Origin of the sequence: Pseudonocardia sp. 73-21 (assembly GCF_001899645.1) — a bacterium.
In the GTDB taxonomy this organism is placed as follows: domain Bacteria; phylum Actinomycetota; class Actinomycetes; order Mycobacteriales; family Pseudonocardiaceae; genus Pseudonocardia.
Genome location: NZ_MKVV01000057.1, coordinates 98,360 through 151,557 on the forward strand (window position 1 = coordinate 98,360; position 53,198 = coordinate 151,557).

The window sequence follows — 53,198 nt, forward strand, 5'->3', positions numbered from 1 at the left end:
GCTACCGACGCCCCTGCTACCGACGTCCCTGCCCCCGACACCCCTGCCTCCGACACCCCTGCCCCCGCCGCGCCGACTGACGGAGGTCCGTCCCCTCGGAGCCCGTCCACCCGGAACCCGTCGAGCCGAGCCCGGCCGGCACCTACCCGCTCCCCGTCCGGCCCGAGCGCCGACCGGCGGTGGGAACAGCTGGCCGGGCAGCTGGCGGCCGCGCTGGCCGGCTCCACCGACCCGCGCGCGGCGGACCTGCGGCAGGCGCTCGAGCGTGCCGGGTTCCCGTCCGCCCGACCGGGCGTGCCGGAGAGCCGGGCGGCGCCGCGCACCACCGCCGTCCCCGGGCCGGACGACCCCGGGGGTGGCGGCTGATCCTCTGTCGGCGACGCTGGAACCATGGTCGGGGGGATCAGGCGGAGGACTCTGTTGACGGCGGTGGCGGTGCTGCCGCTGGGTGCGTGCACCCGGGCCGGGGTCGCGGCCCCCGCTCCCGCCGCCGCCCCGGCGCCGGTGTACGACGGTCGCCTCGCCGACCTCGAACGGCGCTTCGACGCCCGCGTCGGGGTGTTCGCGATCGACACCGGCACCGGGACCACGGTCGCCCACCGCGCCGACGAACGGTTCGCGATGTGCTCCACGCACAAGGCGCTGGTGGCCGGGGCGATCACGCTCCGGGGGGACCTGGACCGCCGCATCACCTACACCCGGGCCGAGCTGGTGCCGTACTCGCCCGTCACGGGGACGAACGTGACCGCGGGCATGACCCTCGGGCAGCTGTGCGACGCGGCCGTCCGCCACAGCGACAACACCGCGGCCAACCTGCTCGTGCGCGAGCTGGGCGGGCCCGCCGCGGTCACCGCGTTCGCCCGCACGCTGGGCGATGACGTCACGCGCCTGGACCGCACCGAACCCGACCTCAACGAGGCCACCCCCGGCGACCCGCGCGACACCACCACCCCCCGGGCCATCGCCGCCGACCTGCGGGCGATGGCGCTGGGGCCGGCGCTGCCCGAGGCCGGTCGCGCGGCGCTCACCGGCTGGCTGGTGGGTGCCACCACCGGTGCGGGGCGGATCCGGGCCGGCGTGCCGGGCGGCTGGACGGTCGGCGACAAGACGGGCAGCGGCGGCTACGGCACCGCCAATGACATCGCTGTGCTGTGGCCGCCCACCGGCGCCCCGGTGGTGCTCGCCGTCCTGAGCAGCCGTCCCACGCAGGACGCCACGTCCGACCCCGCCCTGTTGGCGCAGGCCACGACGATCGCGCTGGCCGCGCTCTGACCTCGGATCGTCCGCATGCGGGCGTGAGGGATCGTCCTTCGTCCCTGTGCCCACGTCGTGTGCTCTAGGGGCTGCCGGACGGGCGGGCAACCTGGTCCTCTGTGCACGCAGCGTGAGCAGCGACACGGAGGTCCTGCCGCCCACGCACGCCAGCCTGTCGGCGGTGTTCATCCACACCGTCAACAACACGGGGTTCTTCGGCGGCCGGAACAGCGGGTTCGCGTTGCTCCGGCATCGGCGGCTGGATCCTGATGCTGTCGTTCCTGTTCGCCGTCCAGGACGAGGACAAGGTCACCGGGGGTGGCGGCGTCGCGGTGATCATCGGGCAGGCGCTGGACAGCAACGGGGGCGGCGTGCTGCTGCTGATCTCCGCCGCGGGCCAGTTCTTCTGCACGATCGCCTGCATGACCAGCACCACCCGGATGCTGTTCGCGTTCAGCCGGGACGGGGCGGTGCCCGGCGGGACGTACTGGGCGAAGCTGAACGCCAGCCGCGTGCCCGTCTACGGGGTGTCCTCCTGACATCCTCCGGGGATGACCGACTCGGTGGTCCTCGACGGTGGCCTGACCTGCGAGCAGGTGCACACGATCGCCCACGGCGACGTCCCGGTGGTGGTCGGGCCGGCCGCCATGGCGCGGGCCACCGCCGCGCACGAGGTGGCGGAGGAGGTGGTCCTGCGCCGACCGGTCTACGGGCGCACCACCGGCGTCGGGTCCAACCGGACGGTGCAGGTGGGCACGGCCGAGGCCGCCGACCACGGGCTGCGCCTGCTGCGCAGCCACGCCGGAGGGGCCGGTCCGCTGGTGGCGCCCGCGGTGGCCCGGGCGATGATGCTGGTGCGGCTCAACCAGCTCGCCGTCGGCGGCTCCGGGGTGCACCCGTCGGTGCTCCACGCGCTGGCCGCCGCGGTGAACCGGGGGCGGGTGCCCCGGGTGCACCAGGTGGGGGCGATCGGCACCGCCGACCTGACGGCCCTGGCGTCGGCGGCGCTGAGCCTGCTCGGCGAGCGGCCGTGGGCCGACGGCTCGGTCGGACACCTGCCCGTCAGCCATCTCCCTCCTCACCGCCTCGACGCCCTCGCGTTCGTCAGCAGCAACGCCGCGACCATCGGCGAGGCCGCGCTGGCGTGCTTCGAGAAGACCGAGCTGCTCGACGCGACGCTGGTGGTGGCGGGGCTGTCCTTCCTCGCCCTCGACGGCTTGGCGGAGGCGTTCGCCGCGGCGGTGCACGACGCCCGGCCGCACCCCGGGCAGCGCGACACCGCGCTGCGGCTGCGCACGCTCGTGGGCGGCGAGGCCGGGTTCACCCCTGGTCGTGTGCAGGACCCGTTCGGGCTCCGCGCGCTGCCGCAGGTGCACGGGCCGGCCGTCGAGGCGGCCCTGCACCTCGCCGAGGTGCTGCGGATCGAGATGAACTCCGCCAGCGAGAACCCGCTGATCGACGTCGCGTCGCGCGACGTCCTGCACAACGGCAACTTCCACACCGCCTACCTGACCTACGCGCTCGACACGGCGCGGGCCACCCTGTTCTCGACCGCCGGGCTGTCCACCGCGCGGCTCGGCGCGCTGGTGGAGCCGACCTTCACCGGGCTGCGCCCGTTCCTCGCCGACGGCCCCGCGGGCAGCTCGGGCGTCATGATCCTGGAGTACGTGGCCCACTCCGCGCTGGCGGACCTGCGCCACACGGCGGCGCCCGCCGGCCTGGGCAACGCCGTGCTCTCCCGCGGCGCCGAGGAGCACGCGAGCTTCTCCGCGCAGTCGGCGCACCGCACGAGCGAGGTGCTCCCGTCCAACCGCACCGTCCTCGCGTGCGAGCTCGTCGCAGCCGTCCGGGCGCTGCGCCAGCGCTCGGACGCACCGCGTGGCGAGGGGCTGTCGGCTGCCTTCTCCGCGGCGGCCGCGGTGCTCGACGACTCCGCCGCCGACCGCCCCCTCGACCTCGACATCGAGGCGGCGTCGGAGCTGCTCCCGTCACTCGCCGTACATGTCCGGGGGAGCGCTCTGTCCTGACCCGGCGCTCCCGGACGACCACCCAGCGCGTCAGGGCGATTTCACCGACTGTTTGCCGGGAGCTTGCCGCCCGGGGGTTGCTACCCTCCGCGCATGCCGAGGTCGGTTCTCCTCCGTCTCGCCCCCGTCCACCGGGACGGGCTGGCGCTCGTCCTGAGCTCTGCGCTGACCTCGGGCGTCGGCCTGCTGTACTGGGTCCTGGCGGCGCGGCTGTTCCCGCCGGACGTGCTCGGCATCAACCAGGTCGCGATCTCCACCATGATGTTCCTGGGTGGCATCGCCCAGCTGAACATGACCTACGCGCTGCTGCGGTTCGTCCCGGTCGCGGGATGGGCGGCCCGGCGCGTCGTGCTCGGCGGGTACGTCGTGGGGGCCGGCATGGCCGCGCTCGTCGGTGCGGGGTTCGCGCTGGGGGCCCGGGTGTGGGCGCCGCAGCTGGTCGACGAGTTCGGCCCCGGCCGGCTCCTGCTGTTCTTCGTGGTGGCCACCCCGCTGTGGTCGATCTTCGTGATCCAGGACTACGTGCTGACCGGCATCCGCCGGGCCACCGTCGTCCCGGGGGAGAACTTCGTGTTCTCGCTGCTGAAGATCCTGCTGCTGCTCGTGGCCACGGTCCTGGTGGTGCCCGGCGGCATCGCGGTCAGCTGGGCGGTGGCCACCGCGCTGATCGTCGTCCCGATCAACGTGTGGATGCTGCTGCGGGCGGTGCCGCAGTTCGGCCGGAACTCGGCCGTGTCGTTCGAGCCGGTCACCGTGTCGGCCATCGCGCGCTTCGTGCGCGCCGACTACGCGGGCGGGGTGTTCTGGCAGGCCGCCCTGTTCGGCATCCCGCTGCTGGTGCTGGCCCGGCTGGGCGCCGGCGCCGCCGCCGCGTACGCCGTGGTCTGGACGATCACGCAGTCGCTCTACCTGGTCGCCTCGGGCATGAGCCAGTCGATGGTGGCCCACAGCGCCGGCGACCTCGACGGCCTGGACGGCGCCCGCCGGGCGATGGTCCGCCGCGCGATGGTGCTGGTGGCCCCGGCGTCGGTGGTCCTCGCCGTGGGCGCGCCGCTGATCCTGTCGCTGTTCGGCCGGCACTACGCCGACTACGGTTCCGGCGCGCTGCGCTGGACGGCGTTGTCGGCCATCCCCAACGTCGTCACGGCGTCCACGGTCGGGGCGGCGCGGGTGCGTCGGCGGATGGGCGTGCTGTTCGGGGTGCCGGCCGGCATCTCGGTCATGGTCATCGTGCTGTCGTGGGAGCTCATGCCCGTGCTGGGCATCACCGCGGTGGGCATCTCGTGGCTGACCGCGCAGGTCCTGATGGCCCTCGGGATCCTCGTCGCCACCGCGCCGTGGTTGCCGCCCGGCCTGCGCACCGGTGTCGACAGGGTGCGCACCAAGGCCCTGCTGCGTCGGGTCCGGCCGTTCGCGGCCGCCGACACGCGACGCGACGGCTGGGTGATGGGGGAGCGGCTCGGCGGCGGCTCGGACACGGTCGTCGTGGCCTGCGGGCCCGACGGCGGCATCGGGGGCGCCCTGCTGAAGGCGAGCGACAGCACGCTCGGCCGCACCCACCTGCGCCGCCAGACCGACGTGCTGCGGGCTCTGCACACGGACACGCGACTCGGCGCCTGGCGCCGGCTGGTGCCCTCGGTGCTCGACGACGGCGACGCGGGCGGCTCCTACGCCGTCATCGAGTCGCGGCTGGCGGGCCGCGGCGGTGGCGAGGCCCTGCGTGATCCCGCGCGCCGCCGCCGGTTCCGCTCCAGCGCCGTCTCGGTGATCAGCGAGCTGCACCGCTGCACGGCCACCCCGGCCGTCGTCGGTGACGAGGAGCTGCGGCTGTGGGTGGCCGAGCCGATGGCGCAGGTCGTGCGCGCGCTGCCCCGCGGCCGCCGCGCCGAGGCCGAACGGCTCGCGGCGATCCTCACCGAGCAGCTGCGCGGCCGCGTCGTGAGCACCGCGTGGACGCACGGCGACTACACCGCCGACAACGTCCTCACCGCCCCCGACGGGCGCGTGGTGGCGATCGTCGACTGGTGCCAGGCGCAGCAGCGCGGGCTGGCCGTCCTCGACGTCGTCAGCTTCCTGCTCACCTCCGAACGCGAGCTGCTGGGCAGCGAGCTCGGGGCCGTCGTGCTGGAGCACCTGGCCGACATCCGCTCCGCCGACAACGAGCTGCTCGCCCGCGCGCAGCGGATGCTCGGCGGCAGCGTGCTCGACGTCCGGCTGCTCACACTGCTGGGCTGGCTCGCCCACGTCGCCCAGAACATGGCGAAGTCGCCGTCGTTCGCCGCCAACCCGGTGTGGGTGCGGCGCAACCTCGTCGCGGTCGTGGCCGGAGCGCTCCCCGTGCTGGACGAGCAGGTGACGGCCGGGGTCTAGTGCGACCGTGCGCGTCGCCCTGATCATGCCCACGGTCCGGCCCCACGCGGGGCGGGTCGCGGAGGAGTTCCTCGACGACGCGCGGGCGAGCGGGATCGACGACGTGTCGCTGTACTTCTCGACCGACCCGCCCCTGCAGCCGGGGGAGCCGCGGATCGGTGCCGGGTTCGGGCTGGCCGTGCACCACGTCGACGCCGCGGACCGGGCCGCTCTGGGGGTGGGCGGGCTCGTCGAGCGGCCGGGCTACGCCTCCGCCCGCAACGCGCCGCTGCTGGCGGCCATGCGGGACGGCCACGACGTGGCGGTGTTCGTCGACGACGACGTGCACCCCGGGCGGGGGTTCCTCCGCTCGCACCTGGACGGGCTGGCGGGCGGCGCGGACGTCACCCGGGGCGGGTACGTCGGCCATGCCGCTCCCCTCGTGGACCTGTCGTCCCTGGTCGACCGGCGCTGCCTCGGCGATCTCGGGCGGGCCCTGGCCCTGGGCAACGAGGTGCTCCCCGCCGACTGCCTGACGGCCGCCCCCGCGTTCGGGACGGGCGCGCTGCCCGACCTGCGCCGCGGGCTCGTGGTCTACGGCGGCAACGTGGGGATCTCGCTCGCCGCGCTGGCCGCCGGGCGGATCCCGCCGTTCTTCTGCCCGCCCGGGGCGCGGGGCGAGGACACCTTCTTCGGGCTGCGGCTGGCGGGCGCGGCCGTCACCGGAGCGGCCCCCGTGCGGCACGACCCGTTCCGGCTCGGCCGCGCCGCCCCCGCCGCCGTGCCGCCGACCCCGGCCCACCTGCGCCGGTTCGCCGGCGCCGTCCGGGGGTGGGTGCGCTACGCGCCGCTGTGGGTGCGGACCCAGCACGACGACCCGGCTCCGGTGCTGGAGGAGATCGCGGCGGTCCACGCCGACCACGACGCGTGCCTCGCGGCGCTGGGTCTCGGCGACATCGCGTCCGCGTTCGCGCGGGCCGTCGCGTCGTCGGAGTCGGAGCACGCGCTGCTCGAGGCCGCGGACCTGGCGTGGCGGACGGAGATCGTGGCCCGGTTCAGGCCGTGATGTGGCCCAGCTCCGGCGGCCGGTGCTGCGGCCCGAGCCGCGTCAGCCCGTGGTGATGGGCGCGGTGAACCCGGCGGTCCAGGCGCCGGCCGACTCGGCGGTGCAGACCTGGGTGGACCCCGTGTTCCGCGGCCGCGTCGGGATGGCGGTCTGCGGGCTGGTGCCCTGTTCACGGCCGTGGGCGTGACCACCCGGCTGCGGTCGTCAGCCGCCGATCGCGTCCAGCTCCGCGACCGCGTCGGGGGGCAGGACGAGTCCGGCCCCCGTGACGTTCTCGCGCAGGTGCTCGACCGAGGACGTGCCCGGGATCAGCAGGATGTTGCGTGAGCGCTGCAGCAGCCACGCGAGGGCGACGGACATCGGCGTGGCGTCGAGCCGCTTCGCCACGGACGCGAGCGCATCGGACTGCAGCGGGGAGAAGCCGCCGAGCGGGAAGTAGGGGACGTAGGCGATGCCCTGCGCGGCCAGGGAGTCGACCAGCGCGTCGTCGTCGCGGTGGGCGATGTTGTACATGTTCTGCACGCACACCACCGGCGCGATCGCCTGCGCCTCGGCCACCTGCTCGGCGTCGACCGTGCTGAGGCCGAGGTGCCGGATCAGCCCCTGCTGCTGGAGCTCCGCGAGCGCCGTGAACTGCTCCGCGATCGAGCCCGGCTCGGGGGCGTCGAGGCCGCCGACCCGCAGGTTGACGACGTCGATCGCCTCCAGGTCGAGGCGCCCCAGGTTGTCGTGGACCTGCGCGCGGAGCTCGTCGGGGGTACGGGCGTGCGGCCACCCGCCCGTCTCGTCGCGGCGGGCCCCGACCTTCGTGACGATGTGCAGACCGTCGGGGTAGGGGGCGAGGGCCTCGCGGATGATCTTGTTGGTGACGTGCGGGCCGTAGAAGTCGGCGGTGTCGATGTGGGTGATGCCGAGCGTCACCACCTCGCGCAGCACGGCGATCGCGGCGTCGCGGTCCTTCGGCGGGCCGAACACGCCGGGGCCGGCGAGCTGCATGGCGCCGTAGCCGATGCGGGTGAGGTCGAGGTCGCCGACGCGGTAGGTGCCGCCGGAGATGTCATGGAGTGCCATGGCCCCATCCTGCGCCGGGTGCGCCGCGGCAGCGAGGGCACCGGTCGTCCTGGGACCGGGAGAGCCAGGATCGCCTCTTGCCGTACCGGCAGGTCCAACTTAGTGTATGCGTATGCATCTGACGGATCAGGACAAGGAGCGGGTCGGCGCCGGGTTGCGTGTCGTCAAGGAACCCGACGGGCCGGACCGCCCGGCCGAGCGCGATCCGGCTGTCGCGGCGACGGTCTCGGAGATGCTCTCCCGCATCGAGCGCGACGGCATGGACGCGGTGCTGCGCTACGCCCGCGAGCTCGACGGGTTCACCGGCAGCGAGCTGCGGGTGCCCGACGCGGAGCTCGCGGCGGCCGGCGACGCCCTGCCCGAGGCGCTGCGGTCGGCGCTGCAGGCCGGGGCCGAGCGGACGCGTCGCTTCGCCGCGATGCAGCGCGCGCGGCTGCAGGACTTCGAGGAGGAGGTGCTGCCCGGCGTGGTCTGCGGGCAGAGGTTCGTCCCCGTCGAGAACGTGGGCGCGTACCTGCCCGCGGGCCGGTTCCCGCTGCTGGCCAGCGCGTTCATGACCGTCGGGGTGGCGGACGTCGCCGGGGTGGGCAACGTCGTCAGCGCCACCCCGCCGTCGCGCAACGGCCGGCCGCACCCCGCGGTCCTGCACGCCGCCCACCTCTCCGGCGCCCGTTCGGTGTACGCCGTCGGCGGGGTGCAGGCGTTGGCCGCGATGGCCTTCGGGCTGCTCGACGGGGTGCCGTCGGACATGATCGTCGGCGCTGGCAACGCCTACGTCGCGGAGGCGAAGCGGCAGCTCTTCGGCCGGGTCGGCATCGACGTGCTGGCCGGGCCGTCGGAGGTCGCGGTGATCGCCGACGACACCGCTGACGCCGCGATGGTGGCCTCGGATCTGCTGGCCCAGGCCGAGCACGGGCCGACCTCACCGGCCAGCCTGGCCACGACGTCGGAGCGGCTGGCCGACGAGGTGCCGCGCGAGATCGAGAAGCAGCTCGCGGGCCTCGCCACGGCCGAGATCGCCGGCGCGGCGTGGCGTGACCACGGCTCGGTGTACCTCACCGAGACGCGGGAGGAGGCGGCCCGGGTCATGAACCTGCTCGCCCCCGAGCACCTGGAGGTGATCGCCGAGGACCTGGACTGGTGGCTCGGCGAGCTGCGCAACTACGGCTCGCTGTTCCTGGGGCCGTGGTCGACGGTGGTCTACGCCGACAAGGGCATGTCCGGCACCAACCACGTGCTGCCCACCGCCCGGGGGGCGCGCTACACCGGCGGGCTGTCGGTGGCGGGCTTCCTCAAGCAGCTGACCTACCAGCGGGCGACCAGGGACGCCACGGCCGCGCAGGCGCGGCCGACGGTGGCCGTGTCGGACTTCGAACGGCTGGTCGGGCACCGCGACAGTGCACAGCTGCGGTTGGACATCGTCGGCGGTTGAGTGTTACCGGCAAGTGCATGCGTATGAACACGTTGTGACGTCCCCACTGGAAGGACAGCTCCCACCATGATCAGATCTCGGACCCGGCTGACGTGCCTGGCGGTGGTCGCCGTCGCGGCCTCGCTGGCCGTGTCGGCCTGCGGCGCAGGCTCGCGCACGGCTGCGGCGACCGCCGCGCAGGTCGACTGCCAGTTCACGGCCCCGGCCCAGCCGGTGAGCGTGAACGTGCTGGCGTACAACTCCTCCGCCGTCGACCCGTTCACCAACACCATGGTGAAGAGCTGCACCCGAGACGGCGTCACCGTCAACCACGAGCCGATCGACTTCGCGGGTCAGGTGCAGAAGACCACCGCCACGCTGGCCGGGGCCACCGGCACCTACGACATCCTCGAGAACTACGGGTTCGTCGTGCCCACGCAGGCGGCCGCGGGCAAGCTGCGTCCCCTCGACGACCTCTTCGCGAAGTACACGGCGCAGTACGGGCTCGACCGGATCAGCCCCGAGATGCGCAAGGTGATGACCTACGACGGCAAGCTCTACGCGCTGCCGATGCAGGCGCAGATGTACGTCATGGCCTACCGCAAGGACGTGTTCGACCAGCTCGGCCTGAAGCCGCCGACCACGTTCGCGGAGATGCGCGACGCGGCCACCAAGATCCAGGCCGCCGGGCAGATCAAGTACCCGATCGCGCTGCCGCTGCTGGCCAGCTCCGACATCATCACCGCCTACGACTCGGCGATGGGCTCGCTCGGCGCCAACTTCGTCGACCCGGGCAGCAAGACGCCCAACTTCGACAAGCCGCAGGCCGCGCAGGCCTTCGAGGCGCTGCGCTCGCTCCTGCCGTTCATGGACCCGCAGGTGGCCACGTTCGACCAGCCGGCCGTGCAGCAGCAGATCTACAACGGCGGCGCGGCGATGGCGATCATGTTCTCGGGCCGGATGAACGACCTGACCCAGGCGTCCAACAACCGGTTCGCCTCGCAGATGGCCTTCGCGGCGCCGCCGTCGGTGGCCGGGGGTGACATCCTCTACAACACCCTGTCGGTGGACGGCTGGTCGATCCCGGCCAACACCAAGGCCGATCCGGACATGCTGTTCAGCATCATCGCCTCCTCGGTCGGCCCCGACTCGTCGAAGGCCTCCGTGCCGGCCGCCTTCCCGGCACGCCAGGGCGTGCTCACCGAATCCAGCAGCCCGTACGCGGCCGCCGCGCTCGCCTCGATCACGAAGGCGCCGCCCGCCGAGCCGTACCCGTGGACGTCGGTGATCAGCAACGAGATCCGCCCGGTCGTGGCCGACGTGATCCTCGGCAAGACCTCGATCCCGGACGGGCAGGCGAAGATGCAGCAGCTCGCCACGGCCGTCCTCAAGCAGTACCCGTGACCGAGGTGCCCCGGCGGCCGCCCGCGTGGCGGCCGCCGGGGCACAGGGGAGGTGTGTCCCGTGCGCAGACGTGAGTTCTTCGGCTTCGTAGCCCCGAGCGTCCTGGTGATGGCCGGGCTGCTGGTGCTGCCGCTCTACCAGACCATCGCGTGGAGCCTGCAGCGCGTGAACTACGGCGAGACCGGCACGTTCGTCGGGCTCGACAACTACACCCACGCGCTCACCGACCCGCGCTTCGGCCAGGCGGTCCTGTTCACGGTGGAGCTGACCCTGGTGGTCGTGGCCACCCTGATCGTGCTGGGCTACCTGCTGGCGACGCTGGTCAACGGCCTGGGCCGGAGCCGGCCGTTCGTCCTCGGCATCCTGCTCGTGTCCTACGTGATCCCGCAGGTCGTCGGCGGGGCGATGTTCTCCTGGCTGTTCAACTCCAACTTCGGCGGTGTGCTCAACTTCCTGCTGTCGACGCTCCTGGGGCAGGACATCCTCTGGTTCGCCTCGACGTGGCCGAACCGGATCATGGTCGCGCTGAACACGGTGTGGTCGATGCTCCCGTTCGCGATGCTGGTGATCCTCGCCGGGCTGCAGTCGGTGCCCGAGGAGGTCGTCGAGGCCGCGCAGATCGACGGCGCGCCCACCTGGCGCCTGCACTGGAACGTCATCATCCCCACGGTGCGGGGCACGCTCGGCTTCGTCGCCATCATCTCGATCATGGACGTGCTGCGCGCCTTCGACCAGCTCATCGCGCTGTCGCCGCAGGCGGTGCAGCTCGGCAACGAGTCGGTGATGCTCTACGTCTTCAACGTCGCCTTCCAGGACGGCGGCCAGCAGCTCGGCCTCGGCAGCGCCGTGAACGTGCTGCTCATCGCGCTGATCTGCCTGATGCTCTACCCCTTCATCCGCGGCATCGCCCGGGAGGCCCGGCACGCATGACGACGACAACCGAACGCACGCGAGCCGTGGCCGACGTCGTGCCGGCGCCGCCGCGGAAGCGCTGGTCGGCCCGGCGCTACCTCGTCGGCGGCATCCTCGTCCTGACCTGCTGGGCGATGCTCAGTCCGGTGATATGGACGGCCATGTCGGTCACGAAGCCGACCGACGTGGCCTTCCTGAACCCGCCGGTGTTCTTCTACCAGCCCTCGCTGCAGTCCTTCGTGGACCTCTGGCAGACCACGCAGTTCTACCAGTACCTGATCAACACGCTCGTCGTCGCCGTGATCAGCACGGTGGTCGCGCTGCTCATCGGGCTGCCGGCGGCGTACGCGCTCGCCCGCATGCCGGGGTGGATCTCCGCCGTGCTGCTCATCGCCGCGCTGATCTTCCGGGCGCTGCCGCGCTTCGCCGTCGTCCTGCCGATGTACGACCTGTCGCGGGCGTTGGGCATCTACGACACGACGTTCGCCGTGGCGGCGGCGCTGGTGGCGATCAACCAGCCGTTCTCGATCTGGTTGCTGCGCAACTTCTTCGCCGAGATCCCGAAGGAGGTGGACGAGGCCGCCATGATGGACGGCTGCAACCGCGTCCAGACGCTGGTGCGGGTGATCATCCCGCTGATGGGCCCGGGCATCCTGACCGCGGGGATCTTCATGTTCCTGTTCGCGTTCCAGGAGTACCTGACCGCCACCATCCTCACCGACATCAACGCCCGCACCGTGCCCGTGTTCATCGCGACGCAGCTCGGCCAGACGCTCCCGATGCTGCAGCAGGCGGGTGCCGCGGCGATGCTGCTGACGCTGCCGGTGATCGCGTTCGCGTTCATCGCCCAGCGCTACCTCGTGGCCGGGCTGAACGCGGGCTCGGTCAAGGGGTGAACCCGCCGCTCGTCCTGCTGCCGGGCTCGGGCTGCTCGCCCGACCTGTGGTCGGGGCTCGGGCTCGGCGAGCAGGTCGTGCACGGCGCGCTCGACGCCCCGACGCTCGACGGCTGCGTGGAACGGCTGCTCGGCGCGCTCCCGCCGCGCTTCAAGCTCGCCGGGCTCTCGCTCGGCGGGATCGTCGCGATGGCGCTCGTGCGCCGGGCACCGGAACGGGTGGCGGCTCTCGGTCTCCTGGCCACCAACGCCCGCCCGCCCACGGACGCCCAACACGCGGCCTGGGCCCGGCAGCGGGAGGCGCTGGCCGCCGGCCGGACCGCCCGGGACCTGCAGTGCGACCTGCTCCCGGCCCTCACCGCCCGCCGCACCCCCGAGCAGGACGAGCGCGTGCTCGCGATGGCCGACGCCGTCGGCGGACGCATCTGGGACGCCCAGTTGCGGCTGCAGGCCACCCGCGTCGACGAACGCCCCGGCCTGCGGGACGTCCGGGTGCCGACGCTCGTGCTGGCGGGGGAGCACGACACGGTCTGCCCGGTCGCGAACCACGTCGAGATCGCCGCGGCCGTGCCCGGGGCGGAGCTGCACGTGCTCCCCGGGGCCGGCCACCTGCTGCCGCTGGACGCTCCGGACGCGATCGGGGCCTTCCTTCAGGATCTGCGGGGGAGCTCCCGGAACGCCGTCATCATCACCTGAGCCACGTTGTAGACCACGATCTGCGCCCCGTCCGCGAACGCCGTCTCGGCCTCGGCGGCGCTCCCGGCCAGGTCGGCTCGCACCGAGCCGGCCACCGCGGGGTCGCGCCGGACCCGGGCCAGCAGCTCCGGCACGGTCGGGTCGGCCGGTGTGCGGACCGCGCCGAGGTCGGCGGTGCCGACGAGCCAGCCGTCCACGCCGTCGACGGCGACGATCCCGCCCGCCCTCGCGACGGCTCCCGGTGACTCCAGCATGACCAGCAGGAACGTCGCCGCGTCGGTGTGGGCGCGGTGCTCGGCGGCGCTGCGAGTGCCGAACCGGCCCGCCCGGGGGTAGGTCGCGAAACCCCGGTCGCCGCGTGGGGGATAGCGCACGGCCCGGACCAGCGCCTCCGCCTCCGCGGCCGTCTCCACGTGCGGGGCGACGATGCCGTGCGCGCCCTGGTCCAGCGCCCGCTGCGCCAGGCGGTGCTCGCCCTCGCCGATCCGCACCAGCACGGGCACGCCGTGGGTGTCGGCCAGCGCGATGTGGCGGCGCAGCTCGATGACGTCGGCGGGGCCGTGCTCGCAGTCGACCAGCAGCATGTCCAGGCCGGCGACCGCCAGCATCTCGACGACATCCTCGGCCGGCATCCGGACCAGGCCGCAGGTCAGCCGCTCGCCCGCGGCCAGGCGCGCCCGGATCACGCGATCATCCCGGCGGACAGGTCGATGTCGGCGCCGGTCATGCCGGTCATCTCGAGCATGGCGACGGCGGCGCGGCCGACCTCGTCCGGGGTGACCATGCGGCCCAGGGCCGCCCGGTCGACGAACGCGGCGCGGGCGTCGTCCACCGTGCTGCCGGTGCGCTCGGCCTCGAGCCGGAAGTTGCGGTCCATCCGGTCGCCGGCGACGGGGCCCGGCGACAGGGCGTTGACCCGCACGCCGTACGGGCCCACCTCGAACGCGAGCGTGGAGGTGAGGCCGAGCACCGCGGTCTTGGATGCGGTGTAGGGCGCCCGCCGGGCGAGCGGCCGCTTGCCCGACACCGAGGCCACGTTGATCACGTCGCCGTCACCCCGGGCGATCATCGGCGGCAGGAACTCCCGGCACACGAGGTACACGCCGCGCACGTTGACGGCGAAGACCTCGTCCCACTCGTCGGGCGCGATCTCGACCAGCGGTGCGACCGGCCCGGCGATCCCCGCGTTGTTGACGACGATCGAGATCTCCTCCCCGGCCAGCTCGGCACCCAGTGCGGTGACGGACCCGGCGTCGGCGACGTCGCAGACGGCGGCCCGGGCGCCGGGTCCGAGGTCCGCCGCGGTCCGCCGGAGCGGGTCCTCCCGGCGGCCCGCCAGCACCACGCGTGCACCGGCCGCGACGAGCCGCCCGGCGATCGCGGCGCCGAGCCCGTTGCCGCCACCCGTCACGAGAGCCGTCCGGCCCTTGACGGCGCTCACCCCAGGGCCTGAGGTGGTCCGTGGGGGTCCGGTTCCCGGTTCATGGGGCCTCCTCGTGGCGGGGTACCGATGTAACATACGTATGCGCCTTATAGTCAAGGTCGACGGGGTGGCGCTGGTCAAGCGAGGAGGCGCACGGCATGGTCACCAGTCGGGACGTGGCGAGGCTCGCCGGGGTCTCCCAGCCGACGGTGTCCCGTGCGCTGAGCGACCATCCGCGCGTGTCGGAGGCCACCAAGGCGCGCGTCCGGGAGGCGGCGAAGGCGCTGGGCTACGCCCCGAACGCGATCGGCCGGGCCCTGTCCACGGGCCGCTCGACGCGGATCGGGCTCGTCGTCACGGATCTGGAGAACCAGTTCTACACGCACCTGGTGGCGCCGCTGCACCGTGAGCTGGAGGAGCTGGGCCACGAGCTGGTGCTGATCACGGAGTCGGCGTCGAGCGCGTCGCTGGCCGAACGGGTGGCGGCGTACGGCCTGGCCGCCGTGGTCCTGTCCACCACCACCACCGACTCGATCCAGCCCGCGCGGCTGCGCGACCGCGGGGTCCCGTTCGTCTACCTGAACCGCACGGCGGCCAGCATCGACGCCGACTCGGTCACCGTCGATCCGGAGCCGGGCCTGCGGGCGCTGCTGGAGGACGCGATCGCCCGCGGCCACCGGCGCTTCGGCGCGGTGTTCGGCCCGCGCAACACGAGCACCGGCGAGCTGCGGGAACAGGTCGCGCGCACGGTCCTCGACGAGCACGGTCTGCAGCTCGCGCACCGCGACGTGCTCCACGGCCCCTTCGACTTCGCCACCGGGCACGCCGGCATGACCACGCTGCTCGACGGCGGTGACCCGCCCACGCTGGTGCTCTTCGGCAACGACGTGGTGGCGCTGGGCGGGCTGAACGCGGCCGTCGAACGGGGGGTGGCGGTTCCCGGGGTCGTGTCGGTGGCCGGATTCGACGACCTGCCGACGTCCGGATGGGCCCTGGTCCGGCTCTCCACCGTCGCCTACGACCTCGACGCCGTCGCCCGGGAGGCCGCCCGGCTGGTCGTCGCCCGGCTCGAGGAGCCGGGCTCGGAGTTCCGGCACGTCGTGCACCCCACGCGCTACGTGGCGCGGGCCACGATCGGCCCCCCGCGCTCCTGAATCGCGTCCGACGCCCTTGTCCTCGGGTTGTGCATACGCATACAGTGGCTGGCGTACACAGCGGACACTGAGAGGACGGACATGGCGCTCGACCCGGTCGCGTACCAGCCCTACACCGACCCCGACGACTTCATCCGCGAGGTCACCGACCGCATCTGGGTGCAGCGCGACGTGTCCTACATCGTGGACAACTACGAGCCCGACTCGATCGTGCACGGCGGGCTCGGCACCGTCGTCGGCCGTGACGGCGTCGTCGAGGGCAGCCTCATGCGGATCGCCGGCACCCCGCAGCACGTCGGCCAGGCCGAGGACGTGATCTGGGAGGCCCGTGGCGACGACGCGTTCCTCAGCTCGCACCTCGTGTTCTCCAGCGACGAGAACCTCGTCGACGGCCGGATGACGCGCATCCGCAAGCGCACCGTCGCGAACTGCCTCTACCGCCGGGGCCGCATGGTCGAGGAGTGGGTGGTGCGCGACGAGCTCGCCGACGTCCTGCAACGCGGCCTCGACCCCGACGAGGTCGCACGCGGCCTGCGCTTCCGCGGCTACGAGGGCTCGATGCTCAAGCCGGCGCCGTCCGACGTGCTCACCGCGGGCGACTCCGGGCCGCGCGCCGACGACCACCGCCCCGAGTGCGAGATGGTGCTGGAGTTCATGGCGGAGGTGTGGAACGCCCGCCGCTACCAGAAGGTCAGCGACTACATGGTCCGTGACCTGTTCCTGCACACCGTCGGCGACCAGACGATCGTGCGCCCCGACGGCTACCAGCGCGACCTGCTGGCGCTCGTCGCCCCCTTCCCGGACGCGCAGTTCGCCGTCCGCGACGTCCAGACCCACCACGCCGAGCGCTACGCCGGCCTGCGCATCGCCGTGCTGTGGACGATGCACGGCACCTACCGCGGCACCCCCGCCTTCGGGCCGCTGACGAACCGGCCGGTCGACCTCCTCGGTGTGTCGCAGTTCCTCGTGCAGGACGGTCGCATCGTCCGCGAGGTCCGCGTCTTCGACGAGATCGCGCTGCGTGCGCAGATCAACGCCACCCGCGGGGACGGCGAGTTCACCGAGATCAACATCTACTGAGAAGGACCTCCCATGCTCGACCCGGTCGTGATCCCACCCGAGGAGATCGCCCGCCGCACGGTGCTGCGCTCGGACTGGGTGCCGTGCAAGTCGGCCTTCATCGACTGCCGTACCCCGGGCTCGGACCGCAAGGACAACTACGCCTTCATCGGTCCCGGCGTCTCGCAGAACCCGGACCAGTACGTGAACCTGCGGGAGCGGCACGGGTTCAACCTCGGTGCCGCCGGCATGCCCAACGGCACCACCAACAGCCTGCACCTGCACTTCACCGCCGAGGTCTTCATCAACTTCGACGGCGACTACCTCCTGCGCTGGGGGGCCGACGGGCGGCAGGGTGAGTACCGCAGCGTCGACGGCGACGTCGTCAGCGTCCCACCGTGGATCTTCCGCGGGTTCACCAACGTGGGCCCGGATGAAGGCATCCTGCTCACGGTCCTGGGCCGCGACGACACCGGCGGCATCATCTGGGGCCCGCCGGTGCTGGAGGAGGCCGCCGACTTCGGCCTCTACCTGACCGCGGACAACACGCTCGTCGACACCGCGATCGGCGAGCGGGTGCCCGAGGGAACACGGCTCATCGAGCCGATGGACCAGGCCGAGATCGACCAGCTCGACGTCTACACCGTCGAGCAGTTCCGCACCCGGGTCGTGCACGCCCCGGACCGGGCGTGGGTGGCCCGGCCGTTCCTGTGCTCGGAGCTGCCGGGCGGGGGCGCGGAGCTGGCCCCGGTGATCGGGCACGGCATGGTCGAGGACCGGCGCGCACGGCCGCCGCTCGCCGACCCGCACGGCTTCGACCTGGCGTGGCTGCGCGCCGTCCCCGGGGAGGGCGTGCTGACCCACCGCCACGACCAGACCCAGGTGCTGACGGCCAAGGCGGGCTGCTGGGCCGTCACGCTCAACACCGGGCCGGACGCCGCCGTCGTCGAGCTCGGCCCTCTCGACACCCTGTCCGTACCCCCGGGGGTGTGGCGGTCGATCACGCTGCTCCACGCCGACGCGGGCCGCTCGGCCACCCCGGGAACGGGGGAGATGCTCGTGGTCAACGGTGGCGACGAGCGCACCACCGTGGAGTGGGGGCCCGAGGTGGTCACGTCCGCCCGGCGGGCCGGGGTCGTCCTGGACGCCAACGGTTACCTCGCCCCGGCGGCCGTGCTGGCCGCGGCCACCGAGGACGACTGAGCGCGGTGCTCGTCGCGGCCTGCCAGATCCCGGCGTCGGTCGATGCTCCGGACCCGGCGATCCTGGCCGCGGCCGTGCGGGAGGCCGCCGGCCGCGGAGCCCGGTTGGTGGTGCTGCCCGAGCTGGCCGCGTGCGGGTACGTGTTCCGTGACGCGGCGGAGGCGCGGGCCGCGGCCGAACCGACGACCGGGCCGACGGTGACGCTGCTGCGGGAGCTGTCGGCCGAGCTGGGCTGCGTCCTGGTCGCAGGGTTCGCCGAGCTGGGCGACGACGGGCAGGTCCACAACTCCGTCGCCCTCACCGACGGCGGCGGGCTCGTTGCCGTCTACCGCAAGGTGCACCTGTGGGGGAGCGAGCCCGACCTCTTCCGCGCCGGTGACGCCCGGCCCGCCGTCGTCGACACCTCGGCCGGGCGGATCGGCCTGCTGATCTGCTACGACCTGGAGTTCCCGGAGTGGGCGCGCCTCGCCGCCGAGGCCGGTGCCGAGATCCTCGCCGTGCCCGTCAACTGGCCGCTGCTGCCGCGGCCAGCGGGGGTGCCGGCGCTCGAGACGGTCAAGGCGCAGGCCGCGGCCGGCACCTACCGCGTGCACGTCGTGGTCGCCGACCGGTGCGGGAGCGAGCGCGGGGTGGACTGGGTCGGGGGCAGCCTGGTGTGCGGCGCGGACGGCTACCTGCTCGCCGGTCCGGCCACCGCTCCCGGGAGTGTCGCGGGTCCGGCCGTGCTCGTGGCGGACCTCGACCCGGTGGCGGCCCGGGACAAGGCGGTCGGCCCCCGCAACCATGCGGTCCACGACCGGCGGCCGGAGCTGTACTGACGTCGTTCCGGTCCAGCGCCCACGTGGTGGGACTTCTCAGCGTGGCATTCACCGCGCCGATGGTGGCGGCGGGGCGGGCGGTGGAGACCCGCCGCGACGGCGGTCTCGTCGACGAACCGTGGGCCGAGCGGTTCGTCGACGCCGCCGGGAAACCGGAGCAGCCCTGGCCGCACCACCCGCGGCGACGACGTCGACGCCTTCTGGTCGCTGATGCCCACCTACCACGGCGTTCGCTCGCGCTAATTCGACACGGCGCTCGCTGCGGCGGCGGAGCGCGGGATCGACCAGGTCGTGCTGCTCGCGGCCGGCCTCGACCCCCGCGCCGTCCGGCTGTCCTGGGCCGCCGGCGCCACCGTCTACGAGGTGGACCTCGCCGCGGTCCTCGCGTTCGAGGACGGGTGCCGGTCGAGCACGGCGCGGCACCGACCTGTGACCGCCGTGTGGTGGGCGTCGGCCGGAAGCGGCTGACGGATCGCGCGGTTCGAGGCGGAACGCCCGATATCGTCGGTGCTCGCCGGTACACTTTCGAACATGCGAGCGACACGGGAACGAGCAGGTGAGGCAGTCGACGACGTCACCGCCGCGCTGCTCGCCGGGCTCGCCGCTCTGACCGCACATGCCACTTCACCCGCCCCGGGGAGCAGCACGACGCGGATCGATCGGATCGCCGTTCTCGAACAGATCCGGTCCGCGCTCGCCGCCGCCCAGCACGCCGAGATGGTCGCCTTCGGCCGCCAGCAGGTGGAGGAGCAGATCGCGCTGGTCGAGGCCGACCGCCTGGATCCTGTGGCGCTGGGGCGGGGGATCGCCGACCAGATCGCGTTCGCCTGCAAGGTGTCGCCGTTCCACGGATCACGCCGGCTCGGGATCGCCCGAGCCCTGGACCGCGACCTGCCCGCAGTCGGTGCCCTGCTCGCCGCAGGGCGGATCAGCGAACAGATCGCCGAGATCGTCGTGTCGCAGACCTCCCACCTCGATCCCGCGAAGCGGCGGCTGGTGGACAAGCAGCTCGCCGCAACCGGGCTGGAGAACCTGTCACTACGGCGGGCCGAGAGTCTGGTCAAGCGATGCGCCTACGACGCCGACCGGGCCGGGTACGTCGCCCGTGGTCGTACCGCGCGGAAGGACCGCCGGGTCGGGTTGCGGCCGGCCCCGGACACGATGAGCGTGCTGTCGGGGTTCCTGCCCGTCGAGCAGGGCGTCGCCTGTCTCGCCGTGTTGGGCGCGCACGCCGACACCGTCCTCGCCGCCGGGGACAGCCGTACGCGGGATCAGGTCATGGCCGACACCCTGATCGAACGGATCACCGGTCAGGCCACCGCCGCGGATGTGAACGTCGAGGTCGGCATCGTGATGCCCCTCGAATCGCTGCTCGACCCCGACGACGGCGGCAGTGCGGAGATCGTCGGGCACGGCCCCGTCCCGGCCGCCATCGCCCACGATCTGCTGGCCTCCACCGAGGGCAAGCTCTGGTGGCGGCGGCTGTTCACCGCCCCCGCAGGCGGGTCACTCGTGGGCTGCGACCCGCGCCGACGCCGGTTCGACGGCGTCCTGGCCCACCTGATCACCGTTCGGGACGGCGGACGGTGCCGCGATCCGTTCTGCGACGCCCCGATCCGGCATCTCGACCACATCGACCGCCGCCGAGCGGGCGGCCCGACCAGCTTCGTCAACGGACGCGGGACCTGCGCCCGCGGGAACTACGTGCGGGAGATGCCCGGCTGGCGGGTCGAGGTCATCGACGACGGGCTCGGGGAACGACCACACACCGTGCGCACCACCACCCCGACCGGCCACACCTACGACAGCTCCGCCGGACCGGCGCCGTAGAGCCTTGTGCCAACCACGGGGTCAGGCCCCCGACAGACTGGACTGCCGTCGAGGCAAGGGCCCGGCCCTGCGCGCCCCATGCCGAACGCCCTGCTGTCGTGGCGGTGGGTGCCTCGGAGCAGGTCAGTCGCTGTCATGAGCGGTGTTGTCGATCGAGTGTCGGGCGAGGTCGGTGTCGCCGTCGATGCTGATGCCGGTGGCGTCGCGGTCGGCGAGTGGGAGCCGGCGGGTCAGCAGCAGTGATGCGGCGGGTCCCGGTCAGCCGTCACATCGGCCGGACCCGCTCCTCGGGCAGCTGTGTGGGGTCGGTGATGCGCCGGCCTACGTGGCCGACCCGGTCGGGTGACGGTCCGCTTCGGGGCAGTCGGCACGGCGGCGTCCGGGCCGGCCGCGACGGCTGCTTCGGCCAGACGCCGCGTGTGGTCGCCGATCGCTCGCCGGGCGACATCGGTGTTCAGCTTGGGGCGTCGGAGGTCCTTCCGTCGGTTCCTTCTGCCATGACTGACCCGACGTGCCGGCCGAACTCGTCGGCGACCTCCTTCAGCTCTGGGCGTCCAGTACGCAGAACTCGTTGCCGGAGGGGTCGAGAAACAGGAGCCACGGGTGCTCCGGCGGGTTGGCGAGGTGGGTGGCTCCGAGGCCCACGATGCGCTCGACGACGTCGTCGTCCCCGGGGTTCCGGCGCACGTCGAGGTGCAGGCGGCTCTTGCGGTTCTTGGGCTCGGCCTCCCGGCGCAGCTCGAGTCGTGGGCCGACCCCGGTGGGATGGCGGAGCGTGGCGTTCCCCTCCGGTATCCAGCCGGTGACCGACGACCAGAAGGCGGCGTCCCGGTCCGGATCGGCGCTGTCGAGCCGCAGGGCGGCGATCGGCCCGGTCCCGCTGTGCTCGACCACGCGGAAGGCGTTGCCTTCCGGATCGGTGTCGTCGACCAGGTCGGGGCCACCGGCGAGATCGAGACGGAGCCGGGCCGGTGGGGCCGCCGGCGCGGTCACGCGCGGGAAGCACAGGTCGAGGAAGACGTCGTCGGAGAGCTGCAGCCGCGCCTCGACGAGGTCCGGCTCGTCCGTGATCACCTCCGCACCGAGCGCGGCGGCCCAGAACCCGCCGAGCCGGTGGGGGTCGCGGGCGTCCCACACGACGTTCTCGAGCCGCATGCCCGTCATCGCCTCGCGTCCTTCCAGCTGTCGACGACCGTCCGGACCAGGTCGTCGGTCACGCCGGCCGTGGTGTCGACGTGCAGGTCGTAGGGACCGTGCTCCCCCTCGCCGGGCGTGCGGTCGCCGCGGGCGGCCTCCCGGCGGTCGATCTCCGCGAGGTCGCAGTGGACCGCCACCCAGAACACGTCGAACCCGCTGAGCAGCTCGTCGAGCTGGGCCCGCCACCCGGCGAACTCGACGACGTGCTCGACGATCAGGTCGTTGCCGGCGGCGGCCATGGCGGGGATGCACCGGTGGAAGCCGTCGAAGAAGCGTGGCCGCATCTGCCCGACCCACGGATGAGGCCCCTCCGTGTCGCGACGCCCCGGAAGGCTTCTCGCCTCGATCAGCAGGTCCCCGCTGAGCAGCAGGAACGGGATGTCCAGTGTGTCCTGGAGACGCCGGGCCAGGGTGGACTTCCCGGAGCTCGACGCCCCGTTGAGCAGGATCACCCGGCCGGACGACGGAGTTCTCACCCGCCCAGTGTCTCAGCCGGTGACGCTGGGCAGCCCGTTCTCCAGGTGGCCGGCGAACCGCCGCACCCAGGACGGGTGCCCGGCCCGGGTGGCGGTGATGTCGTACCAGCCGTGGTCGTGGTCGAACGGCTGGTAGGTGTGGGTGCGCGTGGCGCCCGCCGGCACGGTCAGGGTTCCGCCGGTGAGCGTCAGCGTGGCCGACGCCGTCCCGGTGTTGGTGGCGCTCAACCGGAGCACGGGACGGCTCCGGGGGCCGGTGACCGTGACGGCCACCTCCACCCCGGCGCCCGACGCGTCGCCCGCCGCGGTGCGCAGGAACCCGTTGGGGCCGTGGACGGTCACGTCGTAGGCGCCGGGGACGAGCGGGACGGTCGCCGTGGTGGTACCGCCGGGCGCGACGTCGACGTGCTGGGGCGCACCGGTGCCCGGGTACACGGCGAGCTGCAGCGCGGCGCTCCCGTGGTTGGCCGCCGCCACGGTGACCTGCGCGCCGACCGTCAGGTTCGCCTCCGGCTGGTAGGGCAGCGGCCGGGCGGGCGCGGTGCCCGGATCCTGCACGGGCGCCACCTGGGTGGCGGGCGGCGTCGACGCGGGAAGCGTCTTCTGGGTGCGGTCGGCCTCGGCCCGCAGCGCGGCGGTGTCGGGCAGCACCGGGACCGACGTCACCCGGTGGGAGAAGTCGAAGCAGCTGGTCAGGTCGCCGCACAGCGCGCGGCGCCAGGCCGAGATGTTGGTCTCCCGGATGCCGGTCCAGGTCTCGAGGAACCGCAGCACCGAGGTGTGGTCGGCCACCTGCGAGTTCACGAACCCGCCGCGGCTCCACGGCGACACCACCGTCATCGGCACGCGCGGGCCGAGCCCGACCGGCACCAGCGGTCCCGACGCGGGCGGCAGGCCGCGGAACGCCGGCTGCACCGCGGGCAGGTACTCCTGCGGCGTCCCGGGCGGCGGCACCGGCGGCGGCACGTGGTCGTAGAAGCCGTCGTTCTCGTCGTAGTTGAGGAACACGACGGTGGAGTCCCGCAGCTCCTGGTTGCCCCAGATGCCGTTCAGGACGGCCTGGACGTACGCCGCGCCGTCGACGGGACGGCCCGCGGGGTGCTCGGAGTACAGGTACGGCGCCACCACCCAGGACACGGTGGGCAGCGAGCCGGTGGCGCAGTCGCCGAGGAACTGCGCCAGCACGTGGTCGATGTTCCTGCCCTGCCCGGAGTCGGGCTTCCAGGCGGTGCGCAGGCTCGCGCGGTCGGCGAGCCGGCGGACCTTCGGGTCCGTGGACGCCAGCGCGTCGTGGTAGGCCTGGAACAGCCACAGCGGGTTGTCGCCGTAGTCGCCGACGTAGCCGTGGGCACCGTCGTCGCCGACCTCGTCGTCGGCGTACACCTGCCAGCGGACGCCGGCCTTCTCGAGTCGTTCCGGGTAGGTGGTCCAGGTGAAGACGGGCACGTAGTCGACCGGGTTGTCGGTGGCCGGGCCGCCCGCCCTGCCGTCGGGGTCGATCGTGCCGGTCCAGTGGAACAGCCGGTTGGGCGTGGTCGCGCCCTGGATCGAGCAGAAGTAGTGGTCGCAGATGGTGAACGCCGACGCCAGCGCCCGCTGGAACGGGATGTCGGAGGCGGTGAAGTAGCCCATCGTGGCCTCGGACTTGGCGGCGACCCACCGGTCGTTGCGCCCGCCGTTGATCGCGAGGTGGGTGGTGTCCCAGTCGTGCGGGAGGTCGGAGAGGTCCTGCCCGTCGACCTTGGTGGTGTCGACGTGGAACGGGAGGAGGTGGCCGCGGGCCGGGTCGACCTGCTGGAAGACCCCGCGCAGCGCGGCCCGGTCACCGAATCCGCGGACGCCCGCCATCGTGCCGAAGTAGTGGTCGAACGAGCGGTTCTCCTGCATGAGGATCACGACGTGCTCGACGTCGTCGAGGTGGCCGGCGGTGGGCGCACCGGCCCAGGCCTCCTCGATGCCGAGCAGGGGTGCGGCTGCGGCGGCGCCGAGCACACCTCCGAGGAACCGGCGGCGGGCGAGGTCGCTCATGATCACCGATTGTGTGCGGCCCACCCGGCCGGATGAGTGTCGTCCCGGTGAACCGTTGCTGAGCGTTCGGGATCAGCTGTTGTAGTGCCGCAGCGTCGGCCACAGCTGCGACCACGGCGCCATCGGCTCCCGGCAGACCCAGATCGTGCCGCCCTGCTCCTCGTTGTCCACCCCGACGCCGTTGTCGACGGTGCCGGCCGGGCGGACGTCACGGAACAGGGCGTCGAGCTTCGCGCGGTCCTGCACGCCGATCGTGATCAGCGTGGTGGTGCCCTCGGGCGGGCCGCCCCACGTCCAGTAGCTGTTGTGGGCGCTGACCGGCTGCCCGAGGCCGTAGGGCGCGCCGAGCAGCTCGATCGCCCCGGCCTCGCCGTAGTTGGCCGTGAACACCACGGGCTTCTCCCCGGCGGGCAGCGTGTCGCGGACGGCGGCGACCTGTTCGACGAGCTCGGGCCAGCCGATCGAGTCCGCCAGCACGGGGTTGATCGACGTGAAGGGCAGGTAGCGCTGCACCGTCACCGGCAGTACGGGCAGTGCACCGGGCAGGATGATCACCGCGGCGACGACGGCCGCGACGGGGCTCCACCGGAACCGCTGCGCCGCCACGGCACCCGCGGCGAACAGCGGCACGTACATCGGCAGCAGGTAGTACGAGCGGCCGCCGACCACGGCGAGCAGCACCAGCAGCACCACGTACATCCAGGCCAGCGGGCGGAACGTGCCCGAGCGCCACAGCCACCACAGCCCGGCAACCCACACGGGCGCGAGCAGCGGGTTCATCGTCAGGACCTGCATGGGCAGGAACAGCAGCGTGGAGGTGAGCCCGCCCTGGTCCTCGCTGATCGTGCCGGCGACCTGGAACATCGGCCAGCCGTTGACGGCCTGCCAGACCAGGTTGGGCGCGACGATCAGCACCGCGAGCAGGCCGCCGGCGTACGGCCACGGGGAGCGCAGCCAGCTCCTGCGCGTCGGGCTCAGCAGGACCGCCACCACCAGCGCGACCGCCAGCAGCACCAGCGTGTCCTTGTTCCACAGCCCGAGCCCCGCGACGGCGCCGAAGCCGAGCCACCAGCGCGGGTCCGCGCCGCCCAGCAGCTTCACCAGGACGAACAGGCAGCCGGCCCAGGCGAGCTGGTCGAAGGCGGTGGGGCCGTAGAGGTGGAACAGCGACAACCCGATCGTCGAGGTGCCCGCGCAGATGCCGGCCGTCAGCTGGGCGGTGGTGCGGCCGCCGAAGGCGTGGGCCAGCAGTGCGGCGATCACGACGACGCCGGCCCCGGCGAGCGCGGGCCACAGCCGCAGGCCCACCACCGAGTCGCCGAACAGCATCCGCGACAACCATCCGACGGCCGGGGTGAACGGCTGCTCGCTGACGAACCCCCAGGCCAGCCGCTTCGACTCGGCCAGGAAGTAGAGCTCGTCGCGGTGGTAGCCGTAACCGGCGGCGAACGCGAGGTGCAGGGCCACGGTGGCCGCGGCGATCGCGAGGACGGGGCCGCGGCGCCAGGTCTCGGTGGGGCGCAGGGTGGTGGTGGTCATGACCGGAATCGTCGCTCCGGAGGGGGGCGCGCCACCTCCTCCTGCGGGCGAGACCTGACCTCACCCCACGGGGGGAACGGCCCCGCAGTCGTAGGCCAGCACGATGGCCGCCGCGCGGTCGCGGGCGCCCAGCTTGGTGAAGATCCCGCGCACGTGCGTCTTCACCGTGGCCTCGCTGACGTGCAGCGATGCCGCGATCTCTGGGTTGGTGGCGCCGCGGGCCATCCGGACCAGCACGTCGCGCTCGCGGTCGGTGAGCGCGTCGAGAAGCCCCGCGTCGCGGCGGGCCGGGGCCGCCCGGCGGTAGGCCGACAGCACGCGGGGTGCCACGGCCGGGTCGAACCACGCGCCGCCGCCGGCCACCGCGCGGGCCGCGGCGAGGAGGTCGGCCGCGCTCGCGTCCTTGAGCACGAACCCCGACGCGCCCGCGTCGATGGCGCCCCAGAGCACGTCGTCGTCGTCGAAGGTGGTGAGCACGAGGACGGGCGGGGCGTCGGCCGTGGCCCGGACGGCGCGGGTGGCGTCGATGCCGTTCATGCGCGGCATCCGCACGTCGGTCAGCACGAGGTCGACGACCAGCGCGGGCAGCCCGGCCACGAGCTCGGCGCCGTCGGCGAACTCCGCCACCACCGCGAACCCGTCCTCGGGATCGAGGATGCGCGCCAGGCCGGCGCGCACGAGGGCCTGGTCGTCGACGATCACGGTCCTGATCACGTGGCCCCCCGCGCGGGGATCCGCCCGCGCACGCGCCAGCCGTGCGGGGTCGGGGCGGCCGTCAGCTCCCCGCCCGCCAGCTCCGCCCGTTCGCGCATCCCGACGAGACCGTAGCGCGGGCGGTCGTCGTCGGCGCGGGGCGTGACCGGGCCGGAGCTGGTCACGTCGAACGCGACGTCGTCGGGCCCGATCGTCACGGCCACGGCCGTGTCGGCCCGGGGTGCGTGCCGGAGGGCGTTGGTGAGCGACTCCTGCACGATCCGGTGCACGGCCAGCGCCTGCCCGTCGTCGACCGCAGCGGGGTCGCCGGTGATCGTGTGCCGCACCGCCAGACCCTGCTCCCGCACGTCGCGGACCAGATCGGCGAGGCCGTCGAGCCCCGGCGCCGGTGCGGCCTCGGACGCGTTGCGCAGCAGCGACATCGTCCGGCGCAGCTCGGCCATGCTCGCCCGCCCCGCCGTCTCGGCCGCGGCCAGCGCCTCGTCGGCGGCGTCGGGGTTGCGGCGCAGCACGTGCCGGGCGCCGGTGATCTGTAGCAGGACGGCGGCGAGGCCGTGGCCGACGAGGTCGTGGACGTCGCGGGCGATCCGCTGCCGCTCCTCCGTGACGACGCGCGCGGCCAGCTCCCGCTGCGCCGCCTCCAGCCGGGCGAGCAGCTCGAACTGCCGCCGGACGAGCCGGCCGAGCACCCAGGGGAAGACGATGCCGAGCACCCAGATCCAGTAGCTGAAGCTCTCCTGCGGCGGCATGAGCAGCCGGGCGACCAGGGGCGAGGCCGCTCCGAGCACCCCCACCGCCACCGCGACCGGCGTCGACCGCTCGAACCATGCCACCCCCGTGGCCAGCATCGACACCAGGAACAGCGCGGGCTCGAACTGCCCCGACCGCGCCGCCGCCACGACGGGCACGACCACACCCACCGCCACGACGGCGGACGGCAGCCGCGGCAGGGCCACCCACAGCCCGATGACCACCACCGCGAGCGCGACCAGGGCGAGGCCCGCGGCCGAACCCGGGTCGGAGACGGCGGCGAGCACCCCGATCAGGACGGCGAGCACGGCCACCCCGGCCCGCACGCCGGGCGACGGGTCAGCGGTCACCACGGCAGTCTGGGGGGTCAGTAGTGGATCGCGCCACGGCTGCCGCCGCCCGTCGCCACCGCGTCGCCGGTGATCGACACGCTGCGGGGCGAGCAGAGGAAGACCACGACGTCGGCCACCTCCTGCGCCGTGACGACGTGGTTGATGCTCGTGCCCGCGGCGAAGCGGGCCTCGACCGCCTCGGGCGTGCCGCCCTCCTGCTCCGCGAGCGCGGCGAACACGGCGGGGGAGCGCTCGGTGATCACCAGGCCGGGGTGCACGACCGTCACGTTCACCCCCGACGGGCCGAGCTCGTCGGCGAGGTTCTTGGTGAGCGCGGCGACGGCCACGTTGCGGATCGACCCGACGATCGACGTGGCCAGGCGCGCGTTGAGGCCGCTGATGTTGACGATCCGGCCCCAGCCCTGTGCCGTCATGTGCGGGGCGACGGCGCGGCAGCAGCGCAGGTAGCCCAGCACCTTCGTCTCGAGGTGGGCGCGCAGCTCGTCGTCGGTGAGGTCGGCGAGCGCCGGGGCCGGTCCGCCGCCGGGCTTCGCGGCGCCGTTGACGAGGATGTCGACGCCCCCGAACCCGGCGACGACGTGCTCGACCATCGCGCGCACCGCGGCGTCGTCGGTGGTGTCGGCGACGACGGGGATCGCACCGCCACCCACCTGCTCCGCTGCCGCGGTGAGCGCCGCGAGGTCCCGCCCGACGAGCGCGACCCGCACGCCCTCGGCGGCGAGGGTGGTGGCGACGGCGAGCCCGATGCCCCGCGCCGCCCCGGTGACGACGGCGCGCTTGCCACCCAACTGGAGATCCATGACGTCCAGCCTAGGCGCGGCGCACCGGGGTGGTCCTGGCTCTAGGCTCCGCGCGGTGCGGAACCCGATCCGATGAGCGAGCCTGCGAGCCAATCACCGGTGCGGCGCGACCAGGTCCGGATCACCCCCGTGGACGGGCGCGCCTGGGTCAGCCGCAGGTCTACCGCCCGATGTTCGGTTCCTACGGCCTGGCGCCGGCGTCGCTCGGGGTGGCGTTCGTGAGCCAGGCGGGCATCGACTCGGGCCTGGCCGAACGCCTGAGGATCCGGCGGCGCCTGAGCGCGGTGCGCAACGCGCGGAACCTGACGAAGGCGGATCTGGTGCTGAACACGGCTTCGCCGCAGGTCCGGGTGGCGCCGGACAGCCTGGAGGTGGAGATCGACGGACGAGCGGTGGATCTCCCGCCAGCAGAGGTCCTGCCACTCACGAACCGCTACTTCCTCTGACGACGGATCAGCGCGGGGGGCGGCCCGGCGACGCGTTGAGGTCCGCCAGGAACTCCGCGATCACCCGCAGTTCCTCCGCGCTCCTGCTCGCCATCACGGCCATGGTGTGCTCGCCGTGCGCCGCGTACTCCTGCGTCAGCTTCGCCATGCCCTCGGGCACCGGGGTGACCAGGACCTTGCGGCGGTCGCCCGCGTCGCGGACCCGGTGGACGAAGCCACCCTTCTCCAGCCGGTCGATCACGCCCGTGACCGTGCCGGTGGTCAGGCCCGTCTGCTCGGCGAGCTGGCCGGGGGTCAGCGGCCCGTTGAGGTTCAGGAGGCTCACGAACTGCAGGTCGCTCGCGCCCATCCCCACCCTCTGCGCGACGGCGGTGTTGTGCACGACCACGCCCGCGATGAAGCGCAGCACCGACTCCATGATCTCGCCACGCAGATCGTCCCCGTCGGGCATCGGACCTCCTTGACATTATCTCGTGATGCCAAGACACTCGGTTCAACGAGATACTTGCTCGTGCGAGTGAGTCTACCGAGGAGGAGACGTGACGACAGCACTGGTGATCGGGGCGGGGATCGCGGGGCCGGTCGCGGCCATGGCCCTGCAGAAGGCCGGCATCCACGCCCGGATGTTCGAGGGCCACCCGACCGGGGCCGACGAGGTCGGTTCCTGGCTCACGTTGCAGGCCAACGGGATCGACGCGCTGGCCGCCGTGGACGCCCAGCACGTCGTCACCGGGGTGGGGTTCCCGCAGCCGTCGATGCGCTTCTTCAGCGGCACGGGGAAGGCGCTGGGCCGGATGTCGAACGGGGTGCCGCTGGCCGACGGCACGCCGACGCAGATGATGCCCCGGGCCGAGCTCTACCGCGTCCTGCGCGACGAGGCCGTGGCCCGCGGCGCGTCGATCAGCTACGGGAGGCAGCTGGTGGACGCCACCACCACGGGGACGCGGGTGACGGCCGCGTTCGCCGACGGCGGCACCGCGGAGGGCGACCTCCTCATCGGCTGCGACGGCATCCGCTCGCGGGTGCGGCAGATCATCGACCCGGCCGCCCCCGCCGCGCGCTACGTCCCGGTGCTCAACATCGGTGGTGTCGTGTCGGGCGTGCCGGTGAACGCCCCGGTGGGGGAGTTCCAGATGGTGTTCGGGAAGCGCTGCTTCTGGGCCTACGTCGCCGTTCCCGACGGCCGGGTCGCCTGGTTCGCCAACCCGCCCCGTGCCGACGAGCCCACCGGGGCCGAGCTCGCCGCGATGACCGACGCCGACTGGCGCACCTGGCTCCTCGACCTGACCGCCGCCGACGACCGCGGCCCCTTCCCGGAGATCATCCGCGCGGCACCGGGTCCGCTGGTCGGCTGGGCCACCTACGACATGCCGACCGTGCCCACCTGGCACCGCGACAACATGGTCATCATCGGTGACGCGGCCCACGCCACGTCACCGGCGGCGGGCCAGGGTGCGGCGATGGCGCTGGAGGATGCGGTGCTGCTGCCGCGTTTCCTGCGCGACGCGCCGGACGTCGCCACCGCGTTCCGGCTGTTCGAGGAGCTGCGCCGCGACCGCGTGGAGAAGATCGTCCAGTACGGGGCGCGGTCGAGCCACAGCAAGGCCGCGGGACCGGTCGGGCGCATCATCCGCGACGCCGCCATGCCGCTGTTCATGCGGATGGCGGCGAAGCAGAACACCCGGTGGCTGCACTCCCACCACATCGACTGGGACGAGCCGGCGCTGATCAGGCGTTGAGGGTCTCCGCGATCACCGCGTCGATGGCCTCCTGGTCCTCGGGGCGCAGGCAGAACATGCCGAAGTGGCCCATCGGGGTCTCGATCTCCCGGTACCGCCCGTCGGGGATCCGCTCCGCGTCGGCCCGGCAGTCCTCCGGCGGGAAGAACAGGTCCTCGGAGAAGGGGACGACGAAGAACTTCGCGGTAATGGCCCCCAGCGAGTCGGCGACGTCGCCCGAACGCCACTTCCGGTTCTGCGTCAGCAGGTTGTTGGGGTCCATCGGGGCGAAGTAGCCGCGGATGAAGCCCTGCCGGAAATCGTCGGCGGAGACGAAGCCCAGGCCGCGCCACAGCTCGTCGCGCCAGAACGCCGACGACAGCCCCATCAACGAGAACGAGACGGCGAGCCGGCGCAGACCGACGTGCACCTGCGCCGAGTCGTCGTAGAAGCCGCCCTTGAACTCGGGATCGGAGGTCAGCAGCTCGGTGTGGGTGTCGATGAAGATCTGGTTGTGCACGGGCGTGCGCGCGGTGCCGGCGAAGGCGGCGGCGCGGGGCACCATGTCCGGGTACTGCACGGCCCAGCCGTAGGTCTGCTGCGCGCCCATCGACCAGCCCATCACGGCGTGCAGCCTCTCGATGCCGAAGTGCTCGGTGACGAGCCTGTGCTGCGCGGTGACGTCGTCGGCGATCGCGATCGGCGGGAACTGGCCGCGGTCGAACGGCGGTGGGGTGTTGGAGGGGCTGGAGGAGAAGCCGCCGCCGAACTGGCCCGGGAAGATCACGAAGTACGTCGCGGGATCGAGCGGGCGGCCCTCGCCCACGAAGGTCTCCATCGACGCCGACGTCCCGCTGAACATGTGCGGGAACAGCACCGCGTTGTCCTTCGCGGCGTTGAGTGTGCCGAGCGTCTTGTAGGCCAGCCGGGCGTTCGGCAGCGTGTAGCCCGTCGTCAGCGGGAACCCGCCGAGGTCGAAGTACTCGTGCTTGCCGTGAACGTCGTCGGAGTAGTAGCCGGACATCGTCGTCCTCCTCGTGCGCGGAGCGCCACTACCGGGCGGGGTCGACGGCCACCGGTTCCCGGTGGGCCTCGTGGTGGTTGGCGTTCTTCGGCGTGGCCAGTACCGCCTTCGTCTTCTCGTCCAGCGCCGCGTCGGAGAGGGCGCCGTTGCCCGCGAGAACGGTCTCCAGCGCCTCCAGCCAGTGCTCGTAGTACGACCACGGCTCGGCGCCGTCACCGTCCTCCCACTTCTTGATCGAGTCGATCAGCGAGAGCTGGAACTCCGACCACTCGTACTGACCGTTGTGGTAGGCCGCCACGGCCATCGCGAACGCGCGGACCTCCCACGGCTCGTTGAACGCCCGCTGCTCGCCCGGGCCGACGAGCGACTCGACGCGGCGCCGGGCGTCGCCCAGCTCGGTGGCGTCCTGCCGGAACGCCATCAGGCGGCCTTCACCGGGCCGACGCCGATCATCGAGTCGCGCGTGACGAGCGCGGCGAGCGCCTTCTCGTCCAGTCCCTCGGTGCCGGCGGGGCGCTGGGGCAGCACCCAGTAGCGCATCTCCGACGAGGAGTCCCAGACGCGGACCTCGACCGAGTCGGGCACGTCGAAGCCGAAGTCCTCGCGCAGCACCTTGCGCGGCTCGCGGACGATGCGCGAGCGGAACTCCGGGCCCTTGTACCAGTTCGGGGGCAGCCCGAGCACCGGCCACGGGTAGCACGAGCACAGGGTGCAGGTGATGACGTTGTGCACGGTGTCGGTGTTCTCGACCACCACCATGTCCTCGCCCTGCAGGCCGCCGATGCCCAGCTCGGCGCACGCGTCGGTGGCGTTGGCGACGAGGCGGGCCTTGAACTCCGGGTCGGCCCACGCCTTGGCGACCACGGACGCGCCCAGCTGCGGGCCGACCTCGTTCTCGTAGATCTCGACGAGCCGGTCGATCGCCGTGGTCGTCATGATCCCCTTCTCGATCATGATGGCCTCGAGGGCCTTGACGCGGGCCGCGATCTCCTCGGGGGTGCGGACGATGGAGGAACTCATGTCAGGCTGCCTTCTCGGAGGTGGTGGCGGGGACGATGTAGGGCTCCCAGACGTCGAAGTAGACGACGCCGTTGGGCTCGGCGGCTTCGGAGCCCCAGAGCTCCTCGTTCGTGAACTTGACCGTGTAGACGTGCTCGGGGGCGTCGTCACCGCCGTTGCCGGCGCTGTCGGGGTAGATCATCGTGCCGTGGGCCATCTCGACGACGCCGGTCTTGCCGCGGATGTAGCGGGCCTTGCGGGTGTGGCCGTGCGGGCTGTCGTCGACGACGGTGACGAGGTCGCCGACGGCGAACTTCGCGACCTTGTCCGACGGGCGGCCGGCGGGCGCGCCCGACTTGACCACGCCGTCGACGAACGCCAGCAGGTCGGGGTCCTCGCGCTCGGGCATCGGGGCGTCGGGGTTCTCGAGGAAGAACTGCATCCGCTTGTCGATCTCGGCCTCGTCGAGCACACCCTTGGCGACGCCGTAGTGCTCGACGGCGTGGGCCCAGTGGTCGTAGTAGGGGGAGAGCAGGTAGGCCGCGGGGTGCATCTGCTCGATGCCGTAGCGGAAGGCGTCGACACCGAAGAACCCGGCGCGGAAGCACATCGAGAACATCGCGAAGGCGGCCTTCTCCCACTCCTCGTGGTAGACGGGCTCGGACTCGGGTACGGGGACCGGTCCCAGTCCGTCGGTGCCGCCCAGGTCGTGCACGCCGTTCATGCCTGGCTCCCTGCGGTGGATGCAACAGAAGGCGTCGGGAAGCCCCCGACCGCCTGCTCGAACGTGTGCGCCACGCGCAGCACGGTCGCGTCGTCGAACTGCTTACCGATGATCATCATTCCGGTCGGGAGACCGTTCACCAGGCCGGCGGGCACCGAGCAGGCCGGGTGACCGGTGACGTCCGTGACACAGGTGTTGGTGATCATCTCGAGCGCGCGCGGGATGGTCTCCTCGCGCGGCGCGTCGGGCTTGGGGATGAGCGTGGCCTGCAGCGGCAGCGTCGGCATCACCAGCACGTCGAACCGCGACAGCGCCTCGTCGTAGGCCTTGCGCAGCTCGATGGCCAGGTTCTGCGCCATCGCGTAGTGCTTGCCCCGGTAGCGGTTGATCGCGGCGCCGCCGGTGAGCAGCACCAGCTTGACCGTCTCGGAGAACTGGCTGCCGTCGGAACGCCACTTGTTGCCGTAGTACTCGATGATCTCGGGGTCGTAGAGGCCCTTCCAGTTCATCCCGTAGCCGTTGAGGTCGACCATCTGCACGGCCGGCCCCTCGACGGCGATGACGTCCCAGATCTTGGCGCCGTGCAGGTGCCAGGGGACGGAGATCTCCTCGGCGGTGAGCCCGGCGCCGGTCAGGGTGTCGACGGCGGCGCGCACGGCGTCGTTGACGCCCTGCTCGGCGTTGGCCTGCGCGAAGCCCTCGCTGACGACGCCGATCCGCAGCCCCTCGGCGCCGCGCGCGAGCGCAGCGACGTAGTCGTCGGGCACCAGGTCGCGCGGCTGGCGGGGGTCGAGGCCGTCCGGCCCGGCGATCACGTTGAGGACCTTCGCGGCGTCGGCGACCGTGCGGGTGATCGGGCCGAGGTGGTCGATGGTGGCCTCGATCGGGAACGCGCCGGTGTAGGGCACGAGGCCCCAGGTGGGCTTGTGCCCGACGGTGCCGGTGTACGCGCTCGGGATGCGGACCGATCCGCCCTGGTCGCCACCGGTGGCGACGTCGACGATGCCGGCCATCACCAGCGCCGCGCTGCCCGAGGACGACCCGCCCGCGCTGCGCGTCTCGTCCCAGGGGTTGCGGACGGCGCCGGTGCGGGAGGTGTGCGAGCCGCCGGAGAAGCAGAGGTCCTCGCAGACGGCCTTGCCGGCGATGGTGGCGCCGGCGGCGAGCATGCGGGAGACGACCGTGGCGTCGCGCAGGGGCGTGTAGCCCTCGATGGTGGTGGAGCCGTTCATCATCGGGACACCGGCCACGGCGGTGTTGTCCTTGACCGCCACGGTCATCCCGGCGAGCGGGCCGTCCTCGGCCCCGGCGATCGAGGTGGTGACGTACCAGGCGTTGAACGGGTTGTCGGCGTCCTCGGGGCGGGTCCAGGCGCGCTCCGGCATGGTGGGTGCGGTCGCGGCGTAGAGCTCCTCGACGGCGTCCCACGAGCCGAGCAGACCGTGCACCATCGGGCTGAACGACGCGATGGCGTCGGCGTCGAGATCGAGTCCGTAGTGCGCGGCCACGGCGCTCAGAGCGGCAGCGTCCGGTGGGTCGACAGGCATGGAAGCTCCTCGCATCGGGTGGCGAGAACCTTATGGACTGCGCAGGTATCGAGTCAATGCGCGATGGCGCGTTGACATGTTGTTCACCTACCGTGGATACGCAGAGTGACCGCGAGCTCAGACGGCCCGGGCGTCCGTTGCGTCGGTGACCGTCGACTCCGCGGCGAGCTTGGCGGCGTCGAGCGAGCCCTGGAACAGCTCCTGCAGCAGCCTGATCACGTCCTGGCCGGGCCCGTCCGTGTCGACGGAGTAGTAGCGGAATCGGCCGGTGCGACGCTCGGTGATGAGGCCCGCGATGCGCAGGACGCGGAGGTGGCTGGACACGGCGGTGCGCCCGACCCGCTGGATCGCGCTCGACAGCTCACCGGCGCTGCACTCCTCGCGGGCGGCCAGCACCCCGAGGATCTCGCGGCGGACCGGGTCCGCCAGCGCGTCGAATGCCAGGTCGGCAGCCACGTTCGAATGCCCCTTCCACCCCGTGCCGACGGGTCATCGACCGTCGACATGTGCTACCGAGGGTAGCTGATGTGCACGAAGTTCCTGTAGACCGACCACGCGCAGCAGGTCCAGGGCCTGGGCCGCGGGTGTGTCCGGGGCCGCCGAGTACACGAGCAGGACCTGGTCGTCGGCGTGCACGAGCAGGGTGTCGCAGTCCAGCTCGATCGGGCCGAGCTGGGGATGGCGCAGCGTCTTGTGGTCGCTGTGGCGTTCGTCGAGGTCGCGGAGATCCCAGAGCCGCGCGAAGTCGGCGCTGTCGGCCCGCAGCTCACGGACGAGCGCGGCGAGGCCCGGATCGTCGGGGTAGCGGGCCGCCGAGCGGCGGAGGTCGGAGACCAGGGCCCGGTCGAGCCGCTCGCGCTCGGCCGGGTCGCCGCCCATCCGGCGGTCGCCGGTGAACCCCAGCCGGGCCATGTTGCGGCGGGCCAGGGGGATCGCGGACAGGTCGCCGAGCAGGGCCGCGCCCATCGGGTTCCATGCGAGCACGTCGGTCTTCGCGTCCAGCAGGACCGCCGGCAGGTCGGTGAACCGGTCCATCAGGCGCAGCACGCTCGGTCGCACCGTGCTGCGGATCCGGCCCGGCCGGGGCGGCGAACCACCGGCGAGATGGAACAGGTGGTCGCGCTCGGCGTCGTTGACGCGCAGGGCGCGGGCCAGCGCCGTCAGCACCGCGTCGGAGGGGTGGGGGCCACGACCCTGTTCGAGGCGGGTCAGGTAGTCGACGGACACACCGGCGAGCGCGGCCACCTCCTCGCGCCGCAGCCCCGGGGTGCGGCGGCGGACCCCGGCGGGCAGGCCGGCGTCGGCCGGGCGCAGCCGCTCGCGCCACGTGCGGAGTGCGGCTCCGAGCTCGGTGCGTTCCATGCCGTCCAGCATGCCGGTTCGGGAGGTGCCCATCCTGGTACAACCGGTCCCCCGCTGGACCGGGGCTGCGGCGGCGCCGCCATGCCGGCGCTGATCATGGACGCCGTGCCGGTCGGGCTCTCGGCCGCGGCCAACGGCCTCAACTCGCTGATGCGCGCGGTCGGCACCGCGCTGTCGAGCTCCGTGACGGCCGTGGTGCTCGCCGGCCTCACGGCCGGCGTGGGCTCCGCGGTCCTCCCGTCCGCGGCCGGCATCCAGGTGGCGCTGCTGATCTCCGCCGGGGCGTCGATCGTCGGGCTGGGCGTCACGTTGCTCATCCCGCGGCGGGTGGCCGCGGCGTCGGTGCCCGACGCGGCGCTCACGCCGGCGGCACCGTGAGCGCGTGCCGAACCCGGACCTCGGTCCGCCCGCCCGCCTGGTGATCGCGTGGAACGGGGGGCGGCCGATGCTCCCCGGCGGCACCGGGCGGTGACCACGTCCGCGCCGGGTGGCTGGCGACGTGGTGCGGATGCACGTCGTCAACGGCAGCGGCGAGGTGCACCCGATGCACCTGCACGGCCACCACGCCGTGGTGCTGGCCGGCAACGGGGTGGCGGCCACGGGGAGCCCGTGGTGGGTGGGCTCCCTCGACGTGGCCGACGGCGACTCCTTCGACATCGCGTTCGTGGCCGACAACCCCGGCATCGGGACGGACCACTGTCACAACCTGCCCCACGCGTCCCAGGGGCCGGTGGCGCACCTGATGTACACGGGCGTGACCGAGCCGTACCGGGTGGGGGGCGGTGCCGTGAACGCGCCGGAGCGAGCGCCGTGACAGGCTTCCCCGTCGGCGACTGACGGGGGAGCAACGTGCGCAGGATCGTCACGGTCGGGGTGGTCGCGGTCGTGGTCGCCGTGGTGATCGGGGTCGTGGTGGCCACCACGCGGGGGCCCGCACCGGCCCCGGTGGCCGCACCCGCGTTCCATCCGGCGCCCGTCACGTGGGGACCGTGCACCGACCAGGCCCTGACCGCGGCCGGTGCCCAGTGCGGCACCGTCAGGGTCCCGCTCGACCGGGCCGACCCGGCCGGGCCCACCGTCGCGCTGGCCGTGTCCCGGGTGCGCCACACCGTCCCCGACGCGAAGTACCAGGGCGTGGTGCTGGTCAACCCGGGCGGCCCGGGCGGCTCCGGGCTGGAGCAGTCGACGCTGGGTGCCTCGGTGCCGAACGGCGTCGGCGGGAGCTACGACTGGATCGGCTTCGACCCGCGCGGCGTCGGCGCGAGCAGGCCCGCGCTGAGCTGCGTGCCCACCTACGCCGGCTACGGCCGTCCCGACTACGACCCCGCGACGCCCGGCGCCCGGGACGCCTGGACGAAGCGCGTGGCCGACTACACCGCGGCGTGCGACCGCAACGGCGGCGCGCTGCTGCGGCACATGACCACCGTGGACTCCGCCACGGACATGGACAGCATCCGCCAGGCGCTGGGCGTCGAGCAGATCACCTACTACGGCTACTCGTACGGCACCTACCTCGGCCAGGTCTACGGCACGCTGTTCCCCGACCGGGTGCGGCGGATGGTGCTCGACGGCGTGGTCGACGCGCGCCACGTCTGGTACCAGGCCAACCTCGACCAGGACGTGGCCTTCGAGAAGAACATCGGGATCTTCTTCGACTGGGTCGCGAAGTACGACGGCGTCTACCACCTCGGCAACTCCGGCGACGACGTCGAGAAGCTCTACTACGCGCAGAAGGCGAAGCTGCGCACGTCGCCCGCGGGCGGGGTGGTGGGCCCGTCGGAGTGGAACGACCTGTTCCTGGCGGCCGGCTACAACGTCGGGTCCTGGGGAAGCGTGGCCACGGCGTTCGCGCGGTGGGTCACGGCGGGCGACGCGTCGGCCCTGAAGACGGTGTACGAGGGGTCCACGTCGATCGCCGACGACAACACCTACGCCGTCTACCTCGCCGTGCAGTGCACCGACGCCCCCTGGCCGCCCGACCAGGCGACCTGGACCGCCGACAACACGAAGGTCGCGGCGCAGGCGCCGTTCGAGACGTGGGGCAACGCCTGGTACAACGCGCCGTGCCGGATCTGGCCGGCGCCGGCGGGCCCGCCCGTCGCGGTCGACGGCAGCAAGGTGGCGAGCACCCTGCTCATCAGCGAGACCCTGGACGGGGCCACGCCGTTCAGCGGGGCGCTGGCCACGCGGCGGCTGTTCCCGACCGCGTCGCTCGTGGAGGGGGTGGGCGGCACGACCCACGCGGCGTCGCTGTCGGGCGACAGCTGCGTCGACGGCGCGGTGGCCGCCTACCTCGCGACCGGGGCGCTCCCCACCCGCAAGCCCGGCGACGGCTCCGACGCGCAGTGCGCGCCCTTGCCGCCGCCGACGCCGAGATGACCGGGGCTAGCCGAACGAGCCGGCCGCCACCTGCTTCGGGTCGGACCGGTCGGTGTCGTGCAGCCGGCGGACGGCGACGGCGAGGCCCGGCAGGATCGTCGCCAGCGCGTAGATGCCGCTGAGCAGGCCGAGGTTGGCGGAGAACGCGAGGCCGGCCGACCCGCTGCTGCCGGTGATGTTGCCGGTGCCGATCAGGCTGTCGACCACGGTGAGCACGATGAGGGCGATCGCGTTGAACAACGCGAACATCCAGTACTCCGTGCGACGGGCGCGTCCGCTGAAGTCGACGTACTGCCTGAGCACCTTGACGTACCAGTTCACGACGTGCCTCCTTGTCCTTGACCGTCGGCAGCCGGTGATCGGGCGGGGAGCACGGCACGGCACGGAAGCGGTGAAACAGTTGTTTCCCGGAGCCGTTACCGGAAAGTGGCCGCGGCGAGTCGTTCGGCCAGATGGCGCAGCGCCAGGGGGTAGCGGTACTCGATGCCGCCGTGCCCCGCGTCGAACAGCTCGAAGTGGGTGACGGTGGCGCCGGCCGTCTCGCACGCGTCCCGGAAGGCCTGCGCGCCGAGGTCGAGGAACCACTCGTCGCGGGTGCCCGCGTCGATCCAGATCGCCCGCATCGACCGCAGCGCCTCGGCGTGCCGCGGCGCCATCCGCACCGGGTCCCAGGCCTGCCAGCGGGCCCAGACCTCGTCGTCGAGGACGCCGGTGGCAGGGTCGATCGGGTGGTGCACGGTGCCGTCGGGGTCGGCGGAGTAGCAGGCGGCCATCGCGTAGGAGTTGAGGATGTCCCCGTCGGTGCCCTTCGACATCGCCGGCCGCGAACGGAGGTCGGCCAGGAAGTTCTCCCACGACCCGTCGTAGGACTCGCGCAGCGCTCGGACGGAGGCGGCCTCGTCGTGCAGGTAGCAGGTCTCGAAGCAGGCGTCGCCCGCGTGGGTGGCCAGCGCGCCGAACACGTCGGGGCGCAGCATCGCGTTGACCATCGCCCCGTAGCCGCCCGAGGACTTGCCCGCGATGCCGCGGTGGTCGCGGTCGGCCCGCGTCGCGTAGTGCGCGTCGACGAAGGAGACGACGTCCTCGCACAGGTACGTGGCGTAGCGGCCGGTGGCGGGGGAGTCGACGAACTGGCTGCCGCCGATCGACGTCCACGCGTCGACGTGCGCCACCAGCGCGCGGGGCACCGCCGGGTCGGCGAACAGGTCGTCGACGAGCTCGAGATAGGTCGGGCGCAGCGTCGAGCGGGCGGCCCACCGGTCCAGCTGCCCGGTGAACCCCTGGATCACGTAGATCACCGGCAGCGCCCCGGCGTCCTCGGCGCCCGGCGGCACGTAGACGGCCAGCGGGCGGACGTGCGGGTCGCCGAGGGCGTTGCCGCGCAGCGCCGGGCTGTCGATCGCGTGGACGTCGAGGCGGCCGGCGAGCGGGCGGGCCCAGGGCGGACCGATGTCGGGCGGGACGAAGGTCATTCTCCCATCGTCCGCCGTGGCATCCCGCGCTACAGGCCCGCACCTCCCGTCTCGGAGACGAGCGCGGCGCGCCCCGCCTCCAGCCGCGCCACGGGGACGCGGTAGGGCGAGCACGAGACGTAGTCGAGGCCGACGTCGTGGAAGAAGTGCACCGAGTCGGGGTCGCCGCCGTGCTCGCCGCAGATGCCGAGCTTGAGGTCCGGCCGGGCGTCCCGTCCGGCCTCGACGGCCGTGCGCACCAGCGATCCGACGCCGTCGCGGTCCAGCGACTCGAACGGCGACACGGTGAGCACGCCCATCTCGAGGTACCGGGCGAAGATCGTGGCCTCGACGTCGTCGCGGGAGAAGCCCCAGGTGGTCTGGGTGAGGTCGTTGGTGCCGAAGGAGAAGAACTCGGCGACCTCGGCGATCCGGTGCGCGGTGAGCGCGGCCCGCGGCAGTTCGATCATGGTGCCGATCGGGATGCGCAGGTCGTGGCCGCCCGCGGACAGGATCTCGGCGATCAGCGCGTCGTTCTCGTCGCGGAACAGGTGCAGCTCCATCACCGAGCCCACCAGCGGCACCATGATCTCGACCTTCGGGTCGCCGCCCGCCGCCGCCCGCGCCACCGCCGCCTCGACGATCGCGCGGACCTGCATCGCGTAGAGCCCGGGTACGACCAGGCCCAGCCGCACGCCGCGCAGCCCGAGCATCGGGTTGGACTCGTGCAGCCGCTCGACGGCCGCCAGCAGCGTGACGTCGACGGGGTCGGGCTCGCCGGTGGCGCGCGCGGTGGCCACCCGGACCGCCAGCTCGGTGCGGTCGGGCAGGAACTCGTGCAGCGGCGGGTCGAGCAGGCGGATGGTGGTGGGCAGCCCGTCCATGGCCTCGAGGATCTCCTCGAAGTCGGCGCGCTGCAGGGGCAGCAGCTCGGCCAGCGCGGCCTCGCGGGTCTCGTCGTCGTCGGCCAGGATCAGCCGCTCGATCAGCACGCGGCGCTCGCCCAGGAACATGTGCTCGGTGCGGCACAGGCCGATGCCCTCCGCGCCCATCCGCCGCGCCCGCGTGGCGTCCTCGGCGGTGTCGGCGTTGGCCCGCACGTTCAGGCGCCGGGTGCGGTCGGCGTGGCTGAGCAGCCGGTGCACGGCGCTCACGAGCTCCGCGGCCTCCGGCTCGGCGGTGGCGAGGGCGGCGTCGAGGCCCTGCTCCAGGTAGGTCACCACCAGCGAGTCGACCACCGGCCGCTCGCCCGCGAAGATCTCGCCGGTGGTGCCGTCGATGGACAGGACGTCGCCCTCGGCGATCTCCCGCCCGTCCACGCGCAGCACGCGGTTCTCGGCGTCCACGTCGAGGGCCTCGGCCCCGCAGACGCAGGTGCGACCCATCCCGCGCGCCACCACGGCCGCGTGCGAGGTCTTGCCGCCCCGGCTGGTCAGCACACCGGTGGCGGCGATCATGCCGGACAGGTCGTCGGGAGTGGTCTCGCGGCGGACCAGCAGCACGTCCTCGCCCCGCGCCGCCCACTCCACGGCGGTGTGGGAGTCGAAGACGATCTTCCCGACCGCGGCGCCGGGGGAGGCCGCCATGCCCTTGGCCAGCAGGTCGCGCGGGGAGTCGGCGTCGAACTGGGGGAACATCAGCTGAGCCAGCTGGGCGCCGGTGACGCGGGTCAGCGCCTCGTCGTCGGTGATCAGGTGCTCGTCGACGAGCTGGGTGGCGATCCGGAACGCCGCGGCGGGCGTCCGCTTGCCGACGCGGGTCTGCAGCATCCAGAGCTTGCCGCGCTCGACGGTGAACTCGATGTCGCAGAGGTCGCGGTAGTGCGTCTCCAGGCGCCGCATGATCTTGGTGAGCTCGGCGTGGGACGCGGGGTCGAGCTGGGCGAAGTCCTCCAGCGTCAGGGTGTTGCGGATACCGGCGACGACGTCCTCGCCCTGCGCGTTGACGAGGTAGTCGCCGTAGACGCCGAGCTTGCCGCTGGCGGGGTCGCGGGTGAAGCAGACGCCGGTGCCGGAGTCCTCGCCGAGGTTGCCGAACACCATGGCGCACACGTTGACCGCGGTGCCGAGGTCCTGGGGGATGCGCTCGCGGCGGCGGTAGAGCCGTGCGCGGTCGGTGTTCCAGGACTCGAACACCGCGCGCATGGCCATGTCCAGCTGCTCGCGGGGGTCCTGGGGGAAGTCGCGCCCCGTCGCGTCGAACACGATGTGCTTGAACACCTCGACGAGGTCGCGCAGGTGCTCGGCGGTGAGGTTGACGTCGGAGGCCACCGCGGCCCGCGTCTTGGCCGCGTCCAGCTCCGCCTCGAACTTCTCACCGGGGATGTCGAGCACGGTGCGCCCGAACATCTGGATCAGCCGGCGGTAGGAGTCCCACGCGAACCGCTCGTTGCCCGCCGCCTCGGCGAGCCCCTTCACCGAGTAGTCGTTGAGCCCGACGTTGAGGACGGTCTCCATCATCCCCGGCATCGAGAACTTGGCCCCGGACCGCACGGAGACCAGCAGCGGGTCCTGGACGTCGCCGAGCCGGCGGCCGAGCTGGTCCTCCAGGCGGCGCAGGGCCATCGTGACCTGCACGCGCAGCGACTGCGGCTCCTCGCCGCGGTCGAGGTAGAAGCGGCACGCCTCGGTGGTGACGGTGAACCCGGGGGGCACCGGCAGGCCCAGGTTGGTCATCTCGGCGAGGTTGGCGCCCTTGCCACCGAGGAGGTCGGCCTGGTCGCGGTTGCCGTCAGCGAAGTCGAACACGAGCTGGGCGGAGTCGGGGCGTCCGCGGGTAGGACGGGGCACCGGCATCGTCGTCTCCTTCAGGCAGGGTGTCGGACGACGGTAGTTCGCCGAGTGGTCATTTGGATCTCACAATGACATCCGTATCGATCCCGAGGGCCCGGCTCTACGCCACACCCCACCCCCTTGACACCTGCAGACCTCGTCAGGCCTGGGGGGTGTGCTTGGCCACCAGCTCCGTGTCCACCCCGACCGCGCCGATCCCCATCGCCCCTCCGGGTGCACCGATGGGCTCGTCGCGGCCGGGCAGGACCGTGTCGAAGAACGTGGCGTTGTCCGCGACGTGGGCCTCGAAGTCGGGGTCCACGGCGCGGTCCTGGCTGATCGCCTCCACCGGGCACACCGGCTCGCAGGCGCCGCAGTCGATGCACTCGACCGGGGAGATGTAGAGCTTGCGCGAGCCCTCGTAGATGCAGTCGACGGGGCACTCGTCGACGCACGAGCGGTCCATCACGTCGATACAGGGCTCGGCGATCACGTACGGCATTGCTGGATCCTGTCAGCTGAAGTGGACGTACTCGTACTCGAAGGGCTTGTCGTTGATGCCCTTCGTGGGCGGCGCGATCCAGCTGGCGATCTTGCCGGGCTCGTAGACCGGCTTCATCAGCGACCGGACGTGGGTCTTGTCGGCCTCGGTGGGCAGCCAGCAGTCCTTCTTGGCCTCCCACACGTCCGGCCCGACGACGTCGCCCTTCGGGGTGATGTGGTGCTCGGAGAACAGGCCGACACCGCGGTTGAAGCCCAGGTGCGGCAGGTAGAGCCGGCGGTCCAGCCCGGCGTTCTCCAGCACGCGGTTCCAGCGCTTGAGGCCGTTCTCGCAGTCGGCGATGTACTCGGTGCGCAGGTCGGAGTTCAGGGCCAGGAGCGCGGGCACCTCGTCCTGGGTGAGCACGCCGTCGCGGACGAGGTCGATCTTCGCCGAGTTCTCGGTGAGGACGTGGTCGTCCTTGCGGCGCTCCTCCTGCCAGCGGCCCTTGAGCCCGGCGGTGAAGTAGTTCGCCGCGTTCGTGGACTGCTCGGAGCCGAAGAGGTCCAGGCTCACCGAGTAGTGGAAGTTGATGTACTTCTGGATCACGTCGAGCGGGATGCCGCCGTGCGGGCCGATCTCCTCGGTGTCGTACTGCCGCGTCAGCTCGGCGGCGCGGGTGACCACGCGGTCGACACCCGTGGTGCCGACGAACATGTGGTGGCTCTCCTCCTTCAACATGAACTCGCACGTGCGCGAGAGCGGGTCGAAGGCGGACTCCTTCAGCGTGCCGAGCTGGTACTTGCCGTCCCGGTCGGTGAAGTAGGTGAACATGAAGAAGCTCAGCCAGTCGGGCGTCTCCTCGTTGAACGCGCCCAGGATGCGCGGGCTGTCGAGGTCGCCGGAGTTGCGCTGCAGCAGCGCCTCCGCCTCGTCGCGGCCGCCCCGCCCGAAGAACGCGTGCAGCAGGTAGACCATCGCCCAGAGGTGGCGGCCCTCCTCGACGTTGACCTGGAAGAGGTTGCGCAGGTCGTAGAGCGACGGCGCGGTTTCGCCCAGGCGGCGCTGCTGCTCGACGGACGCGGGCTCGGTGTCGCCCTGGATGACGATGAGCCGCTGCAGGTCGGCGCGGTACTCGCCGGGCACCTGCTGCCAGACGGGCTGGCCCTTCTGCTCGCCGAACGCGATCTTGCGGTCGGTGTTGCGCTCGGCCAGGAAGACGCCCCAGCGGTACTCCTCCATGGCGACGTGGTCGAAGTGGGCCCACCCCTCACGGCCCACGGCGACGGCGGTGCGCAGGTAGACGTCCTCGGTGGGGACGGCCGGGCCCATCGTCTTCCACCAGTTGAGGAAGTTGGGCTGCCACGACTCGAGGGCGCGTTGCAGCTTCCGGTCCCCGGCCAGGTCGACGTTGTTGGGGATCTTCTCGCTGTAGTCGATGCTCATGTCAGACCCGCTTCCTGTCGAACTCGGCCTTGCGTCCCGTGCCGTACCTGCGCAGCGCCCCCTCGGGGCCCGAAGCGTTCGGTCGTACGAAGATCCAGTTCTGCCACGCCGTGAGCCGCGAGAAGATCCGCGACTCCATCGTCTCGGGCCCGACGAACCGGTGGTTGGCCTCCATACCGGTCAGGGCGTCGGGGGAGAGGGAGGCCCGCTCCTCCAGCATGATCCGGATGTCGTCCTCCCAGTCGATGTCGTCGAACGCCTCGGTGACCAGGCCCAGCTCGGCGGCCTCGGCGGCCTCGATGCGGCGGCTGGTCTCCTGGCGCAGCTTCGCCATCGCGGCCCCGTCGTCATCCGGGCCGCCCCAGAAGCGGGAACCCAGGCGCGAGAGCCCGTTGCTCATCGGGAACGTGCCGAAGTTCGACGCCGACAGCACGATCTGCGCCGGCGCGCCCTCTTCGTCGTTGTCCTCCATCAGCCCGTCGAGCATGTACTGCCGGTCGCACGCCAGCGCGAGCTCCAGCAGCGCCCCGGCGAAGCAGGATCCCGGCTCGATCAGGGCGATCAGCGACCGCGACGTGACGTCGAGGCGCTTGAGGGTGCGCTTGAAGTAGTGGCGGATCTCGTTGACCAGCCAGTCGGAGCCGGAGAAGTCCTCGATGACCTTCTCGAACGCCAGCGCGTCCTCGACGTCACCCTCGGTGCGGATCACCCAGGTCCCGAGCTCCAGCTCGTTGGCGCGCAGCCGCAGGATCAGGTCGTCGAGCTGGCGCGTCATGGCCAGCGGCCAGAAGTCGGCGCCGAGCTCGTGCACACGGTCGACGGTGTCCGGCACGTCCCCCTCGGGGCCGAACACGGTGATCTCGACGAGCCCCTGCCCGCGGTCGAACGTCGCCTTCACGTGCTCGTAGGTGATGCCGTCCGCGGTCTCCTCACGCTGCAGCGGCGTGAGCGCGATCCCGGTGGCTCCACTGTCGTTCGACGGCCGGTTCGAGCGGGCCGCGGCGGTGGCGGCGCGCTCGGCCACCGTCTCGTCCCAGTTGCGCTTCGGGATCACCTCGTCGACGAGCTTCCACTCGACGGCCTGCTTCCCCCGCGCACCCTCGGACTTGGTGGCGAAGACGTCGGCGCGGTCCTTGCGGACCCTGCGCTTGTCGACGACGCGGGTGAGACCGCCGGTACCGGGCAGCACGCCCAGCAGCGGTACCTCGGGCAGCGAGACCGCCGAGGAGTTGTCGTCGATGAGCAGGATCTCCTCGCACGCCAGCGCCATCTCGTAGCCGCCGCCGGCCGCCGTGCCGTTGACCGCGGCGATGTAGACCTGGCCCGAGTGGGCGCTCGCGTCCTCGATGCCGTTGCGGGTCTCGTTGGTGAACTTGCAGAAGTTCACCTTCCACGGGTGGCTCGACTGCGCGAGCATCCGGATGTTGGCGCCCGCGCAGAAGTTGCGGTCCTTGGCGCTGGTGAGCACCACCGCGTGCACGCCCGGGTACTCGAAGCGCAGCCGCTGTGTGGCGTCGTAGAGCTCGATGTCGACGCCCAGGTCGTAGCTGTTCATCTTCAGCTCGTAGCCGGGGACGATGCCGCCGTCCTCGTCGATGTCGAGGCGCAGGTAGGCCACCTCGCCCTGGACGTCGAGCTTCCAGTGCTTGTAGGACGCCGGGTCGGCGTCGAACGAGACGGCCGGGGTCGTGTCGGGCTCGATGGTGGTGGTCACTCCAGGCCCTTCCTGTGGCTGATACCCGTCACTCTACAACATGGTGGCGCAACGGCAAAGCTCTGTAGAACGTCACACGATGGTGCCCGCCGCCAGCTCGCGCAGCCGGAAGCGCTGGATCTTGCCCGTCGCGGTGCGGGGCAGCTCGCTCACCTCGACGACGAGCCGCGGCCGCTTGAACGACGCCAGCCCGGCCCGGCAGAACGCGATCACCTCGTCCGGGTCCACGTGGGTACCCGCCCTCGGGACGACGTACGCCACGGGCTTGTCGAGGCCGTCGGCGTCGGGCACGCCGATCACCACGGCCTCCGCCAGGCCCGGGTGCTCCATCAGGCGGGCCTCCACCTCGGCCGGGCTGACCCAGATGCCGCCGACCTTCAGCACGTCGTCGGCCCGACCCAGGCACGAGTAGCTGCCGTCGGCGGCGCGGACGTACTGGTCGCCGGTGCGCATCCACTCGCCCTGGAAGACCGCCCGGTTGACATCGGTACGGCACCAGTACCCGGTGCAGATCGACTCGCCCGCGATGTAGAGCATCCCGGGCTCGTCGACGCCGTCGATCACGCTGCCGTCGGGCCGGCGCAGCTCCACCCGGTAGCCCGGCACCGGGTAGCCGGAGCTGCCGGGGACGACCTTGCCGGGCACGTTGGAGATGAAGATGTGCAGCGCCTCGGTGGAGCCGATGCCGTCGAGGATCTCGAAGCCGTACTGGTCGCGGACGCCGTGGAACATCCGGGCGGGCAGCGCCTCACCGGCCGAGACGCCGTTGCGGACGGTCGAGAACCTCTCCTTCGGCAGGTCGGCGGCCATCAGCGGGCCCCAGAAGCTCGGGCCGCCGAAGAACAGCGTGACGCCGTGGCGCTCGGCGAGGTCGGCGAAGTGCGCCGGGTTCGGGCGGGTCGGGACGAGCACGGACGCCGCCCCCACCGAGAACGGGAAGAACAGCGAGTTGCCGATGCCGTAGGCGAAGAACAGCTTCGCGCCCGAGAGGCAGACGTCGTCGCGGGTGACGCCCAGGACCTGGGTGCCGTAGGTCTCGCAGACGAACCGGATGTCGGTGTGGCGGTGCATCGCGCCCTTGGGGGTGCCGGTGGTGCCCGACGTGTAGAGCCACAGCGCCGGCGACTCGTCCCACGTCGGGTAGGCGGCCGCGAGCGGCTCGGTGTCGCACAGCTGCGCCCAGGTCATGCCGCCCGGCGCGTCGGGCGCGGTGTCACCGGTCAGGACGACGTGCCGGACGTCGGGGGCGTCGGCGGTGGCGCCGAGCACGGAGGCGGCGAACTCGGCGCTGCCCAGCACGACGCGGGCGCGGGAGTCCACCACGAGCTTGCCCAGCTCCGGGCCGGTGAGCATCGTCGACGACGGGACGGCCACCGCGCCGACGTACATCGTGGCGAGGACGGCCGTGACCAGCTCGACGTCGTCGACCATGCACATCAGGACGCGTTCCTCGGGGCGGACGCCGATCGCCAGCAGTCCCGCGGCGACGCGGCGCACCTCGTCGGTGAGCTCCGCGTAGGTGAGCGAGCCGCCCGGATGGTGGACGGCCACCCGCGCGCCGTCGCCCGCGGCGATCCGGCGTTCGGTGAGGTACACGGCGGCGTTGAACGGGTCCGTCATGGGGTGCGCTCCGCAGTCCGGTTCGGGGTGTCCGAACTCTACTGCTTGATCACGCTCCGTCAACGATTCGTAGAAAATCGCTGGTGGTCAACATCTGTGTTCGAACCGAGGGCGCTGATGCTTCCCCTACCCATGCACGGCCTGCTATGAACGCACGGAGTGGTCCGGCGCACACCCCGCAGGCGCCCCACCGACATAGGGAGAACAGTCAATGCAGACTCGTGGAGCCATCGTCCGGCAGGCACCGGGCAAGTACGAGGTCGTGGACCTCAACGTCGACGACCCCCGTCCCGGCGAGGTGCAGGTCAAGCTCGTGGCCTCGGGCCTGTGCCACTCCGACGACCACATCGCCACCGGCGACATCCCGGTCGGGGTGTACCCGTTCGCCGGCGGTCACGAGGGCGCGGGCATCGTCACCGCGGCTCCGCCGAACCACAAGGGGATCAAGGAGGGCGACCACGTCGTCTTCTCCTTCCTGCCCTCCTGCGGCCACTGCCGCTGGTGCGCCTCGGGCCAGCAGAACCTCTGCGACCTCGGCGCCGGTCTGCTCGCGGGCACCCGCTGGGAGGAGCCCACCACCCGCCTCCAGCTGCTCGACGGCACCCCGGTCGGCCAGATGTGCGGCATCTCGACGTTCGTGGAGACCACCACCGTCTCCGCCGACTCCGTGGTGAAGGTCCCCGAGGACCTGCCGCTGGACAAGATCTGCCTGCTCGGCTGCAACGTCGGCACCGGCTGGGGCGCCGCGGTCAACTCCGCCCAGGTCCAGCCCGGGCACACCGTCATCGTCATGGGCATCGGCGGCGTCGGCATCAACGCGGTGCAGGGCGCGGCGCACGCCGGCGCGGCCAACATCATCGCCGTCGACCCGGTGGCGCTCAAGCGCGAGAACGCCACCCAGCTCGGCGCCACCCACGGCGTCGAGACCATGGAGGAGGCCACCGAGCTGGCCCAGCAGTTCACCAACGGCCAGGGCGCCGACTCCGCGATCATCACCGTCGGCGTCATCAAGCCCGAGTACGTCGGGCAGGCCATGGCGTCGATCCGCAAGGCGGGCACCGTCGTGGTCACGGCACTGGGCAACATCGCCGACACCACCCCGCTGCCGGTCTCGCTGGCCGACGTCACGCTGTTCCAGAAGCGCATCCAGGGGTCGCTGTTCGGCGAGTCCAACCCCAACTGGGACATCCTGCGCCAGATCGAGCTCTACCGGGCGGGCATCCTGAAGCTCGACGAGGTCATCACCACGACCTACACCCTGGACCAGGTCGGCGAGGGCTACGAGGCCATGCACGCCGGCACGAACCAGAAGGGCGTCATCGTCTACAGCTGACCGACGCACCCGTCTTCCTCGCGCGAACGGCATCCCCGGCCCGGTCGGGGGTGCCGTTCGCGTGTGTCCCAGAGAGGTACTCATGACTTCGCCCACCCCCGTCGTCGGCCTGCGCCGCGAACGTGAGGTGCTCACCGTCGCCCTGCTGACGGGCCGCCACGTCGTGATCGAGGGGCCGCCCGGCACCGGCAAGTCCACACTGCTGCGCTCGATCGCCCGCGACACCGGCCAGGAGGTCGTGTTCGTCGAGGGCAACGCCGAGCTGACCCCCGCGCGGCTGGTCGGGCAGTTCGACCCGTCCCAGGTGCTGTCGAGCGGCTACCAGCCCGACTCGTTCGTCGACGGGCCGCTGATCACCGCCATGCGCACGGGCGGGCTGCTCTACATGGAGGAGCTCAACCGGGTCCCCGAGGAGACGCTCAACGTCCTCATCACGGTGCTGACCGAGGGCGAGATCGCCGTCCCCCGGTTGGGCACCGTGCACGCGGGCAAGGACTTCCGGCTGATCGCCGCGATGAACCCGTTCGACGCGGTGGGCACCGCGCGGGTCAGCCAGGCCATCGCCGACCGCATGTGCCGCGTGGTGCTCGGCTACCAGGACCTCGAGGGCGAGCGGGCCATCACGGCGTCGGTGAGCGGGCTGGCCGGGAAGTGGGTGGACCTGTCGGTCACGCTCACCCGGGCCACGCGCGAGCACCGCGACGTGCGGATGGGCTCGTCCGTGCGCGGGGCGATCGACCTGTCGCTCGTGCTCACCGCGCTCGCCGACCTGCGCGCCGAGGCCTCGCCGTCGCGGGAGACCGCGCGCGACGCCGCGTACGCCGCGCTGTCGGGCCGCATCCGGATCACCGACGGCGTCGACCGCACGGCCGAGTCGGTGATCGACGAGCTGCTGGAGACGCACTGGCCGGCGGAGGACGCCGAGACCGACCCCCCGGAGTCCCCGGACGCGGACGGCGGTGACAACCAGGGAAAAGCCCCCAGCCCGGGGCATAACCCGGGCTTCCAGCAGCGGTCCCGGCCCGGTCGCGAGCAGGCGGGGCGCACGCAGAGCCGGGAGCAGATCGCGGCCAACCACGCCGCGTTCGAGGACGTCTCACCCGAGCTGGGTGAGCTCGACGGCGAGGCCTTCGACGCGCTCGCGGCCCAGGACGCGGAGGCGGCGGCCTCCCTGCTGGCCGACATGGCCGTCGCCACGGACGCGGAGCTGCGCGCCGCCGCGCGCCGGCTGGCCGGGCGGGTGTTCATCCGGCTGGGCCGGGTCGGGCCGGCGAAGGCACGGGGTACGCGGCGGCTCGGGCCCTCGCGCCGCCTCGACGGCGACCTGGATCTCGACCGCACCCTCGAGGCCTGGGACCCGTCGGTGTCCCGGCGTCCGGAGGAGCTGGTCACCCGCACGTGGACGGCCCACCGCCGGGCCGTCTGCCTCGTCGTCGACATCTCCGGGTCGATGCGGGGTCTCGCCGTGGCGCTGGCCGCCGTGGCCGCCGCCGGGGTCGTGGTGGCCAACGAGAACGGGCCGCCGCAGCTGCAGCCGTCGGTCCTCGCGTTCGGCGCGGGGGTGAAGGTGCTGCAGGCACAGGGGGTGCGCCGCCCGCCCGAGGAGCTGCTCAGCGACCTCGTGGCGCTGCGCGGGCACGGCACCACCGACCTCGCGGCGGGGTTGCGCGAGGCGTCGAAGCAGCTCGCCGGGGCCGTGGCCGACGAACGCATGGTGGTGCTGCTCAGCGACTGCCTGCACACCGCGGGTGACGAGCCCGCCGACGCGCTGGGCGGCATCGACCGGTTGCACGTACTCGTCCCGCTGGGCGGGGCCGAGGCGGAGACCGCCGCCGCGGCGCTGGCCACGCGCGGGGGAGGGCGGGCCCAGACCGTCACGCGCCTGGCGGACGTGGCCCCGGCCCTCACCCGGATCCTGGCGTGAGCCCTGCGTAGGGTTTCGGCCGTGGGCACCATCGTCTCCTTTCACGCACATCCCGACGACGAGTCGATCGCGGTCGGCGGCACCCTGGCCAAGGCCGCGGCCGCGGGCCACCGGGTGGTCCTCGTCTTCGCCACGCGCGGCGAGCTGGGGGAGCCCGTGCCGGGCGTCCTCGAGCCGGGCGAGCAACTGCCCGTCCGGCGCTCGGACGAGTGCTACGCCTCCGCCGCGGTGCTGGGGGCCAAGCGCGTGGAGTTCCTGCCCTACACCGACTCCGGGATGATGGGCGAGGCCAGCAACGAGGCCCCGTACTGCTTCTGGCAGGCCAACGTCGAGCACGCCGCGAAGCTGCTCGCCGTGATCCTCGACGAGGAGGAGCCCGACGTCCTCACGATCTACGACGACAACGGCGGCTACGGCCACCCCGACCACATCCAGGTCCACCGCGTGGGTCGTCGCGCCGCCGAGCTCGCGGCCGTGCCGGTGGTGGCGCAGAGCACGATCAACCGAGACTGGATGGCGCGCGGCGCCAAGCAGGCCGGCGGCGAGCTGCCCGAGGGCGTCGAGAAGATGGGCAAGCCCGAGTCGGAGATCACCCACCGCGTCGAGGCCGTCGACTTCACCACGCAGAAGCGCGACTCCATGCGCGCACACGCCAGCCAGATGTCGCCCGACCACTTCATGCTGACGATGCCCGAGCCGATGTTCGCGATGGGTCTGGGCGTGGAGTTCTACATCGTCGAGGGCGAGCCGAGCCCGGCCGAGAGCTCCGGCTTGTTCGAGGAGCTGTTCGTCCCGATCCGGTAGTGGGCCCGCTCCGTCACGATCTGGGCGGGCTCGCCGGTCCGGCGGACGAGGCCACGGCACACCAGCTCCACCGTGACGGCCACGGCGACGGTCGCCACCGCGAGCAGCATCACCAGCACGAGCAGCTGCACCGCACCGGCCTCGACCGGGGTGGCGCCGCCCAGCAGCATCCCGACGAACGCGCCGGGCAGTGTGACGAGGCCGACCGTGCGGGTCTGGTCCATCGGCGGCACCAGCGCCTGCGCGGCCGATCCCTTGGCCACCAGCATCGCCGCATCGCGGGGGAGCAGGCCGAGCGACAGGGCCGCCTCCACCTCACCGCGCCGGGCCTCCAGCTCGTCGAGGGCGCGCCGGCCGGCCTGCGCGGAGGCGGTCATCGTGCCGCCGATGAGGATGCCCGCCATCGGGATCACCGCGATGCCCGTCGGCGGCACCACCCCGCCCAGCACGAGCCCGCCCACCACGGGCAGGGGCGCGAGCGCGATGGGCAGGGCCGCCCACCAGCCACTGCGGTCGTCGGTCATGCGCTTCCCGCCGGTCCGGGCGGCCACCACCAGCATCACGCCGACGAAGGCCGTGCTGAACCAGAACGAGGCGACGATCGCGCCGATGAGCAGCGAGACGACGCCCAGCTGCAGGGTCGCCCGCACGGCCGCGACGACGGTCTGCCGGGCCGTGCCGAGCCCGGTGGCGCGGGCGACACCGGCCGCGACGAGCACGGCGGCCACCATCGCCACCACGAGCGCCGGACCGATGATGACGTTCGTGGATCCCATGGCGTTCCTTTCACCCGACCCACTGATCCGAACCCTCGGGGCGCCTTCGACAGCGAGTAGAGCTACGATCCACCCGAGCCATTACGACCCCACGGCCGGGCCGGTCGGTACGACGCGCCCAGTGCAGGAGACGAGCCACAGTGACAGCTGTCGCCCCCAAGCCGATCACGTCGCGCCCGTACCCGGCGCGTCAGTCGGCCAAGGGATCCATGCTGCTGAAGATGCTGCACACGACGGACCCCAAGGACAT

50 protein-coding genes and 1 pseudogene are annotated in these 53,198 nt (G+C 72.6%); 25 read left to right on the forward strand and 26 right to left on the reverse strand.

All coding sequences use genetic code 11. The annotated features are described in order from the left end of the window. Positions 1-429: 429 nt before the first annotated feature. The 6 genes from bla (at position 430) to BGP03_RS18605 (ending at position 6,883) form a co-directional block, all read left to right on the forward strand. Positions 430-1,272, forward strand: a complete 843-nt coding sequence (gene bla, locus BGP03_RS18580) for a class A beta-lactamase (RefSeq protein WP_298795621.1) — start codon at positions 430-432, stop codon at positions 1,270-1,272. 233 nt (positions 1,273-1,505) lie between these two features. Then, positions 1,506-1,793, forward strand: coding sequence for an amino acid permease (locus BGP03_RS18585; RefSeq protein ID WP_363094057.1), 288 nt, complete (start codon positions 1,506-1,508; stop codon positions 1,791-1,793). Between the two features lie 12 nt (positions 1,794-1,805). Beyond that, positions 1,806-3,281: an aromatic amino acid ammonia-lyase gene (locus BGP03_RS18590; protein WP_298795551.1), complete on the forward strand. Its 1,476-nt coding sequence runs from the start codon at positions 1,806-1,808 to the stop codon at positions 3,279-3,281. Positions 3,282-3,374: 93 nt separating this feature from the next. Next, the gene (locus BGP03_RS18595; RefSeq protein WP_298795550.1) at positions 3,375-5,651 is read left to right on the forward strand and encodes a phosphotransferase; all 2,277 of its coding nucleotides are present in this window, start codon (positions 3,375-3,377) and stop codon (positions 5,649-5,651) included. Positions 5,652-5,658: 7 nt separating this feature from the next. Next, positions 5,659-6,696: a hypothetical protein gene (locus BGP03_RS18600; RefSeq protein ID WP_298795549.1), complete on the forward strand. Its 1,038-nt coding sequence runs from the start codon at positions 5,659-5,661 to the stop codon at positions 6,694-6,696. A 1-nt stretch (position 6,697) separates the two neighbouring features. Continuing rightward, positions 6,698-6,883: a hypothetical protein gene (locus BGP03_RS18605; RefSeq protein WP_296371755.1), complete on the forward strand. Its 186-nt coding sequence runs from the start codon at positions 6,698-6,700 to the stop codon at positions 6,881-6,883. A 17-nt stretch (positions 6,884-6,900) separates the two neighbouring features. On the opposite strand, the gene BGP03_RS18610 is transcribed toward BGP03_RS18605, so the two are convergent. After that, the gene (locus BGP03_RS18610; RefSeq protein WP_298795548.1) at positions 6,901-7,767 is read right to left on the reverse strand and encodes an aldo/keto reductase family oxidoreductase; all 867 of its coding nucleotides are present in this window, start codon (positions 7,765-7,767) and stop codon (positions 6,901-6,903) included. A 112-nt stretch (positions 7,768-7,879) separates the two neighbouring features. Between BGP03_RS18610 and hisD the strand changes: the two genes are divergently transcribed. From hisD to BGP03_RS18635, 5 genes are all read left to right on the forward strand, one after another. Beyond that, positions 7,880-9,199, forward strand: coding sequence for a histidinol dehydrogenase (hisD, locus tag BGP03_RS18615; protein WP_298795547.1), 1,320 nt, complete (start codon positions 7,880-7,882; stop codon positions 9,197-9,199). 66 nt (positions 9,200-9,265) lie between these two features. Next, positions 9,266-10,582, forward strand: a complete 1,317-nt coding sequence (locus tag BGP03_RS18620; protein WP_296371761.1) for an extracellular solute-binding protein — start codon at positions 9,266-9,268, stop codon at positions 10,580-10,582. Positions 10,583-10,642: 60 nt separating this feature from the next. Continuing rightward, on the forward strand, positions 10,643-11,512 hold the full coding sequence (locus BGP03_RS18625; RefSeq protein ID WP_296371763.1) for a sugar ABC transporter permease: 870 nt from the start codon (positions 10,643-10,645) through the stop codon (positions 11,510-11,512). Continuing rightward, positions 11,509-12,390 carry a carbohydrate ABC transporter permease gene (locus BGP03_RS18630; protein WP_296371765.1) on the forward strand — a complete coding sequence of 294 codons (882 nt, stop codon included), beginning with the start codon at positions 11,509-11,511 and terminating at the stop codon, positions 12,388-12,390. The genes BGP03_RS18625 and BGP03_RS18630 overlap by 4 nt, the downstream gene beginning before the upstream one ends. Then, positions 12,387-13,085 carry an alpha/beta fold hydrolase gene (locus tag BGP03_RS18635; RefSeq protein ID WP_298795546.1) on the forward strand — a complete coding sequence of 233 codons (699 nt, stop codon included), beginning with the start codon at positions 12,387-12,389 and terminating at the stop codon, positions 13,083-13,085. Before BGP03_RS18630 ends, BGP03_RS18635 begins: the two co-directional genes overlap by 4 nt. Here the strand turns inward: BGP03_RS18635 and BGP03_RS18640 are convergent. Next, positions 13,040-13,771: an aldolase/citrate lyase family protein gene (locus BGP03_RS18640; RefSeq protein WP_298795545.1), complete on the reverse strand. Its 732-nt coding sequence runs from the start codon at positions 13,769-13,771 to the stop codon at positions 13,040-13,042. The two genes, BGP03_RS18635 and BGP03_RS18640, sit on opposite strands and share 46 nt — an antisense overlap. After that, complete coding sequence (locus tag BGP03_RS18645; RefSeq protein ID WP_296371770.1) at positions 13,768-14,526, reverse strand: SDR family oxidoreductase; 759 nt, start codon at positions 14,524-14,526, stop codon at positions 13,768-13,770. Before BGP03_RS18645 ends, BGP03_RS18640 begins: the two co-directional genes overlap by 4 nt. 140 nt (positions 14,527-14,666) lie before the next feature. On the opposite strand from BGP03_RS18645, the gene BGP03_RS18650 reads away from it, so the two are divergent. The 6 genes and pseudogenes from BGP03_RS18650 to BGP03_RS18675 all read left to right on the forward strand — a co-directional run bounded on the left by BGP03_RS18650 (position 14,667) and on the right by BGP03_RS18675 (position 20,572). Further along, on the forward strand, positions 14,667-15,662 hold the full coding sequence (locus BGP03_RS18650) for a LacI family DNA-binding transcriptional regulator (protein WP_296371772.1): 996 nt from the start codon (positions 14,667-14,669) through the stop codon (positions 15,660-15,662). An 81-nt stretch (positions 15,663-15,743) separates the two neighbouring features. Next, positions 15,744-16,742, forward strand: a complete 999-nt coding sequence (locus tag BGP03_RS18655; protein ID WP_298795544.1) for an ester cyclase — start codon at positions 15,744-15,746, stop codon at positions 16,740-16,742. Between the two features lie 12 nt (positions 16,743-16,754). After that, positions 16,755-17,924, forward strand: coding sequence for a hypothetical protein (locus BGP03_RS18660; protein WP_298795543.1), 1,170 nt, complete (start codon positions 16,755-16,757; stop codon positions 17,922-17,924). Between the two features lie 5 nt (positions 17,925-17,929). Then, positions 17,930-18,742: a nitrilase-related carbon-nitrogen hydrolase gene (locus BGP03_RS18665; protein ID WP_298795542.1), complete on the forward strand. Its 813-nt coding sequence runs from the start codon at positions 17,930-17,932 to the stop codon at positions 18,740-18,742. A gap of 255 nt (positions 18,743-18,997) precedes the next feature. Beyond that, positions 18,998-19,210 (forward strand): annotated as a pseudogene (locus BGP03_RS18670) (class I SAM-dependent methyltransferase); the annotation flags it as partial. 63 nt (positions 19,211-19,273) lie between these two features. Next, on the forward strand, positions 19,274-20,572 hold the full coding sequence (locus BGP03_RS18675; RefSeq protein ID WP_299736842.1) for a DUF222 domain-containing protein: 1,299 nt from the start codon (positions 19,274-19,276) through the stop codon (positions 20,570-20,572). Positions 20,573-21,112: 540 nt separating this feature from the next. On the opposite strand, the gene BGP03_RS18680 is transcribed toward BGP03_RS18675, so the two are convergent. The 7 genes from BGP03_RS18680 to BGP03_RS18710 form a co-directional block, all read right to left on the reverse strand. After that, the gene (locus BGP03_RS18680) at positions 21,113-21,736 is read right to left on the reverse strand and encodes a VOC family protein (RefSeq protein WP_298795540.1); all 624 of its coding nucleotides are present in this window, start codon (positions 21,734-21,736) and stop codon (positions 21,113-21,115) included. Next, positions 21,733-22,245 (reverse strand): AAA family ATPase, encoded by a 513-nt coding sequence (locus BGP03_RS18685; protein WP_298795539.1) that lies wholly within the window; start codon positions 22,243-22,245, stop codon positions 21,733-21,735. The genes BGP03_RS18680 and BGP03_RS18685 overlap by 4 nt, the downstream gene beginning before the upstream one ends. Before the next feature lie 12 nt (positions 22,246-22,257). Then, positions 22,258-24,273, reverse strand: coding sequence for a phosphocholine-specific phospholipase C (locus tag BGP03_RS18690; protein ID WP_296371792.1), 2,016 nt, complete (start codon positions 24,271-24,273; stop codon positions 22,258-22,260). 72 nt (positions 24,274-24,345) lie between these two features. Next, positions 24,346-25,812 carry a glycosyltransferase family 39 protein gene (locus tag BGP03_RS18695; protein ID WP_298795538.1) on the reverse strand — a complete coding sequence of 489 codons (1,467 nt, stop codon included), beginning with the start codon at positions 25,810-25,812 and terminating at the stop codon, positions 24,346-24,348. A 60-nt stretch (positions 25,813-25,872) separates the two neighbouring features. Then, complete coding sequence (locus BGP03_RS18700; protein ID WP_296371796.1) at positions 25,873-26,526, reverse strand: response regulator transcription factor; 654 nt, start codon at positions 26,524-26,526, stop codon at positions 25,873-25,875. After that, positions 26,523-27,626 (reverse strand): histidine kinase, encoded by a 1,104-nt coding sequence (locus BGP03_RS18705; protein ID WP_298795537.1) that lies wholly within the window; start codon positions 27,624-27,626, stop codon positions 26,523-26,525. Before BGP03_RS18705 ends, BGP03_RS18700 begins: the two co-directional genes overlap by 4 nt. 17 nt (positions 27,627-27,643) lie before the next feature. Next, positions 27,644-28,429: an SDR family NAD(P)-dependent oxidoreductase gene (locus BGP03_RS18710; protein WP_296371800.1), complete on the reverse strand. Its 786-nt coding sequence runs from the start codon at positions 28,427-28,429 to the stop codon at positions 27,644-27,646. A gap of 170 nt (positions 28,430-28,599) precedes the next feature. Here BGP03_RS18710 and BGP03_RS18715 point away from each other — a divergent pair, with 170 nt between their 5' ends. After that, positions 28,600-28,875: a hypothetical protein gene (locus tag BGP03_RS18715; protein WP_296371802.1), complete on the forward strand. Its 276-nt coding sequence runs from the start codon at positions 28,600-28,602 to the stop codon at positions 28,873-28,875. Between the two features lie 7 nt (positions 28,876-28,882). On the opposite strand, the gene BGP03_RS18720 is transcribed toward BGP03_RS18715, so the two are convergent. Continuing rightward, complete coding sequence (locus BGP03_RS18720; protein WP_296371803.1) at positions 28,883-29,326, reverse strand: MarR family transcriptional regulator; 444 nt, start codon at positions 29,324-29,326, stop codon at positions 28,883-28,885. 88 nt (positions 29,327-29,414) lie between these two features. Here BGP03_RS18720 and BGP03_RS18725 point away from each other — a divergent pair, with 88 nt between their 5' ends. After that, positions 29,415-30,614: an NAD(P)/FAD-dependent oxidoreductase gene (locus BGP03_RS18725; protein WP_296371805.1), complete on the forward strand. Its 1,200-nt coding sequence runs from the start codon at positions 29,415-29,417 to the stop codon at positions 30,612-30,614. Here the strand turns inward: BGP03_RS18725 and BGP03_RS18730 are convergent. The 7 genes from BGP03_RS18730 to BGP03_RS18760 form a co-directional block, all read right to left on the reverse strand. Then, the gene (locus BGP03_RS18730) at positions 30,604-31,617 is read right to left on the reverse strand and encodes an alpha/beta fold hydrolase (RefSeq protein ID WP_298795535.1); all 1,014 of its coding nucleotides are present in this window, start codon (positions 31,615-31,617) and stop codon (positions 30,604-30,606) included. The two genes, BGP03_RS18725 and BGP03_RS18730, sit on opposite strands and share 11 nt — an antisense overlap. A gap of 28 nt (positions 31,618-31,645) precedes the next feature. Further along, positions 31,646-32,038, reverse strand: a complete 393-nt coding sequence (locus tag BGP03_RS18735; protein ID WP_296371808.1) for a nitrile hydratase accessory protein — start codon at positions 32,036-32,038, stop codon at positions 31,646-31,648. Continuing rightward, on the reverse strand, positions 32,038-32,637 hold the full coding sequence (gene nthA, locus BGP03_RS18740) for a nitrile hydratase subunit alpha (protein ID WP_296371810.1): 600 nt from the start codon (positions 32,635-32,637) through the stop codon (positions 32,038-32,040). The genes BGP03_RS18735 and nthA overlap by 1 nt, the downstream gene beginning before the upstream one ends. Before the next feature lies 1 nt (position 32,638). Then, complete coding sequence (nthB, locus tag BGP03_RS18745) at positions 32,639-33,340, reverse strand: nitrile hydratase subunit beta (RefSeq protein ID WP_296371812.1); 702 nt, start codon at positions 33,338-33,340, stop codon at positions 32,639-32,641. Then, positions 33,337-34,887, reverse strand: a complete 1,551-nt coding sequence (locus BGP03_RS18750; RefSeq protein ID WP_296371814.1) for an amidase — start codon at positions 34,885-34,887, stop codon at positions 33,337-33,339. The genes nthB and BGP03_RS18750 overlap by 4 nt, the downstream gene beginning before the upstream one ends. A 117-nt stretch (positions 34,888-35,004) precedes the next feature. After that, a complete protein-coding gene (locus BGP03_RS18755; protein ID WP_296371815.1) occupies positions 35,005-35,343 on the reverse strand; it encodes a metalloregulator ArsR/SmtB family transcription factor in 339 nt (112 codons plus the stop codon). A 33-nt stretch (positions 35,344-35,376) separates the two neighbouring features. Beyond that, positions 35,377-36,249 (reverse strand): helix-turn-helix transcriptional regulator, encoded by an 873-nt coding sequence (locus BGP03_RS18760; RefSeq protein ID WP_296371817.1) that lies wholly within the window; start codon positions 36,247-36,249, stop codon positions 35,377-35,379. An 81-nt stretch (positions 36,250-36,330) separates the two neighbouring features. Between BGP03_RS18760 and BGP03_RS18765 the strand changes: the two genes are divergently transcribed. The 3 genes from BGP03_RS18765 to BGP03_RS18775 all read left to right on the forward strand — a co-directional run bounded on the left by BGP03_RS18765 (position 36,331) and on the right by BGP03_RS18775 (position 38,628). After that, complete coding sequence (locus BGP03_RS18765) at positions 36,331-36,627, forward strand: hypothetical protein (RefSeq protein ID WP_298795531.1); 297 nt, start codon at positions 36,331-36,333, stop codon at positions 36,625-36,627. Between the two features lie 109 nt (positions 36,628-36,736). Beyond that, on the forward strand, positions 36,737-37,063 hold the full coding sequence (locus BGP03_RS18770; RefSeq protein ID WP_296371821.1) for a multicopper oxidase domain-containing protein: 327 nt from the start codon (positions 36,737-36,739) through the stop codon (positions 37,061-37,063). A 35-nt stretch (positions 37,064-37,098) separates the two neighbouring features. Next, positions 37,099-38,628, forward strand: a complete 1,530-nt coding sequence (locus BGP03_RS18775) for an alpha/beta fold hydrolase (protein ID WP_363094051.1) — start codon at positions 37,099-37,101, stop codon at positions 38,626-38,628. Between the two features lie 6 nt (positions 38,629-38,634). Here the strand turns inward: BGP03_RS18775 and BGP03_RS18780 are convergent, their stop codons facing one another. The 7 genes from BGP03_RS18780 to BGP03_RS18810 all read right to left on the reverse strand — a co-directional run bounded on the left by BGP03_RS18780 (position 38,635) and on the right by BGP03_RS18810 (position 48,111). Further along, positions 38,635-38,949: a DUF805 domain-containing protein gene (locus BGP03_RS18780; RefSeq protein ID WP_298795528.1), complete on the reverse strand. Its 315-nt coding sequence runs from the start codon at positions 38,947-38,949 to the stop codon at positions 38,635-38,637. A 95-nt stretch (positions 38,950-39,044) separates the two neighbouring features. Then, on the reverse strand, positions 39,045-40,100 hold the full coding sequence (locus tag BGP03_RS18785; protein ID WP_298795526.1) for an alpha/beta hydrolase-fold protein: 1,056 nt from the start codon (positions 40,098-40,100) through the stop codon (positions 39,045-39,047). Between the two features lie 29 nt (positions 40,101-40,129). Continuing rightward, on the reverse strand, positions 40,130-42,874 hold the full coding sequence (gene ppdK, locus BGP03_RS18790) for a pyruvate, phosphate dikinase (RefSeq protein WP_296371826.1): 2,745 nt from the start codon (positions 42,872-42,874) through the stop codon (positions 40,130-40,132). 136 nt (positions 42,875-43,010) lie between these two features. Continuing rightward, the gene (gene fdxA / locus BGP03_RS18795; protein ID WP_298795524.1) at positions 43,011-43,352 is read right to left on the reverse strand and encodes a ferredoxin; all 342 of its coding nucleotides are present in this window, start codon (positions 43,350-43,352) and stop codon (positions 43,011-43,013) included. A gap of 12 nt (positions 43,353-43,364) precedes the next feature. Continuing rightward, the gene (boxB, locus tag BGP03_RS18800) at positions 43,365-44,777 is read right to left on the reverse strand and encodes a benzoyl-CoA 2,3-epoxidase subunit BoxB (protein ID WP_296371830.1); all 1,413 of its coding nucleotides are present in this window, start codon (positions 44,775-44,777) and stop codon (positions 43,365-43,367) included. A gap of 1 nt (position 44,778) precedes the next feature. Then, on the reverse strand, positions 44,779-46,491 hold the full coding sequence (gene boxC, locus BGP03_RS18805) for a 2,3-epoxybenzoyl-CoA dihydrolase (protein ID WP_298795522.1): 1,713 nt from the start codon (positions 46,489-46,491) through the stop codon (positions 44,779-44,781). 72 nt (positions 46,492-46,563) lie between these two features. Beyond that, the gene (locus tag BGP03_RS18810; protein WP_298795520.1) at positions 46,564-48,111 is read right to left on the reverse strand and encodes a benzoate-CoA ligase family protein; all 1,548 of its coding nucleotides are present in this window, start codon (positions 48,109-48,111) and stop codon (positions 46,564-46,566) included. A gap of 211 nt (positions 48,112-48,322) precedes the next feature. Between BGP03_RS18810 and BGP03_RS18815 the strand changes: the two genes are divergently transcribed. The 3 genes from BGP03_RS18815 to BGP03_RS18825 all read left to right on the forward strand — a co-directional run bounded on the left by BGP03_RS18815 (position 48,323) and on the right by BGP03_RS18825 (position 52,172). Then, a complete protein-coding gene (locus BGP03_RS18815; protein WP_296371838.1) occupies positions 48,323-49,444 on the forward strand; it encodes an NDMA-dependent alcohol dehydrogenase in 1,122 nt (373 codons plus the stop codon). A gap of 82 nt (positions 49,445-49,526) precedes the next feature. Then, a complete protein-coding gene (locus BGP03_RS18820) occupies positions 49,527-51,368 on the forward strand; it encodes an AAA family ATPase (protein ID WP_296371840.1) in 1,842 nt (613 codons plus the stop codon). 21 nt (positions 51,369-51,389) lie between these two features. Next, positions 51,390-52,172, forward strand: a complete 783-nt coding sequence (locus tag BGP03_RS18825) for a PIG-L family deacetylase (RefSeq protein WP_296371842.1) — start codon at positions 51,390-51,392, stop codon at positions 52,170-52,172. Here BGP03_RS18825 and BGP03_RS18830 read toward each other — a convergent pair. Beyond that, positions 52,097-52,948: an ABC transporter permease gene (locus tag BGP03_RS18830; RefSeq protein WP_296371844.1), complete on the reverse strand. Its 852-nt coding sequence runs from the start codon at positions 52,946-52,948 to the stop codon at positions 52,097-52,099. The two genes, BGP03_RS18825 and BGP03_RS18830, sit on opposite strands and share 76 nt — an antisense overlap. Positions 52,949-53,198: the final 250 nt, after the last annotated feature.

Bases quoted from the DNA above. Each gene is read 5' to 3' on its own strand.
- BGP03_RS18590 (WP_298795551.1), top strand. From the start codon at position 1,806: ATGACCGACTCGGTGGTCCTCGACGGTGGCCTGACCTGCGAGCAGGTG.
- BGP03_RS18595 (WP_298795550.1), top strand. From the start codon at position 3,375: ATGCCGAGGTCGGTTCTCCTCCGTCTCGCCCCCGTCCACCGGGACGGG.
- BGP03_RS18610 (WP_298795548.1), bottom strand. From the start codon at position 7,767: ATGGCACTCCATGACATCTCCGGCGGCACCTACCGCGTCGGCGACCTC.
- hisD (WP_298795547.1), top strand. From the start codon at position 7,880: ATGCATCTGACGGATCAGGACAAGGAGCGGGTCGGCGCCGGGTTGCGT.
- BGP03_RS18620 (WP_296371761.1), top strand. From the start codon at position 9,266: ATGATCAGATCTCGGACCCGGCTGACGTGCCTGGCGGTGGTCGCCGTC.
- BGP03_RS18630 (WP_296371765.1), top strand. From the start codon at position 11,509: ATGACGACGACAACCGAACGCACGCGAGCCGTGGCCGACGTCGTGCCG.
- BGP03_RS18650 (WP_296371772.1), top strand. From the start codon at position 14,667: ATGGTCACCAGTCGGGACGTGGCGAGGCTCGCCGGGGTCTCCCAGCCG.
- BGP03_RS18655 (WP_298795544.1), top strand. From the start codon at position 15,744: ATGGCGCTCGACCCGGTCGCGTACCAGCCCTACACCGACCCCGACGAC.
- BGP03_RS18660 (WP_298795543.1), top strand. From the start codon at position 16,755: ATGCTCGACCCGGTCGTGATCCCACCCGAGGAGATCGCCCGCCGCACG.
- BGP03_RS18675 (WP_299736842.1), top strand. From the start codon at position 19,274: ATGCGAGCGACACGGGAACGAGCAGGTGAGGCAGTCGACGACGTCACC.
- BGP03_RS18680 (WP_298795540.1), bottom strand. From the start codon at position 21,736: ATGACGGGCATGCGGCTCGAGAACGTCGTGTGGGACGCCCGCGACCCC.
- BGP03_RS18690 (WP_296371792.1), bottom strand. From the start codon at position 24,273: ATGAGCGACCTCGCCCGCCGCCGGTTCCTCGGAGGTGTGCTCGGCGCC.
- BGP03_RS18695 (WP_298795538.1), bottom strand. From the start codon at position 25,812: ATGACCACCACCACCCTGCGCCCCACCGAGACCTGGCGCCGCGGCCCC.
- BGP03_RS18710 (WP_296371800.1), bottom strand. From the start codon at position 28,429: ATGGATCTCCAGTTGGGTGGCAAGCGCGCCGTCGTCACCGGGGCGGCG.
- BGP03_RS18715 (WP_296371802.1), top strand. From the start codon at position 28,600: ATGTTCGGTTCCTACGGCCTGGCGCCGGCGTCGCTCGGGGTGGCGTTC.
- BGP03_RS18720 (WP_296371803.1), bottom strand. From the start codon at position 29,326: ATGCCCGACGGGGACGATCTGCGTGGCGAGATCATGGAGTCGGTGCTG.
- BGP03_RS18730 (WP_298795535.1), bottom strand. From the start codon at position 31,617: ATGTCCGGCTACTACTCCGACGACGTTCACGGCAAGCACGAGTACTTC.
- BGP03_RS18735 (WP_296371808.1), bottom strand. From the start codon at position 32,038: ATGGCGTTCCGGCAGGACGCCACCGAGCTGGGCGACGCCCGGCGCCGC.
- nthA (WP_296371810.1), bottom strand. From the start codon at position 32,637: ATGAGTTCCTCCATCGTCCGCACCCCCGAGGAGATCGCGGCCCGCGTC.
- nthB (WP_296371812.1), bottom strand. From the start codon at position 33,340: ATGAACGGCGTGCACGACCTGGGCGGCACCGACGGACTGGGACCGGTC.
- BGP03_RS18750 (WP_296371814.1), bottom strand. From the start codon at position 34,887: ATGCCTGTCGACCCACCGGACGCTGCCGCTCTGAGCGCCGTGGCCGCG.
- BGP03_RS18760 (WP_296371817.1), bottom strand. From the start codon at position 36,249: ATGGAACGCACCGAGCTCGGAGCCGCACTCCGCACGTGGCGCGAGCGG.
- BGP03_RS18765 (WP_298795531.1), top strand. From the start codon at position 36,331: ATGCCGGCGCTGATCATGGACGCCGTGCCGGTCGGGCTCTCGGCCGCG.
- BGP03_RS18785 (WP_298795526.1), bottom strand. From the start codon at position 40,100: ATGACCTTCGTCCCGCCCGACATCGGTCCGCCCTGGGCCCGCCCGCTC.
- ppdK (WP_296371826.1), bottom strand. From the start codon at position 42,874: ATGCCGGTGCCCCGTCCTACCCGCGGACGCCCCGACTCCGCCCAGCTC.
- fdxA (WP_298795524.1), bottom strand. From the start codon at position 43,352: ATGCCGTACGTGATCGCCGAGCCCTGTATCGACGTGATGGACCGCTCG.
- boxB (WP_296371830.1), bottom strand. From the start codon at position 44,777: ATGAGCATCGACTACAGCGAGAAGATCCCCAACAACGTCGACCTGGCC.
- BGP03_RS18810 (WP_298795520.1), bottom strand. From the start codon at position 48,111: ATGACGGACCCGTTCAACGCCGCCGTGTACCTCACCGAACGCCGGATC.
- BGP03_RS18815 (WP_296371838.1), top strand. From the start codon at position 48,323: ATGCAGACTCGTGGAGCCATCGTCCGGCAGGCACCGGGCAAGTACGAG.
- BGP03_RS18820 (WP_296371840.1), top strand. From the start codon at position 49,527: ATGACTTCGCCCACCCCCGTCGTCGGCCTGCGCCGCGAACGTGAGGTG.
- BGP03_RS18830 (WP_296371844.1), bottom strand. From the start codon at position 52,948: ATGGGATCCACGAACGTCATCATCGGTCCGGCGCTCGTGGTGGCGATG.